Origin of the sequence: Exilibacterium tricleocarpae (assembly GCF_007004655.1) — a bacterium.
Taxonomy (GTDB): domain Bacteria; phylum Pseudomonadota; class Gammaproteobacteria; order Pseudomonadales; family Cellvibrionaceae; genus Exilibacterium; species Exilibacterium tricleocarpae.
The window spans coordinates 1-57671 of record NZ_ML660104.1 but is presented as its reverse complement, the minus strand read 5'-3'; the positions used below and the strand labels follow the sequence as shown (position 1 = coordinate 57671).

General features: G+C 57.2%; 46 protein-coding genes and 1 pseudogene (1 of these 47 running past the window's edge). 22 read left to right on the top strand and 25 right to left on the bottom strand.

What is annotated here, in order from left to right; translation table 11 throughout:
• Positions 1 to 582: the final stretch of a glycoside hydrolase family 3 protein gene (locus FKG94_RS22400; protein ID WP_142929184.1), read on the top strand. 1971 nt of this gene lie to the left of the window's left edge; only the last 582 of its 2553 coding nucleotides appear in the window; its start codon lies off the left edge, out of view; it ends in the stop codon at positions 580 to 582.
• Between the two features lie 6 nt (positions 583 to 588).
• Here the strand turns inward: FKG94_RS22400 and FKG94_RS22395 are convergent, their stop codons facing one another.
• The 6 genes from FKG94_RS22395 to FKG94_RS22370 all read right to left on the bottom strand — a co-directional run bounded on the left by FKG94_RS22395 (position 589) and on the right by FKG94_RS22370 (position 10025).
• Positions 589 to 906 carry a DUF3301 domain-containing protein gene (locus FKG94_RS22395; RefSeq protein WP_142929183.1) on the bottom strand — a complete coding sequence of 106 codons (318 nt, stop codon included), beginning with the start codon at positions 904 to 906 and terminating at the stop codon, positions 589 to 591.
• 366 nt (positions 907 to 1272) lie between these two features.
• A complete protein-coding gene (locus FKG94_RS22390; protein ID WP_142929182.1) occupies positions 1273 to 2040 on the bottom strand; it encodes a SapC family protein in 768 nt (255 codons plus the stop codon).
• A gap of 29 nt (positions 2041 to 2069) precedes the next feature.
• Complete coding sequence (locus tag FKG94_RS22385; RefSeq protein WP_142929181.1) at positions 2070 to 3593, bottom strand: tryptophan halogenase family protein; 1524 nt, start codon at positions 3591 to 3593, stop codon at positions 2070 to 2072.
• Between the two features lie 168 nt (positions 3594 to 3761).
• The gene (locus FKG94_RS22380; RefSeq protein WP_142929180.1) at positions 3762 to 6632 is read right to left on the bottom strand and encodes a TonB-dependent receptor; all 2871 of its coding nucleotides are present in this window, start codon (positions 6630 to 6632) and stop codon (positions 3762 to 3764) included.
• Positions 6633 to 7076: 444 nt separating this feature from the next.
• Complete coding sequence (locus FKG94_RS22375; protein WP_142929179.1) at positions 7077 to 8537, bottom strand: SLC5 family protein; 1461 nt, start codon at positions 8535 to 8537, stop codon at positions 7077 to 7079.
• 744 nt (positions 8538 to 9281) lie between these two features.
• Positions 9282 to 10025, bottom strand: a complete 744-nt coding sequence (locus tag FKG94_RS22370; RefSeq protein ID WP_142929178.1) for a FadR/GntR family transcriptional regulator — start codon at positions 10023 to 10025, stop codon at positions 9282 to 9284.
• Between the two features lie 319 nt (positions 10026 to 10344).
• Here FKG94_RS22370 and FKG94_RS22365 point away from each other — a divergent pair, with 319 nt between their 5' ends.
• The 3 genes from FKG94_RS22365 (at position 10345) to FKG94_RS22355 (ending at position 12997) form a co-directional block, all read left to right on the top strand.
• Positions 10345 to 11109, top strand: a complete 765-nt coding sequence (locus FKG94_RS22365; RefSeq protein WP_142929177.1) for an SDR family NAD(P)-dependent oxidoreductase — start codon at positions 10345 to 10347, stop codon at positions 11107 to 11109.
• Positions 11106 to 12044, top strand: a complete 939-nt coding sequence (locus FKG94_RS22360) for a 2-dehydro-3-deoxygalactonokinase (protein WP_142929176.1) — start codon at positions 11106 to 11108, stop codon at positions 12042 to 12044. The genes FKG94_RS22365 and FKG94_RS22360 overlap by 4 nt, the downstream gene beginning before the upstream one ends.
• A gap of 299 nt (positions 12045 to 12343) precedes the next feature.
• The gene (locus FKG94_RS22355) at positions 12344 to 12997 is read left to right on the top strand and encodes a YceH family protein (RefSeq protein WP_142929175.1); all 654 of its coding nucleotides are present in this window, start codon (positions 12344 to 12346) and stop codon (positions 12995 to 12997) included.
• Between the two features lie 23 nt (positions 12998 to 13020).
• Here the strand turns inward: FKG94_RS22355 and FKG94_RS22350 are convergent, their stop codons facing one another.
• Genes FKG94_RS22350 through FKG94_RS22340 form a run of 3 tightly spaced genes read right to left on the bottom strand, consistent with a single transcriptional unit; the run spans position 13021 to position 17645 of the window.
• Positions 13021 to 14226: a hypothetical protein gene (locus FKG94_RS22350; RefSeq protein ID WP_142929174.1), complete on the bottom strand. Its 1206-nt coding sequence runs from the start codon at positions 14224 to 14226 to the stop codon at positions 13021 to 13023.
• On the bottom strand, positions 14223 to 14738 hold the full coding sequence (locus FKG94_RS22345) for a type 2 periplasmic-binding domain-containing protein (RefSeq protein ID WP_179957761.1): 516 nt from the start codon (positions 14736 to 14738) through the stop codon (positions 14223 to 14225). Before FKG94_RS22345 ends, FKG94_RS22350 begins: the two co-directional genes overlap by 4 nt.
• 9 nt (positions 14739 to 14747) lie before the next feature.
• The gene (locus FKG94_RS22340; RefSeq protein ID WP_142929172.1) at positions 14748 to 17645 is read right to left on the bottom strand and encodes a bifunctional diguanylate cyclase/phosphodiesterase; all 2898 of its coding nucleotides are present in this window, start codon (positions 17643 to 17645) and stop codon (positions 14748 to 14750) included.
• Between the two features lie 878 nt (positions 17646 to 18523).
• On the opposite strand from FKG94_RS22340, the gene FKG94_RS22335 reads away from it, so the two are divergent.
• Positions 18524 to 19279 (top strand): PEP-CTERM/exosortase system-associated acyltransferase, encoded by a 756-nt coding sequence (locus tag FKG94_RS22335; RefSeq protein ID WP_142929171.1) that lies wholly within the window; start codon positions 18524 to 18526, stop codon positions 19277 to 19279.
• Between the two features lie 93 nt (positions 19280 to 19372).
• Here FKG94_RS22335 and FKG94_RS22330 read toward each other — a convergent pair whose 3' ends face one another.
• Both FKG94_RS22330 and asnS read right to left on the bottom strand, forming a co-directional pair.
• On the bottom strand, positions 19373 to 21181 hold the full coding sequence (locus FKG94_RS22330; protein ID WP_142929170.1) for a DUF885 domain-containing protein: 1809 nt from the start codon (positions 21179 to 21181) through the stop codon (positions 19373 to 19375).
• Between the two features lie 63 nt (positions 21182 to 21244).
• The gene (gene asnS / locus FKG94_RS22325) at positions 21245 to 22642 is read right to left on the bottom strand and encodes an asparagine--tRNA ligase (protein ID WP_142929169.1); all 1398 of its coding nucleotides are present in this window, start codon (positions 22640 to 22642) and stop codon (positions 21245 to 21247) included.
• 499 nt (positions 22643 to 23141) lie between these two features.
• Here asnS and FKG94_RS22320 point away from each other — a divergent pair, with 499 nt between their 5' ends.
• Genes FKG94_RS22320 through FKG94_RS22310 form a run of 3 tightly spaced genes read left to right on the top strand, consistent with a single transcriptional unit; the run spans position 23142 to position 25442 of the window.
• Entirely contained in the window at positions 23142 to 23849 is a 708-nt protein-coding gene (locus FKG94_RS22320; protein WP_142929168.1) for a hypothetical protein, read from the top strand.
• Between the two features lie 15 nt (positions 23850 to 23864).
• Positions 23865 to 24407 (top strand): thioredoxin family protein, encoded by a 543-nt coding sequence (locus FKG94_RS22315; protein ID WP_142929167.1) that lies wholly within the window; start codon positions 23865 to 23867, stop codon positions 24405 to 24407.
• Positions 24408 to 24440: 33 nt separating this feature from the next.
• On the top strand, positions 24441 to 25442 hold the full coding sequence (locus tag FKG94_RS22310) for a GlxA family transcriptional regulator (protein ID WP_142929166.1): 1002 nt from the start codon (positions 24441 to 24443) through the stop codon (positions 25440 to 25442).
• A 149-nt stretch (positions 25443 to 25591) separates the two neighbouring features.
• On the opposite strand, the gene FKG94_RS22305 is transcribed toward FKG94_RS22310, so the two are convergent.
• The 8 genes from FKG94_RS22305 to FKG94_RS22270 form a co-directional block, all read right to left on the bottom strand.
• Entirely contained in the window at positions 25592 to 25990 is a 399-nt protein-coding gene (locus tag FKG94_RS22305; RefSeq protein WP_142929165.1) for a roadblock/LC7 domain-containing protein, read from the bottom strand.
• Positions 25991 to 26054: 64 nt separating this feature from the next.
• On the bottom strand, positions 26055 to 26456 hold the full coding sequence (locus FKG94_RS22300; protein WP_142929164.1) for a hypothetical protein: 402 nt from the start codon (positions 26454 to 26456) through the stop codon (positions 26055 to 26057).
• Between the two features lie 42 nt (positions 26457 to 26498).
• Entirely contained in the window at positions 26499 to 27830 is a 1332-nt protein-coding gene (locus FKG94_RS22295) for a phosphatase domain-containing putative toxin (protein WP_142929163.1), read from the bottom strand.
• Positions 27823 to 28383: a GTP-binding protein gene (locus tag FKG94_RS22290; protein ID WP_142929162.1), complete on the bottom strand. Its 561-nt coding sequence runs from the start codon at positions 28381 to 28383 to the stop codon at positions 27823 to 27825. The genes FKG94_RS22295 and FKG94_RS22290 overlap by 8 nt, the downstream gene beginning before the upstream one ends.
• Entirely contained in the window at positions 28380 to 29540 is a 1161-nt protein-coding gene (locus FKG94_RS22285) for a hypothetical protein (protein WP_142929161.1), read from the bottom strand. Before FKG94_RS22285 ends, FKG94_RS22290 begins: the two co-directional genes overlap by 4 nt.
• Positions 29541 to 29961: 421 nt before the next feature.
• Positions 29962 to 30402: an SRPBCC family protein gene (locus FKG94_RS22280; RefSeq protein ID WP_142929160.1), complete on the bottom strand. Its 441-nt coding sequence runs from the start codon at positions 30400 to 30402 to the stop codon at positions 29962 to 29964.
• 40 nt (positions 30403 to 30442) lie between these two features.
• Complete coding sequence (locus tag FKG94_RS22275; RefSeq protein ID WP_142929159.1) at positions 30443 to 31342, bottom strand: DNA-formamidopyrimidine glycosylase family protein; 900 nt, start codon at positions 31340 to 31342, stop codon at positions 30443 to 30445.
• A 103-nt stretch (positions 31343 to 31445) separates the two neighbouring features.
• Positions 31446 to 32930 carry an amidase gene (locus tag FKG94_RS22270; protein WP_142929158.1) on the bottom strand — a complete coding sequence of 495 codons (1485 nt, stop codon included), beginning with the start codon at positions 32928 to 32930 and terminating at the stop codon, positions 31446 to 31448.
• A 213-nt stretch (positions 32931 to 33143) separates the two neighbouring features.
• Here FKG94_RS22270 and FKG94_RS22265 point away from each other — a divergent pair, with 213 nt between their 5' ends.
• From FKG94_RS22265 to FKG94_RS22250, 4 genes are all read left to right on the top strand, one after another.
• Entirely contained in the window at positions 33144 to 33920 is a 777-nt protein-coding gene (locus FKG94_RS22265; RefSeq protein WP_142929157.1) for a TSUP family transporter, read from the top strand.
• A gap of 695 nt (positions 33921 to 34615) precedes the next feature.
• A complete protein-coding gene (locus tag FKG94_RS22260; protein ID WP_142929156.1) occupies positions 34616 to 36697 on the top strand; it encodes a hypothetical protein in 2082 nt (693 codons plus the stop codon).
• A gap of 192 nt (positions 36698 to 36889) precedes the next feature.
• Positions 36890 to 39562, top strand: a complete 2673-nt coding sequence (locus FKG94_RS22255) for a reprolysin-like metallopeptidase (RefSeq protein WP_142929155.1) — start codon at positions 36890 to 36892, stop codon at positions 39560 to 39562.
• Complete coding sequence (locus FKG94_RS22250; protein WP_142929154.1) at positions 39559 to 39942, top strand: hypothetical protein; 384 nt, start codon at positions 39559 to 39561, stop codon at positions 39940 to 39942. Before FKG94_RS22255 ends, FKG94_RS22250 begins: the two co-directional genes overlap by 4 nt.
• Before the next feature lie 57 nt (positions 39943 to 39999).
• Here the strand turns inward: FKG94_RS22250 and FKG94_RS22245 are convergent, their stop codons facing one another.
• Positions 40000 to 40491, bottom strand: coding sequence for a DUF6942 family protein (locus FKG94_RS22245; RefSeq protein WP_142929153.1), 492 nt, complete (start codon positions 40489 to 40491; stop codon positions 40000 to 40002).
• 187 nt (positions 40492 to 40678) lie between these two features.
• Here FKG94_RS22245 and FKG94_RS22240 point away from each other — a divergent pair, with 187 nt between their 5' ends.
• Positions 40679 to 41731, top strand: coding sequence for a cyclic nucleotide-binding domain-containing protein (locus tag FKG94_RS22240; RefSeq protein ID WP_142929152.1), 1053 nt, complete (start codon positions 40679 to 40681; stop codon positions 41729 to 41731).
• Here the strand turns inward: FKG94_RS22240 and FKG94_RS22235 are convergent.
• Both FKG94_RS22235 and FKG94_RS22230 read right to left on the bottom strand, forming a co-directional pair.
• Positions 41721 to 43499 carry an aminopeptidase P family protein gene (locus FKG94_RS22235; RefSeq protein WP_142929151.1) on the bottom strand — a complete coding sequence of 593 codons (1779 nt, stop codon included), beginning with the start codon at positions 43497 to 43499 and terminating at the stop codon, positions 41721 to 41723. The two genes, FKG94_RS22240 and FKG94_RS22235, sit on opposite strands and share 11 nt — an antisense overlap.
• 190 nt (positions 43500 to 43689) lie before the next feature.
• A complete protein-coding gene (locus FKG94_RS22230) occupies positions 43690 to 44382 on the bottom strand; it encodes a GntR family transcriptional regulator (protein WP_142929150.1) in 693 nt (230 codons plus the stop codon).
• A 1315-nt stretch (positions 44383 to 45697) separates the two neighbouring features.
• Between FKG94_RS22230 and FKG94_RS22225 the strand changes: the two genes are divergently transcribed.
• The 3 genes from FKG94_RS22225 to FKG94_RS22215 all read left to right on the top strand — a co-directional run bounded on the left by FKG94_RS22225 (position 45698) and on the right by FKG94_RS22215 (position 47791).
• On the top strand, positions 45698 to 46189 hold the full coding sequence (locus FKG94_RS22225) for an RNA polymerase sigma factor (protein WP_142929149.1): 492 nt from the start codon (positions 45698 to 45700) through the stop codon (positions 46187 to 46189).
• Entirely contained in the window at positions 46186 to 47328 is a 1143-nt protein-coding gene (locus FKG94_RS22220; protein ID WP_142929148.1) for a FecR family protein, read from the top strand. Before FKG94_RS22225 ends, FKG94_RS22220 begins: the two co-directional genes overlap by 4 nt.
• Before the next feature lie 223 nt (positions 47329 to 47551).
• A complete protein-coding gene (locus FKG94_RS22215; RefSeq protein WP_142929147.1) occupies positions 47552 to 47791 on the top strand; it encodes a FecR/PupR family sigma factor regulator in 240 nt (79 codons plus the stop codon).
• Positions 47792 to 48093: 302 nt separating this feature from the next.
• Here the strand turns inward: FKG94_RS22215 and FKG94_RS22210 are convergent, their stop codons facing one another.
• Positions 48094 to 48357 carry a helix-turn-helix domain-containing protein gene (locus FKG94_RS22210; protein WP_179957760.1) on the bottom strand — a complete coding sequence of 88 codons (264 nt, stop codon included), beginning with the start codon at positions 48355 to 48357 and terminating at the stop codon, positions 48094 to 48096.
• Between the two features lie 85 nt (positions 48358 to 48442).
• A complete protein-coding gene (locus FKG94_RS22205; RefSeq protein ID WP_142929145.1) occupies positions 48443 to 48694 on the bottom strand; it encodes a helix-turn-helix domain-containing protein in 252 nt (83 codons plus the stop codon).
• Positions 48695 to 49051: 357 nt separating this feature from the next.
• Here FKG94_RS22205 and FKG94_RS22200 point away from each other — a divergent pair, with 357 nt between their 5' ends.
• From FKG94_RS22200 to FKG94_RS22175, 6 genes are all read left to right on the top strand, one after another.
• Positions 49052 to 49993, top strand: coding sequence for a helix-turn-helix transcriptional regulator (locus tag FKG94_RS22200; RefSeq protein WP_142929144.1), 942 nt, complete (start codon positions 49052 to 49054; stop codon positions 49991 to 49993).
• 205 nt (positions 49994 to 50198) lie between these two features.
• Positions 50199 to 51086: a helix-turn-helix transcriptional regulator gene (locus tag FKG94_RS22195; RefSeq protein WP_142929143.1), complete on the top strand. Its 888-nt coding sequence runs from the start codon at positions 50199 to 50201 to the stop codon at positions 51084 to 51086.
• Between the two features lie 24 nt (positions 51087 to 51110).
• Complete coding sequence (locus FKG94_RS22190; protein WP_142929142.1) at positions 51111 to 52334, top strand: cytochrome P450; 1224 nt, start codon at positions 51111 to 51113, stop codon at positions 52332 to 52334.
• A 31-nt stretch (positions 52335 to 52365) separates the two neighbouring features.
• The gene (locus tag FKG94_RS22185; protein WP_142929141.1) at positions 52366 to 54576 is read left to right on the top strand and encodes a TonB-dependent receptor; all 2211 of its coding nucleotides are present in this window, start codon (positions 52366 to 52368) and stop codon (positions 54574 to 54576) included.
• Positions 54577 to 55005: 429 nt separating this feature from the next.
• Positions 55006 to 55788, top strand: coding sequence for an autoinducer binding domain-containing protein (locus tag FKG94_RS22180; protein WP_142929140.1), 783 nt, complete (start codon positions 55006 to 55008; stop codon positions 55786 to 55788).
• A 212-nt stretch (positions 55789 to 56000) separates the two neighbouring features.
• The gene (locus tag FKG94_RS22175) at positions 56001 to 56933 is read left to right on the top strand and encodes a helix-turn-helix domain-containing protein (RefSeq protein WP_142929139.1); all 933 of its coding nucleotides are present in this window, start codon (positions 56001 to 56003) and stop codon (positions 56931 to 56933) included.
• 577 nt (positions 56934 to 57510) lie between these two features.
• Here the strand turns inward: FKG94_RS22175 and FKG94_RS29265 are convergent.
• A pseudogene (locus FKG94_RS29265) lies at positions 57511 to 57671 on the bottom strand (IS30 family transposase); the annotation flags it as partial.

Genomic DNA, 57671 nt, shown 5'->3' with positions numbered 1-57671 from the left:
ATCACTGATGACTTTCCGATCGCACGGGCCGCCGGGTCGACCCTGCCACTGTTTAGCGGTCGTCCGGCAGCGCCCTGGATGTTTGGCCTGAGTGACGGGCGCGAACAAAAAAACCTGACCGGCGCCAGCGGCGGCATCGATGGCGGCGCCATCGCTGAGGCGGACAAGGATACTCAGGGTGACGCCCGGGATTTTATCTGGCACGGTCGCGGCAGGACGACAATTTCGTTGCATGCGGGCCATGAACGTCCGGACTTATCTAACTTTCTGGCCAGTCAGGCGGCCCTGCAGCTCGATATTCGACTGGATCGGGCGCCCAGTGAGGCGGTGTTCGCGGCAGTGCGCTGCGGCGGCCAGTGCGGCGGCGATCTCGATATCACCGCGCCGCTGGCGGCCCTGCCGGCGGGGCAGTGGCGTCGCCTGTCGATAGATTTGCAGTGTTTTGCGCAGCGGGGCGCGGATTTTTCCAGGGTCAATGCCCCGTTTGCGATCAGCACTGCCGGCGCGCTTAAGCTGCGTGTCGCCAACATCAAACTCACACCCGACGCGGCGTCGGCCGCCGATATTCGCTGTCCGGGTTAGGCTGCGCTACTGTAGGCGGTGCGGCTGCAACTGCACCGTCCGGACTTGATGCCCCACCATGTCGACACTACCGAAATAGCGCTCATCGCCGGTGGAGGTGAACTCAAACAGATAGGCGCGCGCCAGGCACAGACGGCCCCGGGCGTTGCGGGCCAGGCCGACTTTGCGCAGCGCCACACTGCCGTCCAGCCACTGCACCTCCATTTCGTCACAGTGACGCTTGGCGGCGCGCAGGGCGATTTCCCGCACACCCTGGGCGCGCCAAAGGGCAGCGGCCGCAAGAACAACAACGCTGAGAAAAAGCAGGTCAGTGAGATCAAACATTGGGGTCGCTGGGCTGATTTCTATTAAGTCGGTTAAAAAGCGCTATGGTAAACGCTATTACTGCGTCGATCCATTTTATTTGTGGGGAATAGTCGATTGTCAGATCAGGCTAGACGGATGCCGGCCGTGCAACCAGGCGAGATCAAACATCCTTATCGTGAAGTTTCGATAAGCCCTGGCAGTTAACATGTCTCGGAGGAGGCATTCTATAGAGTTTAGCGTTCTAAAGATTTTATGTGCCACTCCACGGCCCGGCGGGGCGACAGGCAAGCTTACGGCCGGGCTCAGAGCGCTACCGGGTCTCTGCCGGGCCGGCGCTGCGGCACAATGTCAGCATCATTATACAGCCAAATTCGAGAGCAAGCTTCACGCACCAGTCGCAGCGTCCTTGGTGAGTTCGAGTTTTATTTTTTTAACTTTCGTAAAACGCTCAACCACATTATGCTTCTTGATCAGCGCATTCAACTGGTAGATAGAAATCAACACAGCATGCATGGGAATCAGATAACCCGTTTTATTCAGCTCCGATAGCTGCTCGTTTTGCAGTGACTGCAGCTTATCCTCGTCCAGGGTATGGAGACCTTTCAACGTCTGCACACTACCATCTTCATAGTGAACCTGAATATCAATTGACTTGAACAAGTTCAGCTCTTCAAGCTTCTGCATAAACTGGTAGGTCTGGATATCATTTTTGATATCCGCTTCCAGCAACACCGTTACTCTGCTGAGATATAGGGAAGCTTTACCTCTATCGTCAAACAGCGCTTCGCCCTGCTGTTCAGAAAATGCCTGGCTTGTCGCATCGATACCGACGGTGTAACCGTTTTTGTCTTTTGGTGAACGCATCAAAAAGAGCGGATAAGTCTGTATCCCTGTCGGCTGGTAAGTCGCCGTCCACTTATCATTTTCCACAAAAAGGTTAACGCCTTGTTCGAAACTCGTGACGGCTGACAACGCCCAGTCCCCGGTGCGCGTGTTTTTCGTAAAAAATACCGGAAAGCTGCTGACCGCCTTACCGATTTCGGCAACCCTCAGATTCATAACATGCTGCCGGGCTGCAAATGCCACCGCACAGTTGTCGACAACCTTCAACTTGCCGTGTTTACCGCTCGTAAGTTCAACCAACTCCGCCATGCTTGCCTTCTGTTTTATTATCGACCGTTTTACTTGTTGGCAGTGGCCAGCCACTGCTCTATATATTCCCTGTGCGGGGGTAGCGTTTGTAACATTTGCTCCGTCAGTTGTCTATTGCGTTGAATAATCTTCTCCGCTTCCTGCTGGCGGCGGTACAAATAGGTCTGGCGAGTGAAGTCAGGTTTGAAACCCATGCCGTAAATAACATACTGGTAACTGGCCGCGGGAAACAGCTCCACAGCGCTGTCGAAGTCTTCCCTGGTGGGCCCGCGGTGGGCCCACAACGCCAAGTCCTCGCGCAGGCTTTCCGGTATCGTCTCCTCGCGGCGGTGAGCCCGCCAGTAGGGCTCAGGTCTCTGGCTCAACATATAGTGCAACTTGAGAAAATCGATGATACGCCGCCACCGATACTCCATCTGGGCGTTGAATCGCTTGGCGGTAATTGGCATTACGCCGTTATCCGGCGGCAGGTTTTCGGCGATATAACGGGCCGATATTTCCACCAGCATAATGGCCGTCGCCTCCAGTGGCTCGACAAACCCTGCTGCCAAGCCGACCGCGACACAATTTTTCTTCCAGTACTGAGCCCGATGCCCGGAGCTGAATCGGATTTTTCTGGCGTTCAGCCCCTCTGCGGCAGCACCCAGGTACCGGCGTAAATCGCTCTCCGCCTCGTCATCACTGATATAGTCACTGGAATAGACATAGCCAACACCGCGGCGATGCGTCAAACCGATATCCCATATCCAACCCGCGCGTTGTCCTGTCGCTATGGTGTTACAGGCCAGCGGACTGTCATCCGTTGCGTAGGGGACCTGCATGGCCAGCGCCGTATCGTTGAATAGTACGTCGTCGGTATTCACAAAGGGTACCGCCAGCTTGTCACCCAACAACAAAGAAGCAAAACCGGTGCAATCGACATACAGATCAGCCGTCAGCGCACCTCGCCCGGCAAGTACTACAGAGCCTATGCCTCCATCTGCCGCCAGCTTCACCTCTTGCACTGTATCGACTATATGCTCGACACCCAAATTGGCCTTGCAATGCCGCTTGAGAAGATCGGCAAAGGCACCGGCATCCAGGTGGTAGGCATAGTTACAAGGACCTTTGAACTCCGACTCGGCCATGGTCCTCGGCGCGAGACCGGCTTCACAGACATGGTGCTGAAAGTTGGCGTCCGGCGCATAGTTGGCAATATCCTCGATATAGGGGGCCAGGTCGAGACGCCCATAACCGAGCGGTACGGTGAAAGGGTGATAGTAAAAATCACCATTGCCATGCACCCAATCGACAAATTTGCCCCCCTGTTTAAACGCGGCATGACAACTGTTGAAGAACTCACTTTCCTTGATGCCGATCTGTTGCATGGTGTTTTTCAGGGTGGGCCAGGTCCCCTCACCGACACCGATCGTGGGAATGTCCGAGGATTCCACCAGGGTGACCTGCAACCCGCCGGGCTGTTTGCTCTGGTGGTGGGCGGCCACAATCGCGGCAGTCAGCCAACCGGCAGTGCCGCCGCCGACGATGACAATTTTTTCTACGGGATCAGGCATGGCTTTAAACCGTCCAGGCTAGGGATCAGGCATGCAATATTCTATATAAAATAAAGGCTCGCGAAAATAACGCGAGCCTTTATTAGCCGCAGAGGTATGTTTCCGGTGCCCCGGAGGCCTGATAGCCGCCCCGCAATTGCCCGCTACTGCGGCAACACCGGATAACGCCTAGAAAAATTTACCCCGGATACCGATCGCATAACGGGAACCGTTGTCTTCAATATTGTAGATCTGGTTCTTGAAGCGACCGGTTTGCACCAGTTCTTCCTCGGTCACATTGATACCCTCGAAGAAGAGGGTGAGGTTATCGGTGATATCGTAACTGCCGCTGATGTCCCACTGGCCGAATTCTTCGGTATTGACCGGCTCGCCGGTGGTACCGCCCGAGTTCCTGTTGGTGTTGTCGACAAAACGCAGGAAGTCGTCGCGGTTGTTGTAAGCGACACGCACCTGCCAGTTGTCAGCTTCGTAGAACAAGATCAGGTTTTGCGAGTCACCCAGCCCCTCCAGCGCAAAAGTCTCGGTGGTATCGGCGCCCAGGCTGACATTACTGTCGACGAAGGTGGCATTGGCCGCGATACCAAAACCGTTATCAAAGACATGGGTGAGTGCTATTTCCCAGCCATCAATATCCGCCGATTCGCTGTTTTGCGGTCGGTTGACTCTGTACACTTCCTCCGCACCATTCAACTCGTCGGTGATAGCCACCAAATCCACACCGGGCCGATCCGGGTCAAGCTCATTCGCAGGATCGCAGAGGTCTTGCAGGGGTGTATCGGGATCATTATCCAAATCGCCAAATGCGAAACCTAAAGCGCACCTGAAGTCCGGACCCATGCGGTCGGTCATTGCGTAGGTTTCCAGCGCCGAAACACTAGTGATAAAATCATCCACTTCTTTCTCGAAATAAGCGACAGAAAACACACTGGCGTCGTTGTAGTACCACTCGAAGGACAAGTCCCAGTTGTCCGATGTAAACGGATTGAGGTTTGAGTTACCCCCCTGGGCGGTCAGGTTCTGGCGCCGCGGTTCATTGAAGGTCGTGGCCGGCGACAACTCCGACATGGTCGGGCGGGTCATCGAGCTGTAAGCGGCAAACCGCACCACCATATCATCACGAACGTCCAGCTTGGCGCTGAGGGTGGGTAGAAAATCGGAATAGTCGCCGCCGTCGGAGATATTGACCGGTTGCCCAAAACGGTTGGCAAACAGGGTCAGGTCCGTGGTGGGCACCACATCGGAAATAAACGCCTGCACCGCCGCCACATCGATATCGGTTTGCGCATAACGACCGCCGACGTTGACGGTCAGCGGCATGCCGCGGACCTCGAAATCCATTACCAGGTCGGCGTACACACTGGTGATATCTTCGTTGATAGTATAGCGGTTGTTCTGCAGCACCGGCTCGATGGGAAAGCCCTCATCCTCCAGAAACTGGACATAGGCATCGCCGTCATAGGTGTAGAAGGTATCGATCAGGCCGCCGAAGAAGTTCTCGGCCCGAAACGGCCGGAAATTCAGGATATCGTTGGGCGCTGGCGTATTGTAACCGCAAAACTGGCATTGACTGGCGAAGATCTGAAAACTGGATTTCTCCCGCTCCTGCCGGTAGATACCGAAACTGGCCTGGCGGAACGTCTCGTGATCGAACTGGTATTCGAAGTCGGCTTTATACTCCGTTATTTCATCCTCATCCGAAAATCGGTTGCCTTTTTCGTTGTAGTGCAGGCGGGACAGGCTGGGATCGGGAAGCTGGCCGTTCTCAAAACCATCGTGCCTTACCGTCGGCGTACCGCCAGTGCCGTCGAAACTGTAGCTGTTAATGATACCCACTACATTAAAGCGATCGCGCCCGGCTCTGTCGTTCTCCGCGGTGGAGGTGGAGGCATCAAAGTTGGCTTTCAATTGATCGTTAATATGCCACTCTACATTGAGACCAAAGCCGTCGTTGCTGACATCGCGGGAAAAACGCGTATGGGAGACAAAGTCAGTTGCCGGATCACCACTGCTGACACTCAAGCCCACTTCCTGGGTAAAACTCAGCAAAGTACCGGTGGCCGGATCGATGGTCGCCTCGCCGACCCGGTCGGGCTCAAACCAGGAGGCCAGGTCCGTTACCTGCGAATCCACTTCAAACTTGGAAATAAAACCATCGAGGGTAATCGTCACATCATCGGAGGGTGCGAATTGAAATACCAGGCTGGCATTATCCCTGGTGCGCTCCTGCTGATCGACAATCTGGTCCCAGTTACGGGGAATGTAGGCATTGGTAAACAAGACCTCTGTCGTATCGGGGTCGTTGTCGCCGGCATTGTTGGAAATGGTTTGCCCCGGGCGCCAGCCGGCGGTTTCGATGCGATTGATCTGAACGTCGCGCTCCTGGCGGCTGTAGGCCAGTAAAACCCCGACGGTATCGTCGGCAAAGGTGTTGCTGACCAGAAACGAACCGGAAGGCGAGGTCTCTTCGGACAGTGTCTCATACATACCTTTGAAAGAGCCGACCAGTTGCAGGCCGGGGTTATCAAAAGGCTTGGCCGTTGAAATATTGATGGTTGCGCCGATAGCGCCTTCCTGTAACTCCGCCCTGGTGCTCTTGTAGACATCGGCGCCGGTAATCAGGTCCGCCGCCAGGACGTCAAAGTTGAACTCGCGGCCGAAGCTGTCGGTGGCGAGTTGACGACCGTTCACCAGCACGGTGTTAAATTGCGGACCCAGGCCGCGCACGGTCACCGCCTGCCCCTCGCCGCCACTGCGGTCGATGGACACCCCCGTCACCCGCTGCAGGGATTCCGCCACGTTGAGATCGGGAAACTTGCCGATGTCTTCCGCCGAGATCGAATCGACGACGCCGTCGGCATCGCGTTTGATATCCATGGCACGGGTCAGGCTGCCGCGAATACCGGTAACCATGACCTCCTCGATGACCCCATCCTGAGCCTGTGCCACGCCCGCCAGGCCGGCTAATGCCACCGCCCCGGCAACTGCCGCCGCCAGCGTGTCTCTTTTCCACAAATGGGTACTCTTCGGGTCCAGTAACATAGCTATTCTCTCTATCTTTATTATGGATATATCTAGTAGCTCTTTTCGCAACCCTGCTTATGTATAAGATATATATTAGTATATATCATACAAATAATATAATTTTGGTCATAGCAACTGTCAACCGTAAAGAGGTTCTGGGCGCAATTTATTTTTGGTTCAGACGCACCGGGCGGCAGTGATTCCACAATCGCAAACACGGTGAAACCTTGAGTCCGACGCTAAGCTTTTTACTGTTTTCGGTGATATCGGACCCGGGCTGTTACCGGGCAATCAGACTACGCAATGCCCCGCCTTATGCTGGGGCTATTATTTTATTTTTTAGTATAGACGCTCTGCCGGGAAGGGCGCGTTAATTCGGAAGGGAGTGCTCTCCGGGAGGCACGAGGTGGCGATAAGCGGGATCTACATCGGGTGGCTGCATCAAGTTATAGTCGAGGCATGTCAGCCCCCTTTTGCATCGAGCTGTACCGCATCAGCGTTATCAGATTTCCAAACCAGCTCTGCGCGCTTGCCGTAAACTGCGCGATTGACGCCGAGTGCCGTCAAAATACAGAAACCCAGGGTAAAGAACATCATGTGGATATAGTGCAGCGGCATCCACACGAAAGAGAAAAACGCGTACAGACCAACACCGGAAATCACGGCAATAATAGCGGCGCGCGCATCGACATTGCGAAACACCAGACCGACCACGAAGGTGGACAGAATCGGCATGCTCAGCAGGCCGTTCAGTTGTTGCACCAGGTTGATGATACTGTCTGCTCCGTCGTAGACCGGCACCAGCAGCAGTGCGACCAGCACAAACAGACCGGTGATATAACCGCTCAGCTTCGGCACATTGGGGTTGGGGCTGATATATTTCTCGTGAATATCGCAAACATAAAGCGCAGCCGACGAATTCAAAAAGCTGTTGAAACTGGTCAGCACGGCCGCCGCCACCGCGGCGGCAAAAGCGCCGGACATCCAGGTCGGCATCAGGTCGCCGACAACACGCCCGTAAGCGGCGTCACCAATATCCCCGTAAAGTTTGTAGGAGACGATACCCGGCAGCACGATAATGGCAGGCACAATCAACAGGCGGATGGCGGCGGCGGCAAATACGCCCTTTTGCGCTTCGCGCAGGGTGGGCGCGGCCATGGCCCTCTGGGTGATATTCTGGTTGGTGCTCCAGTAAAACGCCTGGATGAAAATCATGCCGGTCAATAAGGTATGCCAGGGGATCGGCGACTCATTGTCGCCGATCATGGTCAGGCGCTCGGCGGGAATACCGCTGAAGTCGTAGTCTATCGCCGCCAGCGCCAGCAGCACCACCACAATCCCCATACCCAGTAACAGCACGCCGCTAAACGTATCGGAAATGGCCACGGCGCGCAGTCCGCCCAACACCGCATAGGCGGCGCCGACGATGGCGAAAACGGCGGACAGGATAATGATCGGCGTATCTATGCCAAACATCGACTGCATAAACAGCGAGCCGGTATAGAGCATGATGGGGAGATAGATAAAGACATTGCCGAGCAGGAACAAAACGGAGATGGTCGCGCGGATATGTTTGTCTTTATAGCGTTTTTCCAGCAGCTCGGTGGTGGTGGTGCAGTTGTATTTGTAGTAAACCGGCAGAAACACCTTGGCCAGAATAATCAGCCCCACCACCGCGGCGAACTCCCACCAGGCCAGCAGCGCCATCTGGTTGCCGTTCATGCCGACCAGTTGATCGGTGCTGAGGTTGGTGAGCGTGATGGAGCCGGCGACAAAAATCCAGCTCAGTCCGCCGCCGGCGAGAAAGTATTCCTTATTGGAGTCCGAGGAGTGTCTGGCGCCGCGACACTTCCAATAGGTAACAAAGCCGATAAGCGCTGTGATAAAAGCGAAGACGCCAACCTGAACCGCTTGCAAATCCATTATCTCTCCCCGACTTTCCGCAGGCTCGGCCGCGCGCGACCTGTAGCGGGAAACGCCACTCCAGCCATCTTATTTTCATCGTCGCCTTTAATGTAGCCGGTTTTCAGCCCGGTCGGCGTTTTGGATTGCTGAGCAGTTATTATGTCTGATTTATCATATTATTCAGCCACTTTTTACCACATTTCCAGGCCGGGAGTCAAAGCACAGTGACCGGCCGGGCTTGCCGATAGGCGCAGGGCCGGACCTTTATAGCTTTGATTGGCACGGTGTGGATTCGAGTCCCGCCTCCGATAGCAAGGTATGGGATCGGAGCAGAATAGTACTTGCTTCGGGCGCTTGCTTTTGGTGGGAGTGGTACCCAAGAGGATTTGCGCCAATTTATCGATCCCTGCCCCAGTCGTATCGGTCTTGATTAAGAATACTGTGGGTAGGTCTGCCTCTGGAGAGGGCTTTCAGAAACTCTCGACAGCAGGGATGCTGTCGGGAAGTCCCCAAGGACGGGTTCATCGAGGGGACGCCTAGTCCGTGTTTCTGAAAGCCCTCTCCAGAGGCAGACCTATCAATTGGCACGCTCCGCTTAAGAAGCACCCCCACCAAAAGTAGGCGCCCGAAGCGAAAGCAGGCACCTGAAGCGAGTGCCGCTGGGGACAGCACCTTCACGCGAACCGCCCAGGACCGCACCGTCCCAAACCAGGCTTTCTGTGACTGAGTCTGCCAATATCGCAGCTTTCGGGAACGGACCCGCTAGGGCCCGGTTTTTTCCGATTCGCCTTTCCCGGTTTTACCGCTCTCGGACTGCACCTTCTGAATCAATTCCATCGCTTCACTGATCAACGCGCAGGAAGCTGCCCGGGCCCGTTCGGGGTCTCGCGCCAGAATGCCGTCGAGTACCTTGCGATGGTCTGCCACACTGGCGACAGCCACCCCTTTAAATTGATTGGTCAAACGGATGCTGATCCGCAACGCCGTATCGATAAGGTCCTGCAGGCGAGCGTAAAACCGATTGCCGCTGGCCTCCAGCACTGCAACATGAAAGGCGATATCCGCCAACAGCGGATCGTCGTCGCCCACCTCGGCCGCCTCCATCCGCTCGATGGCGCGCTGAATCTGCGCCACTTGCGCCTCACTGCCGCGCTCGGCCGCAAGGGCCGCAGCCTGGGGTTCAATGGCCAGGCGCACCTCGGTAAATTCCGCCAGCAGGTTCAGGGAAAACTTGCGCTCCAACAGCCAGCGCAACACATCCGGGTCGAGGAGATTCCAGCTCTGCTCGGGCTCCACCCAGGTGCCCTGGCGCGGGCGCGCGTTGAGCAGGCCCTTGGAGGTCAGCATCTTCACCGCTTCGCGCAAAATGCTGCGGCTGACCTGATAATGCTTGCAGAGTTCGGCTTCGATAGGAAAAGGGTTGCCGGCGCTGTAGGTGCCACACACAATGGCCAGCCCCAGGTCTTGAACGATGGTTTGGGTCAAACTGCGGTTACTTTCTACCATGAAATAGTCAACTCGTCGTCGCGGTCAAGTCGAAGCCACTGTCGTCGCCCGTGGAAACTGGCGCAACTTTTTATATTCCCTAGCCCACTAGCCCTGCAAAGGGTAAGGAGTATGACGGATTCCCTATCAGAATCATAGGCATAGAACAAGAAGCTAGATTTTTCTAGAACTCTGCGCCGGCACCAAACACCGCTTGGATACTACTGTACAATAACCGGCTGGCGATGATTATATTAATCAGCTATATATGACAATTCAACGCGGCGGCAGCGGCACGACTAAGAATGCACAGGCGCCCCCGAGGTACGAGAATCACACTATGTGGTATTCAACCTACACCGACCTGCAGGACAACACCGTTTTCATTACCGGTGGCGATGCCGGTATCGGCGCCGCCTGTGTAGATGCCTTCACCCGCCAGGGCGCCAGAGTCGCATTTGTATCCATCGCCGACCAAGCGGCGCAGCAACTTTGCGAGACTGTCGAAACGCGCACCGGCGCCAAACCCCTGTTCATTCACTGCGATATCCGTGACGTCGACTGCCTGCAGGCGGCGGTGGCCCGCGCCGAGGCGGAACTCGGGCCACTCGGTGTGCTGATCAACAACGCCGCTCGGGACGACCGTCACTCGCTGGCGGATTTTAAACCCGAGCAGTGGGACGATTCCCTCAACACCAATCTGCGCCCTCACTTCTTTACCGCCCAGGCGGCACTGCCGGGTATGAAGCGGCGCGGCGGCGGCAGCATTATCAATGTCGGCTCCAATGCCTCGGTACTCGGCCTGGCCGGTTACTCTTCCTATGTCACCGCCAAGGCCGGCATCGTCGGCCTGACCAAAGCCCTGGCGCGGGAGTTGGGACCGGACAATGTCCGGGTCAACGCGCTGGTGCCGGGCTGGGTTATGACCGAGCGCCAGAAACGCCTCTGGGCGACACCCGCGGCGGTGCAGGAGTGCCTGCGGCAACAGAGCCTGAAAACCACTATTTCAGCGGAGGATGTCGCCCAGTCCGCCTTGTTTCTGGCCTCCCGGGCGTCGGCCATGATTACCGGGCACGCGCTGATCATCGACGGTGGCCGCGCATGAAGTCGACCGCCCCCGCGCTGATCGCGGTGGATTGGGGTTCAAGTGCTTTTCGCGCCTATCTGCTCGACCACCATCAGCGGGTACTCGACAGTGTCACCAGCAACGCCGGTGTATCACAACATGCGCGCCGCCACGCCGAGGTGCTGCAACAGCACTGCGGACCCTGGTTGGCCGCCACGCCCCATATCCCCGTTTACATGAGCGGCGTGATCGGCAGTCGCAGCGGCTGGCAGGAGGTCCCTTATATTCCCTGCCCGGCCCGCCTGGCGGACGTCAAGCGCCTGCTGACCCGGGCCACCGGCCAACAGGGCACCCAGGCCGGTGAATCGGATATTCGCATTGTGCCCGGCATCAGCGGCTACAGTCCCTCCGGCGCGCCGGATGTTATGCGCGGCGAAGAGGTGCAGACATTTGGCGCCCTTGACCACTTGGGAACCGGCAGCGGCCTGGTGTGCCTGCCCGGCACCCACAGCAAATGGGTGCAGGTCGACAGCGACCGCCTGACCAGCTTTGCCACCTTTATGACCGGCGAACTCTATGGCCTGCTCAGGAAAGAGGGCGCTATCAACGTCATTATCCAGAACGACACCGATGACCCGGAAGCTTTTCTGGCCGGTGTTAGCGCCGGGGAATCCGCCGGCGGTCTGCTGCACCAGATTTTTTCCATCCGCGCCCGCCACCTGACCGGCCAGTTGCCCGGTGCTGCGGTGTCGCCGTATCTATCGGGCCTGCTGATCGGCAACGAACTGACTGCCGCCCTTACCCTGTACCCCGATCCGGATGCCGTGATCGTTGTGGGCAGCGATATCCTGACCCGACACTACACCACCGCACTTGATCACCTGGGCATTACCACGCAGGTGGTGGCTGCCGATCAGGCGTTCCTGCGCGGCATCGCGCTGGTGACCGCTGCGGACTGCGGGCAAGGGCAATAAATCACCTGTCGCCAACGGCGCCCGCTCCAAGCGCTTACTTCTGCTGAAGTCACCTACTTTCGCCCAGGGCGCGTACTTTCGCTTCGGATACCGACTTTCGCCTCGGGCGCCTACTTTCGCCTAGGGCGCCTACTTTTGGTGGTGGTGGTGGTGATGGTGGTGGCGGTACTCGAGCGCTCCACTCACACGGGAGTCGCGGCCGGTTCTTTTCAAAGCCAAGCAGATTGGTTACCCTGCGGCAACCACCACAGCCACCGGCAAAGCGCCGTGCGGCGGTATCTCTGCGGACAAGAACGCCTATGACAATAGATCTGACTCTCTACGAAACACGGGTAATCGGCGCTCTGCTGGAAAAGGAAAGTACCACCCCCGACCAATACCCACTTTCCCTCAACGGCCTGGTAAGTGCCTGCAATCAAAAAAGCAATCGCGAGCCGGTGCTCGAACTCGATGAATCCACCGTGCAGCAAACCGTAGACGAATTGGTGAAAAAGCACCTGGTCACCGAGGTGTCGGGCTTTGGCAGCCGGGTGACCAAACTACAGCACCGGTTTTGCAACACCGAGTTCAGCGAACTGCAGTTCACCCCGCAGGAGCGGGGAATTGTCTGTGTGCTGTTGCTGCGAGGACCGCAAACGCCGGGAGAGCTGCGCACCCGCACCAACCGCTTGTGTCGCTTCGCCGATGTGCAGGAAGTGGAAGCGACATTACAGGGCTTAATGGACCGCAGTGGCGGTGCGCTGGTGGCAAAACTGCCGCGCGAGCCCGGCAGGCGGGAATCGCGTTACGCTCATCTTTTCAGCGGTGAGATCGAGGCGACCCCTGCCGCTCCACCCGAGCAGTCGCCATCCAGCGAGACGGCGCAGCGGCTGGAACTGCTGGAGCAGCGACTGGCATCCATGCAGACACAGATAGATGGACTGAGGGAAGACCTGGATCAGTTACTGTCCTAGACAGCAGCCCCAAACGCGGCCACTCAGAACCTGACGGCGGCAGAAAAGGCAAACAAGTCCCAATGCCTGCGGGTATCGCGGGGCACCGGGTTTTCCAGCGTGGACAGCCAGGCGGTGCCGTCTACCTGATGCCACTCGGCCCGCAGCATGACATGGCGGGTGATATCCCAGCGCACGCCGATGGTCCAGTCCTTGGCAAACCGCGAATAATGGGGCAACCCCCTGGTCGCCTCGAACCGGCGGCCGTTTTTATCGTCGTTGTCCCAGATCAATTCGTCGTAGCGCAGCAGTAGCTCCCAACCGGGTCGCGGCCGGTAAGTACCCTGGATAAAGTAGTTGGTGCCGGTAAATTCGGCATCAGCAAAATCGCCGAAACCATCCAGTTGTGACGTTCTGCGAGCCACTTCCGTGGTCAGCCCCCATCGTTCGGCGTTGTACTGCACTGAGAGTATCAGGGGTCGAAAGTGGAACTCGCCCGCCGCCAGCGGATCGAACCCACCGGGCTCGTAATCGACATTCACCTCGGAGGCGGTGAGCCCCAGGCGCACGCGCCCGAAATCGTACTCGTAGACAAATCGTCCCATCCAACTGGTGGCCCCCTCCAGATTACCCGGCACCTCCTCGAGGAAAATAGCGGGCTCGAAATCCGGGTCCTGGGTGCGCGGCTCAAACACGCCAAATTGAAACAGGTAGTCGCCGGAGTCGGCGCCGCGCTCGTAATAAAAGTGAACACCGTCGGAGGACAGGGCGAAGTTGCGGTGAATATCGAAGTAGATCGACTGCGGTAAAAAGATGCTCGGGCGCGTCGCCGCAATATCGCGTGTATCGTTGTAAAAACCAAGCGGGTTGACCACACGCCCCAAACGCACGCCGCCGCTGACGGCATCGGTGCTGAACAACGTATAGTCCACAAAACCATAATCAACACGCAGGTCGCCATCATCTGTCGCGCCGGCCTCGCGCATAGTCAATTGCAGTGCCAGTTTCAGCTTGCCGGTGGGTCGCCACAGGGCATTGATGCCCAATTCATAAAAATCCCAGCTACCGTCCTCGCTATCCCCAAAAAAGTTGTTGTGGTCGCTTTGCACAAAACCCTGGGCCGCAAAACCGTGGACGCGCAGGTTGTCGGGGAGATCGATGCCCCCCGCCCGGCACACACCGGCGCCGCACAACATCAAAACTGCAGCGAAACCCGCAGCAAGACTTATAAAAGTTCTGATCGCAGTCATTTCAGTTCCAGTATTTTCACGCTGGCATCGACCCATTCGTCCCGCACATAACCGATCGAGTTTTCGGTGTGTGAGACCACATCGCGCATTTCCTCCTCGGAATTCACCACTACCGGCGATTGTCCGGTTCCCGAGTACACTCTTCTGTCCCATATGCGACGCAGGTTATAGGGAAATGTACGCAGCACCTCTTTAGTGAATTGAACATGGGTCGGGTCGTCGTCAGTCAGCACAAAAACCTGGATAAGTTCTCCTTCAGGCCAGGTACGGGTTCGCATACCGAAAATCGAGCGCAGCCTCATTTTGGTCAGTGAATCCACTTTCACATCCCGGTGGGCGATCACGCGGATATCGGACACCGGCTCCACCGCCTGTATCATCGCGGGCGCCGACAGCAGGCATAACAACAACAGGGAAGAACGCCACAGTGAACGGGAAATCCACAGTGAAAGGAGCGTCCACAGTGGACAACGGGCGGTGGTCGAATGCATAACAGGCCGCGTCGGTTTCATAAATAAGAACTACTGGGTATTTAACTCTGTCATCACTTCGGCAGGCGCGATACCGGCAAGCTTCTGATCGCTCGGCAAGAGCGACGGCTGGGGTTTGCCGATGAAATAACCCTGGGCGTAGTCCACACCAAATTTCGTCAACAGTTCCAAAGCTATTTCATCTTCCACAAATTCGGCAATGGTCTTCTTACCCAATCCCTGCGCCACATCGTTAATCGCCTTGACGAATAAACGATCTTCAAAGTTTTTTGCCAGATGGCGCACAAAAGACCCGTCAATTTTCACATAGTCCACCGGCAGTCGCCGCAGGTAGAACCAGGAGGCGAAGCCGACTCCAAAATCATCGAGGGCAAATTTGTAACCGAGCTTACAACAGCGCCCGATAACCTCCGCCGCCGTCACTATATCCTCCACCGCCGAGGTCTCGGTGAGTTCGAATATAAGGTGCGAACGGTCTATGTTGTACGCTTTCACCAGTCCCTCGATCGTGGCGACAAAATCACTGTTGGCAATCGCCTTGGCCGACAGGTTCACCGACAATGTTATATCCCTGCCCTGGCGGCGGAAGCTGTCCAGGGCAGCCACGGCCATATTGACCACGTAGCGGTCAATCTCATGAATCAGCCCGGTTTTCTCGGCAATCTGGATAAACATACCGGGCGGTACCAATTCACCGCGTTCGTCAACCATGCGCACCAGGGACTCGTAGTGAGAAATACAATTGCCGCTCACATCCAAAATCGGCTGGTAGTGCAACAGCAATCGTCCGTCGTCGAGCGCGTCCTTGATGCGGGCCTTCCAGTCTACCCGTTTCTGCAATTCATACCTTTCCGGCGCATCAGCCGAGTAGAGATGCCAGTTGCTCCGGGCATTGCTCTCAGCCTTGGATTTATACATGGCAAAATCGGCATTGGCCATTAACTCGTCCACAGATTCGCCATGTTCCGGATACAGGGCGATACCCACACTGATGGTTATGCGGTGCAGTGTTTTGTTGCCGATCACCTCGGTGTCGCTGATCAACTCGCACAGTTTATTCGCCAGGGCAATGGCGCCGTCGCGATTGGTCTGCTCCATCAACACCGCGAATTCATCTCCGCCCAAGCGCGCCAGCGTATCGGTATCGCGCACCGCATGGGCCAGCTTCACCGCGATCTCACACAACAGGCGGTCGCCGGCCGGGTGGCCGCTGGCATCGTTGACCGTCTTGAATTGATCGACATCGAAAAACACCAGCGCACCCGGCTGCTTGAAGCGGTCGTATTTCTTCAACGCCTGGGCAAACTCAGTCTGGAACCGCCGGCGGTTGAAAAGCTCGGTGAGCGGGTCGTGATCGGCCAGCCAGGCGAGGTTGCGTTCGGCAATTTTGCGGGCAGTCAGGTCCAGGCCGACAGACAGCACCAGGCTGTCTTCGGCGTTGGTGTTGGGCAGGTGCGAATGGTACCAATCCATATGCAGGCGCTTGCCCGAATCACTGATAAAGTCGCTCTCATGGTGAAATTGCGACGCTGTGCCCGCAAACAGGGCCTCGATACCGCGCTCGATCTCGCCCCTTTGATCATCCTCTATATAGTCTGTAAACCGCACGTGTTGCAGGCCATTTTTTGCCACACCGGTCAATCGCTGGCCTTCCGTGTTCAACAGCCGCAGGCGCCGGTGGCGATCCTGGGTGAGAATGACCACATGCACATTGTTGAGCAGGGTGGTAACAAAATTGCGCTCTTCCAGCAGTTCGCGACTGCGACGCTTCAATCCCTTGGTTCTCGACTTGACCGTTAAATCAAGCCGCTCCAGCTTGCGCGAGAGCAGAATAGCGGCATCAAACAAATCGTGGATCTCATTGCGAATCAGCCTCGGCCCCCGCAGCTGGGTTAGGTTCAGGGTCATGTCCCTGTTGCTCTGCGCCAGCAGCGGCAGCGCCTTGGCAACCACCTGCAAACGCACCATGGGCAGCCACAGCAACCATAACAACACCGCTTCGGCCAGCAGCAAAATAGCAATGGCGGCGAGGAAAAAACCGGCGAGCGTCGACTGCAGGCGCCCAACATCAGCGCTCACGTCTTCCAACACCACCATGCGCGCACCCTTGGCGTCGCTGGTTTGGCCCAATGGAATCAAACTGATCTCGTAATGCCGATTTTCCCAGACCTGGATCGCCCGGGCGCGCGCCAACTCGGCGATGGGCAGACCGGATGACATCTGTTCGAGTACGTTGTAGGTCAAGGGGGCCCCGGTCAGCGCAACCAGGTCGTGTTGCCAGTGCCCGAGCGGCCACATGCTTTCCAGGGGTTCAGCAGCGCCGGCGCGGCGCGGCACCAGGATGCCCACATCGGCCAGCGTCGCATCGTGAAACTGTAATACGGCGCCCGCCAGGGACCGGGTTAGCGATAACACACCCACGGTCGAGGTGTTGAGAAATACCGGCACGCTAACCGTTTGCCAACAAGACCTATCGCACCAGATCTCGGTCACCGGGGCCTCCACGCGATTGGCTTCGGCGACCCATTGAGCCGACAATGCCTGGGCCGGCACGCCGCCGCCCCAGGCATCGATCACACTACCGACCGTATTGTAAAGAACCATCGCATCGACATCCCACTCGAAGTTCAACTGATCCCAGTTGTACTCCAGCGTGCGGCGCAGCGCATCTGCCGAACCGACACCCTCCTCAGTCGCCCCGGCCAGCCCTTGCATATGGCCCGCCAACTGCAACAGTTGCAACTGCATCGCTTGCAGCGCGCCGGCTACCGCCTTTTGCCGGTCCTGAAAAACCCGGTCCCGCTGGTTGACATAGGTCTGCTCGAGGTTGTTCTTGCCAAAATAGGTGATCAGCCCCACCCCCAATACCAGAATAAAGCTGACACTCAGGACGGCTTGCCACTTGAGGCTTAGAAAACTTTTTTTCATGGTCGCCGCGGTTCCGGGCAAGGTGTCGCGGGATAAGGCGCTGGAGATAAGGGAGCTGAAGAGAAAAGTGCTGAGGGGAACAATATCACAGAGGAGAATGCTAACAACGTGCGAACCCCGGCAACATCAAGACCCGCCACTGGCGGCAACGCGGGTAAGCGCGGCCAGCCAACACTGGCTGGCGGGAAAAAGCATATAACCAAGATACGTGCCATTGCAACCAGAGTCAGAAACGTCTAATAGTAAACCAGAAAAAGAACGGCGCGATGAAATAGATACATTTGCATTATTTTTTACTTTTTTGTGAAGGTCGGTAGCAGGTTAGTTAGAGCCGGTAACAGGTGTCGGCCACACAATACCGCCCTTCAACCGCTCCTCAAAAACAGCCGTCCAATCAAAGATTAACCCCCCATTTACCGGCGTGTCCGCAGCCGGAAGCGGCCATTAAACCATAAAGACGCGAACCTGAATAACCATTTGGCGAAATCTTTTCGGCGCGAAAACGCCCTGTGCGCCGTGCGATCCGGCCGCTGCGGACGGCTGCAGATACACTTCCCGGACCCATCTCAAAACAGCGTCCGGGTGCATCGATAAGCCACGACGCCACACTGGCCGAGTGGCTGTCCCGGGAGGCAAGCCGGAGTCTCGGGCCGGTTGCGCCAGCCGCTGTCGAAAACAACGACTGCGTCGGTGTCAACGGATAAATCGTAATTGCGCCCCTGACCCTTTGTGAATTATTCACCTGCCGCTATTTGGTAATCACTGTTAACATAACCGGGTGTGTGTATCAACACGATCAGCGACATCTTACTTTCAATGAATGGCGGTGGAAAAACTCTGCATCACAAGGTCCGCAACGCCAACAGGTAAATGAATCGATGAACCCCGCCCAACATTTCCAACGTTATTTCGATGTCTGTAAGGCCGACAGCCGGGACTCGCAGGAACAGGCGTTCAGGATTCGCTACCAGGTGTACTGCCGGGAATTCGGGTATGAAGCCGAGGAAAACTGCCCCGACGGCAGGGAAAGGGATGAGTATGACAACCATTCCCGCCACAGCCTGCTGATCCACAAAGGCAGCCAGCATCCGGTCGGTTGCGTCAGGTTGGTAGAGGCAAACCCGCTGGCACCGGAACTGCCGCTGCCTTTCGAACGTCACTGTGCCGCGGCCCTGGACCGGCACCGCTTTGACCCCGATGAATTTTTACCCGGACAGGTAGCAGAGTTTTCCCGGCTTGCCGTTGTCGCCGGCCTGCGACGCCGCCACAGCGATCAAGGCCGGGAAATCAACCTGCCGCAGCAGACGCTCGAGCAGCGACAGCGGCGGGGCCGCTTTCCGGTTATCCCGGTCAGCCTGTTGCTCGCTGCCCTGTCGATGCTGATGGCCAGCGACGCAGACTACGGCGTGGCCATGCTGGACCCCCAACTAGCACAGCAACTGCGCCAGTTTGGTATTCACTTCGAACGGGTAGGGAAAACCATCGATTACCAGGGTCCGCGCGCGCCTTACCTTATTCACAGGGATAATGCGCTGCGCTACCTGAGAGACGGCGTCGGGGAGCTGTTTTTCGAGATCAACAGATCGCTGTATCAAAGACCCGAGTTTGCCAACCCCTGTGCCGCCCGGGCCTGAGCGATACCCCGGTCCGCGGCACTATGAGACGGGCGGGGCAACAAGGACAAGCGACCAGGAACACAGGGAACGGGCCGAAGGCGGTAATCGCGCCTAACCGGACGCCACCCAGGCCCTGACACGCGCTTCGAGAATACTCAACGGCACCGGTCCCGACTCCAGCACAAGGTCGTGAAATGCCCGAATGTCAAAGGCCTCACCCAATTCACCCTGGGCGTATTCGCGCAATTCCTTAATCTTCAATTCGCCTATTTTGTAAGCCAATGCCTGGCCCGGCCAGACGATATAGCGATCGATCTCCACGGCGATATCGTGTTCGGTCTTGGCGCTGTTGGCGATAAAAAAGTCGATTGCCCGCTGGCGGCTCCAGCCCAGTTGGTGCATGCCGGTATCCACCACCAGGCGGATGGCACGCCACATCTCGTAGGTGAGCTGGCCGAACTTGCTGTAGGGATCGCGATAAAACCCCATATCCTCGCCGAGGCTCTCGGAGTAGAGCCCCCACCCTTCCACATAAGCAGTGATATGCAGCAACTGCCGCCGCCAGGGGTGCATACCCTGCTGCTCCTGGGCCAGGGCGATCTGCAGGTGATGGCCGGGCACCGCCTCATGCAGGCTCAGCGCCTCCATTTCCCATTTGGGCCGGCTCTTCAGGTTATAGGTATTGGCGAAGAAAACGCCGGCGCGCCCAGCCTCGGGCGAGCCGGGGCGATAGTACGCCGTAGTCTGGGATTTCTCCGCATAGGCAGGAATCGGCTCCACCCCGTAGGGCAGCCGGGGCAGCACGCCAAACAGCTTCACCAGTTCCGGGTCGGCGCGTTTGGAGATATCGCGGTAACTGCGAAGCAACTCTTCCTTGCTATCGTAGTAGAACTGGGGATCGGTGCGCAAAAAACGCGCAAAAGCGGCAAAGTCGCCCCGGAACCCGGTCTGTTTGATAATCTCGTCCATGGCCCGGCGTATGCGCTTAACTTCCTGCAAACCCTTAGCGTGGATCTGCTGCGGTGTCAGCTCGGTGGTGGTGGAGCGCGCAGCCCGATGCGCGTACCACCGGGTGCCGTTCGGCAGGGCCGACAGACCCACCGGCTCCCGCGCGCCCGGAAGGTACTCGTCCTCCAGGAATTGCAGCAGTTTTTCATAGGCCGGGGTCACCTGCTCGGCAAAAGCGCGGCGGGCCTTTTCTGTCAGTTGCCGCTGTTGCCGCGCCGACATACCCTGGGGGTACTGCTTGAAGGCGGCCAGCAGCGGGCTGTTCAGCGGCTCCTTCACCAACAGGTTGCGCACCTGCTGCGGCACATCGCGCAAGGTTATCTTCGGTGGCGTGATACCTTCCTGCAAGCCCCGCCGCAGCAGTGCCAGATGTTGGTCGACCAGTTCGGGCACCCGCTGCAGGCGGCTCAGCATATCCTCGTAATCGCGCTCGCTTTGCGGGGCGGTGTAACCCAACACCTGCGCCACCAGCTGCTGTACGCCGCCCATTTGGTTCAGCGGCAGCAGGTGATCGGGAAAAGCCTGAGCTGCGACATTCATCTCCAGTTCGTTTTGCAATAACTGGTAGTCCAACTGCGCCGCCGGGCTCAGTTGTGCCATCGGAATGCGCTCGAGCAGGGCCAACAGTTCACGCACCTCCCGCTGGCGCCGTTCGATCGCCGCCAGCGAGTAGTCGGTCCAGCGGTGGTTTTGGCCCGGGTAGCCGTGGCGGGTGGCCTGCTCGGGGAACTCGGTCATTTGATAGTCGTAGACCAGGTCCAACAGCGCCGTTAAACGCTCGTCAGGATGTTTAAAAGCGTTGCCGCTTTTGATGGCGGCGACCTCGGTGGCGAGGCGGGAGAGGTCGGCAGACGCAGTGGCAGCAGTGATACACAGTAAAAAACAACACAGTGGTTTTGCCAGCTTACCCATATCTGTATTTCCCCTAAAAATGGTAAGTGTTGCGCAGAGAGTTACACCTGCTGCGATGTCGATTTAAAAAGCCGCGTTGCCCGGCGTGCGCGGATAGGGGATGGCGTCGCGGATATTCTCCATCCCGCTGATATAGTTCAACAACCGCTCGAACCCAAGCCCGAACCCCGCATGGGGCACAGTGCCGTAGCGGCGTAAATCCCGATACCACCACAACTCATCAGCCAGCCCCGGCGCCGTCATGCGCCCATCGAGTACTTCCAGGCGCTCCTCGCGCTGGCTGCCGCCGATGATTTCGCCGATGCCCGGCATCAGCACATCCATCGCCGCCACGGTGTTGCCGTCATCGTTCAGGCGCATGTAAAACGCCTTGATGTCCTTGGGATAATTCTTTACCACCACCGGCCCCTTGACATGCTGCTCGCTCAAATAGCGCTCGTGTTCCGAGGCGAGGTCCGCTCCCCAGGTCACCGGAAACTCAAACTTCTGCCCGCAGTTGTCCAGGATGCGGATCGCCTCGCCGTAATCGAGGTGCACGAACTCCGCATCAATCACCTGTTCCAACCGGGTGATCGCCTGTTTGTCCACCCGCTGGGCGAAAAATGCCATATCGTCCTGGCGCTGCTCCAGCACGGTGCGAAAGCAGTGCTTGAGAAAGTCCTCTGCCAGCGCCGCGTTGTCCTCCAGATCGGCAAAGGCAATTTCCGGCTCAACCATCCAAAACTCTGCTAGGTGGCGGCTGGTATGGGAATTTTCGGCCCGAAAGGTGGGGCCGAAGGTGTAGACCTTCGACATGGCCAGGCAATAGGCCTCCAGGTTGAGCTGACCGGAGACGGTGAGAAAGCTCTCGGCGCCGAAAAAGTCCTGCGAGTAGTCCAGCTGCCCCTTATCGTCCCGGGGCAGATTGTGCATATCCAATGCCGATACCCGAAACAGCTCGCCGGCGCCCTCGCAGTCGCTGGCGGTAATGATGGGCGTATTGACCCAGTAAAAACCCCGATCGTGAAAATAGTTGTGAATGGCATTGGCCAGGGTGTTGCGCAACCGGGTAATGGCGCCGAAGGCATTAGTGCGCGGCCGCAGATGGGCCTGGGTGCGCAGGTACTCGAAGGTGTGGCGTTTCTTGGCGATGGGGTAGGACTCAGGATCGTCGACCCAACCCACCACCTCGATCCGATCGGCCCGCACTTCGACGGTCTGCCCCTGGCCCTCGGACTCCACCAACTCGCCGCTGGCGATAATCGCACAGCCGGCACCGAGGCCGGTGACCTCGGTCGCATAGTTTTCCAGGGTCTCGGGGACCACCAGTTGAATCGGCTCGAAGCACGAGCCGTCGTGCAGCGCCACAAAGGAAATACCGGCTTTGGAGGTGCGCCGTGTGCGTACCCAGCCCTTGACGGTGACCGGGCTGCCGACCCTCACCTCACCGGAAAACAAAGCGGCGACAGTTACAGTATGCATAGGTGACATGACTCCTTGAGTGGGATTGACAGCTTGCCGCCGGGGGCACAAGGGTATCGGCGGCGGGGTGTGCCGCAAACGCCGGTGGCACTGCTGGGCTGCTGTCTTTCGGTGCTACATAGATACTACTGACGTACATTAACCGTCTTCCCTCAGCGGGTCTAATCCGAATCGCATCGACTTTCGCAAAACGGTGCCAGGAAACCGGTCTGCTTCTGATGGCTATCGCGGGCTGAGACAGGATATCCCGGGTAGTTTAACGTTCTAAAGCTTTTACGTGCCACTCCACGGCCCGGCGGGGGGGGGGGGGGGTGCGGTTCCGATCGTACATGCGCCATCAGGGCAATCGATACCTGCACCGGCCATCGGAACCCTCTGCAACCTCGAATCCGGGCACCGGGATCGCAGATTGCGGGGTGGGAGCCTATCCCAAATCGGGTATCATAACAGGCCGCCCATACTGGCTCGCTCAGAAAACACCTCTCAGGCAGAATAAAAAATGATCAGGATGAAAGTGTTGATACCGGTATTGATAGTGCTCAGCATCGCCCTGGGCTATATGGTGAGCGCCACCCTGGCGGTCTCGCGGGACTACGCCGTGCTGGTGGCCCCCATGAGCATACTGCTGGCGGCGCTGCTGGCCGGCTCGGTGACCATAAACTACCTGCACCGCACCGAGGAGAGCCGCAAGCGCGACCGCACGGTAAACTTTATTGCCAGTTATGATCCCTTCTCGCGCCCGGAGTTTATCAACCTGCTGTATGCGGCGGAACGGGAACTGGCCGACGGGCTCCAGGTCTTCAACGCCGCGGGGGTGTCGGGGCCGGAACTGGTGAGCAAAATGGACAACCTGAAAAACGCCGTCAGCGATCTGTCGATGGAACAGGCGCAGGCGATTCACTCCGCCGCCGGCTTTTTCGAAATGCTGATTGTCAATCTGTCCTCGGATTACTTTGACAAGCACTACATCCTGCAAATCTACGGCGACAATTTTGGTATCCAGTTCTGGGCCCGCACCTGGCCGCTGCTCAAATACAGTCAACTGAGCAATATCGAGTACCAGACGCTGCAGGGCATACCCAATAACTCGCTCGGCGGCTCTTACTCCAGCCTCGAGCGCTGGGTGCTCAGCCACGTTCGCGACGGCGATATCTTCCCCATGCCGAACGAGAAAATGGCCACCAAAAAGTCGGACATGCATCGGTAACAGAGGGTAATATCCATGGCACTGACTCCATCGACCACGATGCCGCTGGGCACAGCGGCACCGGACTTTTCACTGCCGGAGCCGAGCAGCGGCACCTGGCGAACACTCACAGAACTGCGCGGCGATCGGGCCACCCTGGTTATGTTTATCTGCAATCACTGCCCGTATGTCAAACACATTGAGCAGGGACTGATCGACTTTGCCCGGGACTATCGGGACAAAGGGCTCGGTATCATCGCCATCTCCGCCAACGACGCCGACAATTACCCCGAAGACGGCCCGGAGCAGATCGCCGCCGCCCGCTACCCGTTTGCCTATCTCTACGACGAATCCCAGCAAGTGGCCAGAGCCTATGATGCCGCCCACACCCCGGACCTGTTTTTGTTCGACGCGCAACTGCAGTGCGTGTACCGCGGCCAGTTCGATGCCTCGCGCCCGGGCAGCGGCGAACCGGTTACCGGCGGCGATCTGCGCTCCGCCGTTGATCAGTTGCTGGAACACGGGCACATCGATATGGAACAAGTGCCCGGCATCGGCTGCAGCATCAAATGGAAGTGAGACACCCGGCAGTGGCCGGCGGAAGCGGGCGCCTTGAACAAAGACGCCCCTAAAACAGACGCCTTGCGAAAAATCGCCGTCTATGTGACCAACGGCTCCTGGAGCAGTTCCGCCACCATGCCCCGGGAGATGTTTTACGTCGCGAAGACTTTCGGCCACTGCGGCGTCACCGTGGATATGGTCGGTCTCGACACCCGTCCGGTCATCACCCTTGGCGACATACCCATCACGCCGGATACCGGCCTCGCCGCAAGCGCGCAATACGACGCGGTGGTCTTACCCACCATGGCGCAGGTAAACGCCCAGGCCCTGGCCGCCAACGCCCCTCTCTACCCCTGGTTACAGGGCCAGCATCGGCAGGGGGCGATTATCTTTGGTGAGCTGACCGGTGTTTTCCTGATGGCCGAGGCCGGACTGCTCGATTACACCACCGCTACCACCCACTGGCATTACGCCGATAACTTTCGCCGCCGCTACCCCCGCGTCGACCTGCAGGCAGCGGAGATGTTGACCGTGCAAAACCGGCTGTACTGCAGCAGTGCGATAAACGCCAGCATGGACATCTACATTCACCTGATCAACCAGTTTTGCGGCACCACCATTGCCCAGCAGTGCGAGCGCTTTTGCGCCATGGGCTCGCGCCGAAACTACCACCGGGTGTCAATCAATGTCGATGATTTCAAACAGCACGAGGACACCGCGATACTGGCGGTACAACAGTGGCTCGAAAAACACTACGCCGAGCCGGTTACCATCCCGGAAGTGGCTGCGCGTTTTGGCATCAGCCAACGCAATCTCACCCGGCGTTTTAAGCGCGCAACCGGAGAGTCGCCCCGCGGTTACCTGCAACACTATCGGCTCGAAATGGCAAAGGAGCTGTTGCTCAACACGCAAAACCCCATTCAGGATATCTGTTTTGACACCGGTTACGAATCGCTGACGGTTTTTGGCCGGCGCTTTCGCCAATACACCGGCATGTCGCCGTCGGCGTATCGGGAGAATGGCGGCAAGCCGCAACGAAAAATTTTCTCCTGAGACGGGGATTCGAAGACGTGACCTCAAGGCTCCAGCAGTCGAGCACCCCGTTTGCGCTCTCGGGGAATCGGGACATCCCCGGAACGAAAACGGCAGGCTTGGGATTCGAGAGAAAAAATATCTGGGCACAGCGGGTTTGCCGCTAAGGTCTACCTCTGCCGCGGCACCATGGACACCAGCATCTTGGCGGTTTTCCGCGCATCCAGGAGAATCATACCGACGTTGATACTCGGTTTGGCCTCCAGTGCCAGTACGTGGTCTTTGCCGACCTGAATCAACAACAGGATGCCCTCACTGCCGTATAACAACACCTGCTGCAGGGCGCCGCGCTCCAGTTCCTTGACCGCGGTGTCGGCCAGGCCGAGCAACGTGGCGCACATGGCGGCCAAGCGATCCGAATTGACCCCTTGGCGCAAATCCGCAGCGATACAGATACCGTCTCGCGAAATCAGCGCGGACGCCTCCATATCATCGCTTTTCGTATTCAAAAGTTTCAGGATCGACACTATTCGCCGGGTGAGGGTTTCCCTGCTCTTTTTTTCAGCCATACGCGCGCTCAACCGGGGAATGCATGACCAGTCATCTCATCAGTATTCCAGTTTCTGCACCGACTCAAAGCGCTTTTTCGATCGCCGGCATCGCACTCCTGGCTTTACTCATCACCATACCCATATTGGCCGTCTTTCTGCAGACAAAGGTGGCGACGTGATCCGGGTTGGATTTCGAGCGCAAAAACACATGGGTGAGATTGGTGCTGGTGATAAACATATCCTGGAAGTAGTGTTCGTCACTTTCCACACCGCGCGATTTTTTAAACATGTTTTCAATCGACAGCACATTGGAACCCTGATATAGATCGGCCGTGGCGGCGGCCACCAATTCGAGCACCTCTGCGGGGTGGGAATCGACGGTTTTAACACCTAACAGCATACCTGTGGAAATATCGGACACGCCACCGGCCAGACAATCGGGAATGGTCGCCATGGCTTTTTGCAACAAAGCTTCAAAAGACATACTACACTTCCTTATTCGTTAAGCATGAGGTTGACTATAAATTTATCTCTGCCTATTAGGTTTAGCATAGTTTTCTAAAGCCTGAGCAAATTTTTCCAAAAAATTCACCTGTTGCTCCGACTGCACCCAACGGGGCTCGATACGGCGCACCGCTTCCAGGGCGTCCAGCGCGGCCGCACCCTCCCAGATCAACTGCGACGCCAGCATGGTACCGGTGCGGCCCATGCCGGCATGACAGTGCAGGGCGACCGGCTTTTTGTCGTTTATATAACCCTCGATTTTGTCGCACAGGTCAATCGCCGCATCGACCTGCGGACAACTCATGTCCGCTATCGGAAACCAGATACTCTCGATGCCATATTCCGCCAGCGCCTCTGTATCGAAGGCCGTTTCGGTGAGCGTCACCAGCACCTCGACACCGACCCGTCGCAAGGCGCTCAAATCATAGTCGAGGTCGACAAAGAGGCCGGGTTTCGGGGTGCCCGCCAGCAGGCCGGCTTTGAGCCAGAGGAAATTACGGGGCCCGAAAGCATCACTGACATAGCGGTGTTTACCCCCGCTCACAGGTGCCTTGCCGGCGGTGACCGGCGGCTTTTCCACCGGTTCGAGCGGTTCGACGGCGCCGGCTCCAACCGAGGGGACGCAACAGGAACCGCTGCGCACAAAATCCCGGGCCGGCTGCGACTGCGGGTCAGCGAAAAAGTCTTCGGTCAAACGGACTTCCTGCATCACCCCGCCGGCGAGCAGTGCGGTGTAGCCACCGAGCTTGCGCGCGTGCTTCTGATTGTGCACCACCACCAACACGGCCCGCCGCTGTCCCTCACTAATCAGGTAGTCCAGCAGGCGCCGACAGGACTCCTCGTCGAGGTCCGCCGTGGGCTCATCAACCATCACCAGCTTCGGGTTGGCGGCAACGGCACGCAGAATCGCCAGATGACGCTGCACGCCCAGGGGTAGATCGACTACGCTGGCGTCCAGTTTATCCACCAAATCCGCCAGCCCCGCCATTTGCAGCAACCGCACCGCCACGTCTTCCTGCTGGGACCGGTTCAGGTTGTCGCGCTCGGGCAGTCCGTAGACAATATTCTCCTTCACCGAGGCCATTATCAGCTTGGCCTTCTGCGCCACCAGGACCGGCCGTTGCGCGCCGTTCAGCGGCGCCTCCAGATAGCTGGCCTCGCCCCAGGTTCGCAGCGACGGGCTGGCATCGTTGAAACCCGACAGTGTTCGCAGCAGCGTGGATTTACCGGTACCGACCGGCCCGATCAACACCACCACGCCGCGCACCGGCACCTCGAGAGTGACCGCATGGAGAATCTCCCGCTCTCCGAAAGCCACACCATAGTCCTTCAGCGCCAGTACGTGTTCATTCATGCTTATTCAACTCGGTATCTGCCAGTCCCGGGTCCAGGGTGTACAACAGCGCCTGCACCAGAATCACTACATCGTTTTTATTGCGCGTATCCACTTCGAACACCGCCAGGTTCAACCCAAACTCCTTTAATACCTGATGGTAATCGTCCAGCTTTGGGCCACTGGCATATGTCATATGGGTCACCCCGACCACCGCTGCGTGGTCGGCGATAAACTTCTCGAAAGACCGCAGGAACAAACGCAGGTCCTGCAGCGGGTCGGGGTTGCTGTGGTCCATCAGCAACACCAGCCCGATACAACCTTCGATCAGTACATCCCAGACAAAATTGAACCGCTGTTGCCCGGGTGTGCCGTAGAGGTGCAGGACTTCGCCGTTATCCAGTCGGATGCTGCCGTAATCCATGGCTACGGTCGTATACTTTTTCTTACTGCGCGTTTCGTCGGTAGCGATCTGCTCGGTGGTGATCGGGGCAATGTTGCTTAAGTGGGTAATCGCCGTTGTTTTTCCCGCGCCGACTACACCGGTAAAAACAATTTTGTTCTGGGTACTCATAGGCGCTCTTTCGACCTGCTTCGATGGGCGGCGAGATTATTCAGGATAGCGGTAAAGAGCGTGCGCTTTTTGGTCGTCATAGTTGTATTGGTCGTGTGCTCGGTGCCCTGCTCCGAGTTGTCGATAAGATTGATCGCCAGCGCGCCGGTGTAAAACAGATTGATATATTTCTCATCCACACCCAGGCCGGCGGCAATTTCCCCGAGCGTGGCCGCTTTGTTTATCCAGGCCGAGGCTATTCTCATACAATTGGGAAACTGATCCATACGGGTAAAGTTGGGCCAGCGCAGCAAGCGGTATCTTTTCGTCAGGGAAGTTCCCTGGGGCAGGCGCCCGCGGGAAGTTCTCAACGCCAGATTCCACAACAGCACTTCGATCGGCAGCACCCAGACTTCGTTGACATCGCACTCGGACAGTTTATGGAGGGCATTGTCATCGAAGCTGGTTATTTCGATGGTGGTCGAATTCACCATCTGCACCAGACCCAGATTTTTAAGCTGTGCCGGCTTTAGGTCCGACAGCACATATCCCGACTTCGGATAGACGATAATACGTCGATTGTCCCAGCATTTGAGTTGCAGGGAACTGGACCGCCGGCGCGCCTCCTCAATCGTTTTTTGCAGCCGCCCCAACAGGAAATCGTCCGGTTGAAAAAAAGTCTTCGCATTTCCCTGAAAACCGCCAAGCTCCGCATCCCGGATAAGGGTCGACGCCTGCCTGCTCCTGGCGGATTCCGCAGCTTTAGGGCTCGTCGATGTTTTCAGATTAATGGATTTCAAATCTCTGAGCAGACCGTTCCTGTGTGCCACTCCCAGGTCCTTTATCCGGCTGCCGGTCTGCTCGGCGATACAATCCCACAACAGATTCAGTTTCGGCGGGTGCGCGACACATATGGCATCGGGGTCGGCATCCAGCTTTTTGCCCAAAATGATATAAGGTATTTTCAGACCGCCTGCGATAAACTCCTGCAACTTCGTCAACTCATCCGATGATTTGGCATGAGTATCAACAAGCAAGACATGGGCATTGTCAATAGCAGATAGTGCGCATCTGCCTTTGTAATGGGTCTTGAAGATCAACGACATCCTGGACTTGCCGTTTTCATCCATACCGATGGTGGCAACACGAATTACTTCTGTACCCTGTCCGTCCGACAACGCTGGTTCCTTTCTATGCAACATGCCCACTCGTAAGACATGCCGGTTTAAATGGTCAGTTCCCGGTGATAGCTTTCCCAACCTAGGCTACAGTAACTAGTTATAGACGGTATTTGTGATCTGGCAAGGTGACTGCGGCAGGGGCACTATCCCGGCGGTACAGGCAGTTTATTTATTGTATTTCGAGATAAGAAAGTTTAAAGCTATTACTTTGCGCTGAGTGAAGACGCAGAGTCTCGCCGGTGGTTTGTTTTTGCGATAGAAAACAAGCGTGCAGAATACGGGACCAGGTAATTTCGACACAAGGGAGTGGTCCCATTCTAAGGGGACGGAGCTGAAGGTCCGTCCCCGCACCGTGCCACCGCAGGTTTGGCACTGCACAGATACTGTGCGACGTTCGGGGTTAAGGCGGGTTGAAGGTTTAACCGGCCGCTCTCTCACAATACGCTTTCACTAAATCCATATCTTTGGCCACGGCTTTTTTAACCATACCGCCAATCAGCCAATTCATGACTTTCGGCAGTAATCTATACGCCCGCCCCTCCATCACCGCGATCAACTCGGTCTGCCCCTGCTGAGCGGTCACGGTAAATACCGTATCCCAAACAGTGCCGTGGCTGTCGGCCACCAGGCGCACCCGCTCGTTGGGTGAAAACTCGGTGACTTCCAATTCCGTCGCGGCCTCGCGCCCGGCCAGCATCCGGGTTTCGCGAAAACGGGTGCCGACCCCGGTTTTGGTTTCCGATAAAAATTCCACCCTGATGATCTGTCGGACTGCCTTTGCATACTGGCTGATATCAGCAACGGTATTGAACACCACATCGGGCGGGGCGGCTATGTTTCGAATAAGGGTCACGTTCATCGCCCATCTTCTCCGGTTTGAATCTCTAAAGCCTTACCCTCTACCGGGGTTTCAACTTCTCCAGTTCGTCCACCGAGCGCGGCCAGTCCTTCTTCAACAATCTCGACAGCCCCCGATCGGCCAACACCCTGCCGCCAGTCTGGCAGGTCGGACAATAGTTGATCTCATTGGTGGCATAGCGAATTCTTTGAATAGGTGTCCCGCACACCGGACAGGGCTGGCCGTAACGCCCATGCGCCGCCATATCGTCCCGAAACGCGGTGACCTTTTCGGGGAAATCATCGCCGTAATGCGCGCGCAGCCTGTCCGTCCACAGCTCCAACATGGCAGTTACCGCCGCGTGCAGGCGCCCGATTTCCTCATCGCTCAGCTTTTGCGTCATGGCGATGGGAGACAGGCCCGCCCGGTGCAGGATTTCATCGGAATAGGCATTGCCGATACCGCTGAAAATCCGCGGGTCGGTGAGGGCGCGCTTTAGGGTGTGATTGGCGGCACACAGGCGTTCGGAAAACTCTGACACCGTCGTCGCCAGCACATTGATACCCCCGGGGTCCAGGGCACGGAGATTCTCCTCACCGCTAACCAGATGCAGCGAGGCGCGCTTTTTGGTGCCGGCTTCGGTCAGGTATAACAGGCCATTGTCAAAGACCAGGCTGATCAACGCACTTTTGCCGGGAGGCTTGGCACCTGCAACCTTCCAGTGCAGGCGCCCGGCTATCATCAGATGGAAGACCATCCACAGTTCACCGCGAAAACCAATGGCAATACGTTTGCCGATCCGCTCCAGCGCTGTCACTTCCCTGTCAAAAAATTCTGCCAAAGGCGGCACGGCAGTCCGCAACAAGAAGGGGCTATTAACTGTAGCCGTATTCAGCGACCGCCCGAGAATCCGCCGCTCCAAGGCTTCCAGGTAGACAGTGATATCGGGATATTCCGGCATTCAAAGCACCTCTATTTATAGCGGCAAACCAGCCAAAACTTTCAAACCCGGCGGGCCCTTAGCCAAAATCAGCAGCCGACCGACGCTAAACAGCAAATCGGCGCTAGGCGACCGGCGGCCATCTGTGTGCCCAGGCGCGCGCCTGCTCCAACTGCCCGGCCAGGCTCAACAACCGCCGTTCAGCCCCCATAGGTGCGATAAACTGCACCCCAATCGGCAAACTGTCTCCATTCCAATACAGCGGCACCGACATCGCCGGTTGCCCGGTTAGGTTGGCCAGTTGCGTAAACGGCAGCTTCTCGAGACCCTGCATCGCCATCTTGTCGACAACACCGCTTTTCAGCAACCATTTTCCCAGGTTGAGCCGATTGGCCAGTTGCAAAAACAGTTTTTCCCCGCTGCCCGGCTCAAAATACCCGACCGGTAACGGCGCCGCCGCGGTGACCGGGGTTAGATAAATATCGTATTGTTGATGGAAACGCGCCATTTCGCGGGCGAAGCCGTTCCACGCCAATTTGCAGGTAACAAACGTCTCGGCGGACAGGGCGCGCCCCAACATGCCCAGCGCGCGGGTCGTCTCCTCCACTCGCAGGCGCCTGACAGAGACGCCGGTGGCACGGGCCATGGTGGCCAGTTCGGCGGCCACATGCCCCATATACATAGTCAGGTAACAGTGCGCAACACGGCGGCCGTCGATAGCCGGGCACGCCTGTTCGACACTGTGGCCAAGTGACTGCAGCAGCGCGGCGGCATCCTCCACCGCCGCCACACAATCGGCGTCTACCGGCCCGCCCAGGGGCGAACGGGTATCGAAGGCGATTTTCAGCGGCGACGGCGACTGCAGTGCCGCACTCAGGTAGGCACCCTGACCGCCGGCAAACGGATAAGGGGAGCCGGGCTCCTCGCCATCTGTAACATCGAGAACCGCAGCGCTGTCGCGCACACTGCGGCTGATCACATGTTGCACGGCGGCGCCGTCCCAGACCTCGCCAAAATCGGGCCCGGCGGGACCGCGACCGCGGGAGGGCTTGAAACCGAACAGACCGCAACAGGCACTGGGAATCCGGATCGAACCGCCGCCGTCGCCGGCGGCGGCCATGGGCACGATACCGGCGGCCACCGCGGCGGCGCTGCCGCCGCTGGACCCGCCGGGCGTGCGCTCGGTATTCCAGGGGTTGCGCGCCGGGCCGAAGGCGCGGGGCTCGGTCACTCCCATTAACCCTAATTCCGGCGTATTGGTTTTACCGAAAATATTCAAACCCGCCGCTTTAAAGCGCGTTACCAGGGTGCTGTCGTGGTCCGGTATATAGTGACGAAAAGCTTCGCTGCCGTTGCTGAGCGGCACCCCCTTATAGGCCGCCAGCAGGTCTTTCAACAGGAAGGGCACCCCCATAAAAGGACCGGTGAACGCCTGTTCGAGGCGCTGGCGGGCCTCATCGTACATCGGGGTAATAATGGCGTTGAGCTGGGGATTGAGCCGCTCGGCCCGATCGATGGCAGCTTCCAGCAGTTCCGCGGGGCTTACCTGGCGGCCCGCCACCAAACCGGCCAGGCCGGTAGCATCGTACTCGGTATATTCTTTGAACATGATTTTTGCTTTTTTTGGGTGACTATTTTTAAGGTGGCAATGGTTACCGTAACAGTTGTGCGGGTGACTGCAGCCGCCGGGCCCAAGGGGAATAATGCCCGCTCCGCCACAGTGTGAACAGTGCTTTTTTGCTGCGCCGGCGCGAGACGCCGCCGGCAGCTTCTCTTATAATGCCGCCCCACCGGCTGGCAGCCATTTGGGCCCTCACGCACTATGTCTGAACTACTCTGGTTTCAATACCTGTTGATCGCCGCCATTTTCATATGGAGCGGCTTTGTGCGATCGGGCCTGGGCTTTGGCGGCAATGTGCTCTCCCTGCCTTTTTTGCTGTTGGTGGACGATCGACCACTGGTTTACCTGCCCCTGATCGCGGTTCATCTGCTGGTGTTTTCCTCCTTGACGGTGTACCTGAATCACCGCAAGGCACAGGCCATGCCACCGACAGAAAGGGTCACCACGGTAGACTGGCACTACCTCAAGTTCGCGCTGGCGGTAATGCTGGTGCCGAAACTGATGGGTGTGGTCGGCCTGATCAAACTGCCGGCGGATATTATGACCGCCATCATTTTCTGTATTATCGCGGTGTACTCGGTATCCTATATTCTCAATAAACCTTTCCGCAGCAACAGTCGCGTTGTCGATATCCTGTTTCTGATGGTGGGCGCCTATATCAGTGGCACCTCGCTGATCGGCGCACCGCTGGTGGTAGCGGTATTCGCCAACCACGTCGCCAGGCACCAGTTGCGCGACACGCTGTTTGTGTTGTGGTTCATTCTGGTCACGATCAAAATGGCGGCCTTTATCTACGTCGGGGTGGACCTGCAATGGGTGCATCACCTGTGGCTGTTACCCTGTGCCGCCGTCGGTCACGTACTCGGGCTGCGTCTGCACGACTATATGCTGAGGGCGGAAACCTCTCGGTTTTTTCGGATTCTGGGCAGCGCCCTGTTGTTGGTCAGCCTGGTTGGCCTGGTTCGGGTCATAACCTAACCGGTTGAACGCTTCGTATAAAAGTTCGCACTTCGGGGCCACTATCCAGTTTTCCCAGAAGCCACTTACCGATTGCCAATTGACACGCACACCACACTGTGCTGGCGAAACTATCTCCCGCAATAGACTCGAAGCGTATCAGTTGTACCAAGCCGTTCAGGTTCCATTCAGTGTTGTGCCGTCAGAATGCGCAGCGATCGCCACGAACTTTTTTTGGTTTTATCCCAAACCGACCAGCGCGTAACAATCGATATACACATCACACTATTCTGACGGAGGGGTATCCCACTATAGAATCCAGAGATGCCAGCCAACTTTGGCTTTTATGGTTCTATTTCGTGTTGTGCAATCAGAAAAGATAACGATCAGCAAAGAAAATTTTCGTAACGTACATTACATAAATTCAATATAAAACCTGGTGCAAAATAGTGACTTCAATCAAGAAGGGGCCCGATGGGTATGCTAGGATGCTTTTTCTTTTTCCCTTTTTTATTGTGCTGAAACACTGCATTGAAAAATAGCGCACCAGAAATTACTTGATGGAAAACTCTAACACGCCGCCCTGAACGTGCGTCAAAGCCGGCCTCTGAACATCGCCGCTCGAAAATGAGGCGAACCGGGGACCGGCAACTCAATATTGGCAAGCGATACTCGGCGCGAACGGGAAGCAACTTAGTCAAAACAGGAGCTCGCACATGCAAGCTAAAAGGATACTGCCGTTTTTTGTCTCGTTACTCTTTTTCACAATCACGGGGTGTGGCGGTGGCGGCGGATCAAGTTCCAACCCCGGCAACCCCGATCCCAATCCCGTAGACCCCGGCCCGCAAAATCGTGAATTGCAGGTAACCGTGTCCGGCCTGGTTGCCGAATTAACGGTGACCTGGCAAGGACAAACCATCGTTCTCAATCCGGATAGACTCAGCACCAACGTCGAGGCCCCGGGACCTGCGGGCGGCGCACCTGAATATAGCGGTCCGCAGTATCAAAACTGTTCTGACTATGAACTGGTCGAAACGGACAACGGCTACAACTTGACCATCACCTGTGCCGAGCCGGACCCGTTGCAGTTGCGGGTGACCATTGCCGGCCTGCAGGGTGAGCTGGGAGTGCAATGGTTCGATCAGAATCGCAGTTACGACGGCGATATCACCGGGGCGCTGATCGAGTCCAGACCGGGTGTCCTGGTGGAGCCGTCGATAACCGCTATGCCGGCATTGCAAAATTGCGCCGGCGAGTTTGTCGCCACCGACCAACCCCTTGCTTTCACTTATAACATTGAATGCACCGAACGCGTTGTTACCCATCATATTGTCATCGACGCAGCTTTGCCCTATCCGGTTACGCTGGCGCTCGCCGATCAGGAGCCGATAGTGATACAACAGGAAAGCGTGCGTTTCCCCACTGGCAGCAGTCCCCTGGACACGGTATCGATAACGGCTGTCGGCGGCACCCAGCGGTGCGAACTCGACCGACAGGTGCCGGGTGAAAATCGCGATGAACAGCACTGGTCACTGTCCTGTCGCGAGTACCTGGTATACGGCGACCCCCGCGCGGAAAATCCCGGTATCTACCTGACCTACGGCAATGGCGAAAAGTTTCTGCTGGAATCCGGTGACCCCGGCTCCTATGCTGTTGATACCTACACATCGCTGGACAAGCAGGCGGTGCTGCATCCGGATTTCGGCGCGCGAATACTGGAATTCTCCGACTCCGGAGTGAGCTGGCGCCCGATGGACCAGATTCCCGCCGGCACGATTTTTCAAACCCTGTTCACCGACAATGTGGCCTATATGGCAATTGTTTCCCAGAGAGCGGACGGCCCCTTCTACCACGTCTGGAGTATCGGCAGCAATCTGGAGACTCGGGAGGTAACAACTAACTCCGATGAGAACGGACACGTTCGCTTAATACCGGTTTCACCCCGCGCCGACATAGTGGGGATAGACTATTTATTCTTATCCAATCGTTTTGTTCGAATCTCCGCATCGGGGCAAGAGACGGATACGGCAACGACTGTCGAACCGGGCGGAGAGGTCCACGCCATAAAAACGCCCCCCTTCCAGGGACAGAGACTCAGCTGGATTTTCCGGGCCAATGAGACAACCGGACGTCTCGATGCCAACTTCTTCGGCAGCCCGCAGACCGTGCCCGACTTCCATCCCGATGCACAGGCGAATGTCGCTGTCTGGTATGACGATGCCGGTAATGAGCGGGTACTGCTACTCGGTGCGGGTGTCGGCGGACCGGATCAACCGCGGCAACTGGTGGAGTTGGATTTATTGCTGGAGCTTGCCTGGACAGTGCCGCTCGACCTGCCGGTACCTCAGTCCGTCGGCTATATGGGAACGGACGAGCGGGGACAAACCCTGGTGATCACCCGCGGTGATGACGACTTGGAAGACGGCCTGGCCCTGCTCGCCACCACTACCGGTCCGGTCGATCTTGACGCTCTGAGTCGCGCAGTCGGTATTACCGGCCAGTTGCGAGTCCGTCCCGAGGAGCGAGAGAATGCCGGCGGTATCTATCGCACAGCCCAGGCCTACAAGGGCTGGCTATTGCTGTTTGAAGGCGGTGCGACGGGCAACGTCTGGCTGACCGACGGCAGCGCCGCGCACACCTGGAAGATTGACGAGGGGGTAGCCTGGACGGCATTCCGGGGCGGTGCCTACAACCTGGTTGCCGCCGGCGCCACTATGGCGGCGGTCAGTTATGAGAGGGCAGGTACGCAGATGCTGGCTCTGCCGGGGGTGTCCGGCGGGGGTATTGCGACTGATTGAGAGAACCCTGTTGATATCAGGCCGTCGCCGTAAATAAGAACGGCGTCTCAAGCCACCCGGGAAATTTGTGAGGCAGTCATTCTCCCGGCTGGACGAGAATGTCTAAACTGGTAGGGAGGTAACCGGCACACCTGCAACAAACAGCAGACCGGAATACCCGTGAAACTGTCCGTTTATGACCAGAGGTGTGATATGGGAGCAATTCAACGGCTGCTGTTGGTCGCCGGCGTCTATATGCCGTTGCACGTTGCCGCAGACAGTCTCTGGCAGGACCTGCCGGACTACCTGCAAAACAAAGCCGCCGCCCCGGCAGCGGCGGCGCTCAACGCCAAGGCCGTCGAAGCGCGCCGCCTGCTCGGCGATATCGACGCGCTGCAGGCACAATTGCGGACCGACAAGTCCGACCTGACCCTGGCCGTGCCGCTGCCCGACGGCACTATGGCCAGCTTCCGGCTGCGACCGGCCAGCGTAATGCACGCGGCATTGGCCGCGAAGTATCCCTCGATAGTCACCCTACAGGGCCACGAGGTTGGCAATCCGCAAAACCACGGCCGCTTCGATGTGACCGGCCGGGGTTTTCACGGTATGTTTCAGTACAACGGCGAAACCGTTTTTATCGACCCCGAACAACGGGGCAACAACCGGCAATACCTGAGTTACTACAAAAGACATGCGCAGCCACTGGCCAACCTGCCCGCCGATGAAGTGCTGGAGGGTGCCCCCGTCGCGGCAAAAGTGCTGACCGGCACCGCCGCCAGAGAGTTCGGCGATCCGGTCAGTCTGAGAACTTACCGCCTGGCGGTCAGCACCACCGGGGAGTACACCGCCTTTCACGGCGGCCCGACCCGGGCCCTGGAGGCGGTGGCGACACTGGTAAATCGCCTCAACTACGTATTCGAGCGCGAGATCGCCGTTAACCTGGAATTGGTCGCCAACAACGATAACATCATTTTTACCGACCCCGATTCCGACCCGTTTGCAAACAATAATAACAGCAGCGACCTGACCACCAACTCCACCGTGCTATCGGAAAACATCGGCAACAGTAACTTCGATATCGGCCATGTGCTCACCACCGACGGCGGCGGCGTGGCATTTTTGGGCGCGGTTTGCAACAACACCCTGAAGGCCCGCGGCGTCAGCGGCTCAACGCTGCCCACCGGCAACAGTTTCTATATTGATCTTGTCGCCCACGAAGTGGGACACCAGTTCGGCGCCGCCCATACCTTTAACGGCACCACCAGTAATTGCGGCGGCGGCAACCGCCGCGCGGACAACGCCTACGAACCGGGCAGCGGCTCCACCATCATGGCCTATGCCGGCATTTGCGGTGAGGAGAATATCCAGTCTGTCAGCAACGACTATTTTCACGCGCGCTCCATCGAACAGATGACCAATCACATCACCTTCGGCTCCGGCGCCAACTGCGGTACCGTCACGCCGATCGCCGACAACAGGCAGCCCCGCGCCACGGCGCCGGCGGATGTCACCATCCCGGCCAATACCGCCTTTATACTCGAAGGCAACGGCGAAGACACCAGCGCCGCCCGCCTTGCCCCCGAACTCACTTATACCTGGGAACAGTACGATCTGGGCCCCGCCTCCAGCGACGCCGCCACCATGGTGGACGATGGCCGGCGACCCATTTTTCGCTCCCGCTATCCGTCGCCGTCGCCCCGGCGCTACTTTCCCCAATTGGAGGATGTGGTACGGCAAACCACCAGCCTGGGCGAAGCCTACCCCACCACCAACCGCACGCTACGGTTTCGCCTCACTGTGCGCAACAGTATCGGCGGCAGCGCCTTCGACGATATGCAGATCACAACGGTCACCAGCGCCGGCCCGTTTCGGGTGACCACACCGGCGGCGGCCGCGCGCTGGGACGGCTCGGGGCCGGCCGAGATCACCTGGGACGTCGCCGACACAGATCGGCCACCGGTCAATTGCGACAATGTCGATATCTACCTGTCCACCGACGACGGTGAGAGCTTCAACTTTCCGCTGGTAAGTGCCACCCCCAATGACGGCACCCATACGCTGCCGGCGCCCAATGCCGATACCGATCGGGCCAGAATCCTGGTGCGCTGCAGCGACAATATTTTCTTCGCCGTCAACAGCGGCGCTTTCACTATCGACAACAGCACTGCGCCGTTCGTACCGCTGATTGTCGGGCAAACGGCCATCACTATCAGCGAAGATTCCAACCGCACTGTTCAACTCAGCGATCTCGCGGTGACAGACCTCGACAACGATTATCCGGATGACTTCACGCTGACGATACAAGCCGGCAACAACTACCAGGTCTCGGGCCAGACGGTCATACCCGCCGCGAACTTTAACGGCAACCTGACGGTGCCGGTGACGGTCAATGACGGCGCTGCCGACAGCGACACTTTCGAACTGACAATCACTGTCAGCCCGGTCAACGATCCACCTGTCGCGGCTGCCGACACCGTCTCGATAACCCCGGACAGTGGTGCAACTCTGGTCGACGTGCTGGCCAACGACACCGATGTGGAAGGTGACAGCCTGACGCTCACGGCTTTCGACTACAGCGGCGCCGGCACCGTCAGCATCGTCGGCAATCAGCTCTCCTATACACCGGCAGCAGGTTTCACCGGCTCCGAAGTGATTCAGTACACCGTAACCGATCAAAACGGCGCCACGGCAATAGGCACCGCCACCATGAATGTCGGCGCCGCAAATCCCGGCAGCGGAGGTGGTAGCAGCGGCGGCGACCGCAACGGGGGTGGCAGCGGCGGCGGGGGTGGTGGCGCTCCGGGCTGGCTCGAGCTGCTGGCGCTGTTGGGCCTGGCCCGACTGCGCCGGCGCCGGCAGCAAGCGCAGACACGGACACCGATATGAATGTATTCCATCAACTGGCGGGCTTCGCTGCTTTGGCCACGCTACTGGGTTGCGCCACTGCCGTGACCGAGTCCGCCGGCAGTCCGCAGCCACTGGCCTGGGTAACCGCAGCGGTGGTGGAAGAGGATATCGCCCGGGCCATTGGCCGCGGAGATTTTCGCCTGCTGACCTTTCCCGGTCGCGGCGTTGCCATACCGGGTATCCCGGCCGCCGAACAGGCCGCCGCGCAGCAGTTGTGCGGTGTCAGATATCTCGAGGGCACCGGCGACGTGATTCACAGCGAGGCGGAACTGCCTTTACGCCAGCAGGTGCGCCGCTACACGGAACACTACAATCCCGCCGTTTACGCTGCCTGCAAGTCGCGCCGGTTGCCTCGATAAGCCCAGCTCAATCGGTGTGGCGGCAAGCCGGATTGCGGGCCCGTCTCGGCTTGCCTGTCAGGCGCCGCAGTCGCGCACCAACTCCACTAATATCGCCAGCCGCGCATTGCTGAGCTGGCGGTAGTCGAAGTATGGCGCGACGATAAGACGTGCTTCAGGAGAAACAAAAAAGCCGTCTCGCAGGCATGCCTGCGGCGGTAAAACACCGAGGTCTTCGGCGTAGGTCTTGCCGCTGACAATCTTCACCCCGGGCGCCGCCGGTCGTGGCGGACTGAACAGCAACGCCTGCTGTGATTGCGCCGAGAGCAGAAAATCATCCCGGTAGTCCTGCCAGCAGGCTAAGCCCTGATCGTGTAACGCAAACCCGAGCTTGGCGTATAGCGAAAAAATCTTGCGCCAGTGGTTGCCGGCCTGCATCACTATCCCGTCGATATCTCCCCGTCCCAGAGGCCGCACTTCAGTCACCGCTGCAAACGGCATCACCGGCGGACGATTGGCGATACACACCGCCAACCGGTAATCCGGCGCCCCCAGCCCCACATCCATCATAACCTCCCGTTAGCCGTCGCCTGATTCATCAGTACCGATGATTATAAGCACATTCTCTTTTTATTCTCATTATATCTAGACGTTATCAGCACTCCGAGCAACCTGTGAACTGGTTCTAAGACGCCGGTGATACCTCCCAGTAGGATAATCCCCGACTTCATAGATCAATTCAGTACACGGTATCACTATGTCCAGGCGCCTCCCCCGATCGCTGCTGCAAAAATTCTCACCCTTCGAGCGCCTGTCGATCAATCAGTTGAATACCGTCCAACAATACTGCAAGACGGTGACAGTCGCCGCCGGCCATATCGTACTGCGCCCCCGGGACACCACCCAACACCAGTGTTTTCTGGTCAGCGGCGCCATCGAGGTACGGTTGTCTTTCGAGCAGAGAACGAGCTTTCACCAGGGCTCACCCGAATGCCGCCGCCCGCTGAATCACCTGTTGGCCGACCACGGTTTTATTCGCGCCCAATCCAACTGCAAAATTCTGATGGTGGAAAGTGGTGTGATCGACAACCTGGTAGTGCCCGGCCATCCGGAGGCATACGGTATTGCCGATCTGAGCGACCAACGTCGCGCAGAGCCGGCGGACTGGACAGAGGCGTTTTTACGCTCGTCACTGAGCCGGGCGCTGGCGCCGCGAGCTGCGGTCGAACTGCTGCGCGAGTTGGAGGAAGTCGAAGTCTGCCGCACCCAGCGCGTGGTGACGCCGCAAACCGGCGGCGACTATTTTTATATCCTCAAGCAGGGTAGAGCGCGCGTCATTTTCGACATCTTTGGACCGCAACGAGGCGAGTTTATCGATTTGCGGCCCGGCGACTATTTCGGCGATGAGAGCCTGGTCTCGCAGGCCCAGCAAAATGCCACGGTGGTTATGAAAACCCACGGGATGCTGATGCGCCTGGGGCGGGAGCAGTTCGATCGCCTGATCAGGCCCGCGCTGGTCAACAGTATCGATACGCAAAAAGTGTCGACGCTGATGGACAGCGGGGCTAAACAAATCCAGAAAATGGATGTGCGCTTCTCGGTGGAAACACGCAGCAACCGCCAACGCGACCGTATCGATGTGCCTATTACCCATCTGCGCAAAAGACTGAAAGAGCTGCAACCCAGGTTGACCTATATCGTGGGCCCGGAGAACGATTGCCGCAGCGCCCTCGGCGCTTATATGCTGCGCCGGGCCGGCTTCGATGCCTATCACTTGGTGTCGGAAAACAAGCTGACGGCTAACAGCTGATAAACGGCTCTATCGCATCGGCGAGCCACTGTTTCTCCACATCGTCGAGTTCCGGGGGGAAGCGCGTCTTGATTTCGCAGTGGTAGCGCTTTAACCAACCCTTCTCCTGTTCAGTCAGCAGACTGAAGTCCAGCAGTCTATGATCCATGGGCACATGGGAAATCGTGTCAAATTCGAGAAAGCCGTCGAGCGCCGATTTTTTAACGACCACCAGGTTTTCGATACGGATACCGTAGCTGCCCTCTTCGTAATAACCCGGTTCATTGGAGAGAATCATGCCCTCACACAGAGGCGTGGCACTGGGGGCGGGGCGGATGGCGGCCGGCCCCTCATGCACGCTCAGGTAACTGCCGACCCCGTGGCCGGTACCGTGGCCGTAGTCCATCCCCTGCTGCCACAGGTGCTGGCGCGCCAGCACGTCCAGTTGTGAACCCGAGGTGCCCGCCGGAAAGCGACACATCGCCAAAGCGATATGGCCTTTCAACACCAGTGTGTAGGCGCGCTTTTGCTGGCGGCTCGGCGTATACAGCGCCACTGTGCGGGTGATGTCAGTGGTGCCGCCGTAGTACTGGCCGCCGGAATCGATCAGATAAATGGCCTCGTCATTGAGCACCCGGTTAGTGCGCTCGCTAACCCGGTAATGGGCCAGCGCCGAGTTGGGTCCGCTGGCGGAGATGGGCTCGAAGCTGACCCCCAAAAAGGCAGCACATTCACGCCTTATACGGGTAATTTTATCGGCCGCATCCAGCTCGGTCAGGCTGCGCTCGGCGACTGTGGTTTCCAGCCAGCTGAGAAATTTGATCACCGCCAGGCAATCGTGTTTCTGGGCGGCAAGCGCCCCGTAAATCTCCCGCGGGTTCTTTTTGGCTTTTTCCATTTCAACCAGGTCGGTGTCGATCAAACCGCCCAGTTTGTCGATCCGTTGTGCCAGGTAATAGGGGGTGCGTTTGAGGTTCAGGCCGATCACCGACCCGGCGCCCAGCCCATCTAACACACTGGCGACCGCCGCCGGGGGCTGCACTGCGACACCATCGCCAAAATGGTCGCCGGATTCCACCAGCGGCGGTACGCGTTCGGCCTCGATAAACCACTGCACCTCGCCGCTGCGCGCCAGGAGCGCATAACTGAGAGGCACCGGCACCGTGGCCAGATCCCAAGCCCGTATATTCAACAGCCAGGCCACCTCCTCCGGCGCCGTCGCCAAATAGTAATCGAGGCCGAGTTCGGCCATGCGATTACCGAGGCCGCTCCGTTTCTCGGCACTGCTGGTGCCGGCATATTCGAGCGGATACAAGGCCACCGGGGTCGCCACGGCGTCGGGTCGCTGGCACCAGAGTTCGTCAATGGGATTGGCGGGCAGCGCCGACAGACGCGATTTCACGCCACACAGTTGCTTGCGCAGGGTTTTCACCTCGGCCAGGGTCTGCAACTGCGGATCGAATCCGACCACACTGTCCGGCTCAAGGTGGGTGTCCAGCCACTGCTCCAGCACCTCCGGCTGGTGGCCCAGCACCTCGATTCTGCCGACCGGGACCTGTTGCCGGGCCTGCGCCGTATAACGACCATCGACGAACAGAGCGGCACTGTCCTGCAGGACCAGGGCACGGCCGGCCGAACCGCTAAAACCCGTAGCCCAATGCAGGCGCCTGGCACAGGCGGGCACATATTCGTTCTGGTATTCGTCGCTGCTGGGAATAAGCAGCCCTTGCAGGGCATTATCCCGCAACCAGCGCTGCAGGCAGTCGACAGGGAGTTCGGCGGTGGGCATAGACTCAATATCCGTGATCAGGCGTCAGTAGGTAACACCTATCTTTACGTGAGCTACACCAGGTACCTCATACCCAGCGGGACAAATAAGCTGTTCGGCGGGCGCCGGCACGGGGTAAATACAGAGAGATTTGCCGCCGGGGTGTTCACTCTACTGGCGACCGTCACCCCGGCGGCACAAACACGGAAACCTATACCCCGAATTCTTCACCCACAACTTGGGGGGAATATCTGCGCGCTTTCAACACACTGCGCAACAGGCTCAGACGGTCTTCGTGATAGCTGCGCAGACCGTGTCGCAGGTCTTCGTAGCACACACCGTCATACATTTGATAGAGCGGCGCGATCACCTCGGCGGGGTTATCCATCATTTCGCATTCGCACAAACGCACATAATGCAATCGGTCATTGATATTGCGCACCCGCAGGTCAACTTCGCTGTTGCCGGAATGGCTGGCCAGATGCGAGAAGAGTTCGCCGGTGTAGCGAACCACGCAATGGGCCGACAAACGCTGGGGTTCGACCAATTTCTCCATGATCAGCGACATCTCCGGAAAACCGACGTCACCGCCCTTCAAATGTCCCTTCCTCACCGCGCATACCGACCAGTCCAGCAATATCTGGTTGACTTCATACAGGTCGCGGATTTCCGATTCCACCAGGCTCTTCATAAAAAAGCCCATACGCGGCACCATCAATATCAACTCTTCGGCAACCAGGCGGTTAAGACTCTCACGTACCGGTGTGGGACTTACCCGTAAAAGCTCTGCGAGTTGTTCGATATTGAGCCGGTCGCCCGGCGGGAAGCTGCAGGTAATTACCCGCTCTTTGATACTCGTATAAACACGTTTAATTATGTTCTCGTTGTCCAGTTTTTTCATCATCGGCTGAGTCTCCGAATGTAAAGTCCGTCTTTCTTAGAAGTCGGCGCGCACTGTGGGCAAGCACGGCACAGCCTACTTCCCAACCCTGCACTACAGTCACCAAACTATCACTCAAACCTGTCAGCCAATATTTGTTACCCTAAGACCCTTACACCCTAAGGACCCTTGGCTTTTATTGGTCTCTTTCGCCTTGTAAACCCTCCGCCAACCGGCTCGCATGCTTCGCAGCGGTGGTCCGGACAATTATCCGCCGCGCACATAGCCGTCGAATTCCTCGAAGCAGGGGCTATGCATCTTTCTGGTTACGTCCGTGAACCGATAGCGGTCGAACAGTTGCAGCGGTAAACACCGCGCTACCTGAATAAGGTGGTGGTGGGTCTGGGATCAGTTTGCTGATGGACAACGTGCCAGGAGAGCAATCACCAACAACCGAAACTCGACAGTGCGACCAATGATACTAAAAACTTTTGACACATGGCAGTATACTGCCATCAATTTTTGAACCCGTACTTTAGTACAAACTAATCCCGCCCCTTATAATATAGGGGCCCCAGCAATACCAATGGCAAAAAACTGCTAATAATATATTCCGCAAATATCTTGAAAAGCAGTCGAAATGGCACACCTTACCTTGTAATGACGCTAAATTTGACTCTATATGGCGGAATTATGCTATTGACGTTGCGTTGGCGGGAAAAGGTGGGACGCAGGATTTTTAGATTAAACGGTTAAGCAACGCCAGATAAGCACAACAAAATATTCTAAAGATATAGGACTTTTCCAAAGGGTTTGACGGGAATCACATATCCAGCATCATCGGTGTTCCACTTTTCGCATAAAGATCACACGTTGTCACTAGACCGACTGACCCACATCAAAGATCCGGGCCCAACGGCGGCGGATGCAGTAAAGTAAAAGTAGTGATCGTTCAAATACTGCCATACTTGTTACAACGGAAGCGCTTCACCGCCGTGTCGAATCGGATTACCCGTACAGTGAATAATCGAGATTGATTCTCATTGGGGGCACTGTCCCGCCCTCGATAAGCAAACCCTGAACCGGCTTGAATAACGCTTGCTTTTGGGCCGAAAAAGGGGGGCCTCAGCCACCGCACCGCAGATTTGCCCGACTTTCCGGTTAAAACTGGCCGTTGGCGCCAAATACTAAACACTTTGCAGCAGGCACAACACAGATTTGTGCCATTGTTGATTATGACACCCCTGTCATACTTGGTTTATTCAGATGTTCGGCGACATCCATCTCATCACACCGGCCAGCGACAACGATCACCTGCTGAAAGACAGGGCTAGCGTCTATGGAGAGCGTATTCAATCAGTACCACAGCATGCTGCTGAGCTTCTTCAGCAAGCGCTCACAGAATACCTGGGACGCCGAGGAGCTGACCCAGGAGGTGTTCTACAAGATGTTGAAGCGCGACGAGATAGACGCCAACCAACCCTACCCTGAATCCTATCTGTACACCATTGCCTGGAGTGTGTTGCGCGATCGCTCGCGGCGCGACCGGGTACGTCAGCGAGGCCAACACGTGGTTTACGATGAATCCCTAGCAAAAGAAGACCCCCATACCCCGGAGCGCGATGCCAACAGTAGAGAGATCTACCAGCGCTACGTGCAGATACTGAACGACCTCAGCCCCAAAGCCCGGGCGGTGTTCGTGCTGCACCGCTACGAGGGACTGACCTACACACAGATTGCCAAACACTGCGACATGAGCGTAAGCGCGGTGGAAAAGCACATGATGAAAGCCTTGGCGCAGATGAAAGAATTACTCAGAGATCACGTATGAATTCAAGGACTGAGGACGGCAGCGACAAGGCACACATTGAGGAGCGGGCGCTGTATTGGTTTACCCTGATGCGCTCGGATACCCGCACCAACAGCGACTGCGAAGCCTATAAAACCTGGCTCAATGCCAATCTGGCACACCGCCGGGCTTATCGCCAACTGGAAGAGGTGTGGGGCGTGACCGGCGACTTTGCCGGCACTCCGGCGGTGGAAGAGGCTCGCCTGCAGGCCCGGCGTTTCAATACCCGGTCGGTACACCAGTTCCCACCCCGCGCGGATACCCCCGTGGCGACCGCTGCGCCGGAGCCGGAAAGTGCGGGTGATGGCAGCGGAGGCGGTCGCAGACGCTGGCTGTCTGCAGCGCTGGCCGCCTCTTTGATGTTCGTTTTCCTGGGTGCCAATATTACCGGCGACGCTCCCTGGGAGCCCGGCGTCTACCAGACCGGCTTAGGCGAACAGAAAACTGTCGTGCTGGAAGACGGCTCCAAACTCCTGCTGGATACCCAAACCCGGGTGAGCCTCGATTTCTCCCCGCAACAGCGACGCCTGGTATTGGAACAGGGCCAGGCGCGTTTCGATGTCGCCCACGACAAACAGCGGCCGTTCGTCGTGACTGCCGGCAGCGGCAAGATTACGGCACTCGGCACCGTCTTCGTGGTGAGGCGGGTGGCCCGTGAGAGCGCCGCCGACGAGGTGTTGGTGACGCTGCTGGAAGGTAAGGTGGCCGTGGCCCGAGAGCAGAACGTCGCGGCAGCGCCAACGCCGGCGCAGCCGGACCGGGCGCCGCCGCCAGCGCAGCCACCGGCAACGGTTACCCTCAATGCGGGACAACAGGTTGCCTATTCCACCAGCAGCCGGGGTATTTCGGCGGCGGCGACTGTCGACCTCGAACAGGCCACCGCCTGGCAGGCCGGGCGGCTGGTGTTCGAGGATCATTCGCTGGCCGAGGTGCTGGAAGACCTTAATCGCTATTCGCAGACACGGATATTACTTGGCGACGACAGCCTCGAAGCCATTAAAATCACCGGCGTTTTCAAGACCGGTGACAACCAAAAAGTGGTGCAGACATTGACCACCTACTTTGATATCCGAGTGACCAGCGACAACCGGGGCAACCTGATTCTGACCCCGGCGGGATAGTCGCCCACCGCGGCGTCGCGCCTGCCATTTTCCTTCTCCCTTCACACCACCCGCTGATGACCCGCGGGTGGCGTTAACACCTTTCTGCAAGGCAAAAGACGACAGAAAAATATATTTTCTCAAAACAGATGAGTGATCTGCACAGCGCCACGTTATTAGTAGTAGACGGCGGCAATAAGCCCCGCACCGGTGCCCCACAGCCACGCTAAAACGGGAAAACACCATGTCGACTCAGCAGCGACCGCCTATCGAGCAAGAGGCCATCAAGTGGTTTACACTCGTCAGGTCTGATCAGAATCTGGCGCAGCATGTGGCCGAATTCGAGGTATGGTTTCACGCCAATATTGCACACAGCCGCGCCTACCGCGAGATAGAGAAAAGGTGGGAATTCTTCGGCCAGTTTGCCGACCATCCCGCAACGGTGGCTGCGCTTCGCGAGGCCCGGAACACTATAAAGAGTTAGCTCGCACTCACACCAGCAAAACCGGCGGCGTGAATTTCCATCAGCCTCGTATGCAAGTACGAGAATCGATGGCACCGCCAGCGCCGGTCGGCGGGCACTGTTAACCCGCACCTGCCAGTGGTGTAGCATTTTCTAATTATGAGAACCCGCCGCAGCGGGCGCATCGGACCAGCCTGACCGCTCGCGAGTGAGCGATGCACATCGCACCCCTGTAATTCGCCGGGAACGGCTAACCCGCACCTGCCACTGGTATAGCATGCTCTGATCGTGAAAATCCGCCGCAGCGGACACGTCGGACCGGCCTAATCGCCTGCGGACGAGGGGCGCGGATCGCACCCCTGCACTTTCCAGGCCTGCCAGACCGGAGCAATTAACTTGTCGGCTTCCATACCCAGCCCCCGGGCGACTTTGAACACCATATCCAAAGAGGGCATGATCTTGCCCCCTTCGATATCCTGGTAGTGCCGATTGGACATACCACCCCCGGCAGACACCTGTTCCTGCGTCTGACCGTTCGCTTCGCGGATTTGCCTGATCGCCTCTCCCAGCGACTTACTAATAGCCATAAAGACCCCTATTATCGAGCACATTGGATACCAGGGTCATTTATACGTCCAAGAGGGCGGGCATAGCCACGCCCTATAGTACGCTTTAGCTATTTGGCTGGATTTCAGGCTCTTTTTGCCACTCTTTCCAGATGGGAGCAACCAGCTTATCGGGGGCTACACCGAAAGCCGTGGCGATTTTGAACAGGGTTAACAGCGATGGCATTCTGTGCCCTGCTTCGATTTTTTGTAAGAAACGATTGTTGATACCGGCCTCTGACGACAGCTTTTCCTGCGTCCACTCCTTGGCCACGCGTTTTTGCCGCACCAGATCCCCGGTCACTTTTTTTATATCCATACACCCTCGACGTATTTGCTATAGGAATTTGAAGGCTCCCTTTTACGCCCTAGCGGACGGGCGTTGAACGTCCAGTAGGGCGTATATATGATTCTCGCGCCTTGACCCCTATTTGCGCCAGAGTCGTTTCAGCGCCGCAAAGGGCGGGTATTGCAATCGCCCATATCACGCCCTATAGTACGCATTCGCGAGAACTAAACAGGCGCCAACAGCGACGGCTCCGGCGGGCTGCCGCGAGAATTCAACAGTGACGGCAACATCGGCACCGATAGCCGGGATTATCGAATAAGTCAGTCAATCATTAATTGCATCAATAACAACAAGCGTGTCCAACACGACCACCAGAGAGGAGCATATATGCGGAGCAAAACCACGCCTGCGAGCAGGCTCTGCTACCGGGACAGGGAAGCGGACAATCCGGAGACAGACCCCCAATACGCCATCCGGGCCGACAAGCCGCCCTATATTGTTTCACCCCACAAACTCAACCTGCTGTTCGACAGCGACGAAAACGACGAAGCACTGTTTGCGCGCTTGAAGCGGGAGCGACAGCTCTACCGGCAGTTCAGCAGCGCCGACACCCCGGCCGAGCTGCGCCGGCGACTGCAGGAGGAAGTCGCGCAGCTGGGGTTTTCGGAATACGCTTTCCTGCGCCTCGACCGGGTTGCCACGCCCGCCGCCAGCGAGGCGCTGATGCCGACCGAACTGTTGTCGAGCTGCAGCGAACGGGTGGCCCAACGGTGCGGCCTGATGCTGCAGGCGGGCATTGCCGACGCCCGCAATCGCCACCTGTCGGCGCTGTTTCACTGGGTGGCCGCTGCGGAGACAGACGCGCGGGCGATTAAGAACCATCAATCTGTGCTGATCGTCGGCGCGCAGGGGGCCGGTTATTACCTGGTCATTACCGGTCGGCCCGGCGCCAATGGCTACCTGTGGATGTCCGGACCGGGCCAGGCCCGGGACACCGATGCTTTTCACCAGCGGGTGGAAAACAACCAATACGCCCTCAACCTGCTGGCCACGACCATCGAGGCCGTGGGCACCAGCAAATTCCCGACCCTGTTCCGGCACCAGAACCGCGGCCAGGCCAACACCATCACGCCGCGGCCACTGCGCTTGTTAAACACCCTGGCCAAACGCGACGCCACCCTGCGCGAGGCCGCCGATCGGCTCTGCCTCAGTACTGACACCATCAACAAGCACGTGGCCGCCGCCAAGGCCACCCTGGGTACCAACACCCTGGCGGGCACTCTGTGGCAAGCACTGCAGGCGGGGCTTATCGACACCGAGGACCCTTAGCCTCGGCGCACGGCAAGCTGCCACCACTACTAAACGGTCTGATCTGGCCCGGGAACCTGCGTTACTTCTCACCACAAAAAATATTCTGAATATATCAGTGGTTTTTTGACTTCAGGGGTGAGGAGAATCGGTTTTCTTGCGTGATATACATGAGCGTAACTCTAAATAAGACGTCTATAACCAGTGGTTGCCGTAGCCTTATCCTATGCCTGATCGCCGCCAAACATTAGATTTCACGCTGACAGGCGATAACCAGGACGCCATGTGCGACAAGCTGTTACTCCAGCTCGGGCGCACTGCCGGCGATAACAGAACCGATACCAATCTCTCTCCCGAGATGCAATTGGGGCTCTGTACCCAGCTGGCAAGAGCCAAGGATCCGCGCGATTTACACAACCAGGTACTGGAAGTCATTGGAAAAATAGGGTTTTCAGACTACGGTTTTGTGCGAATGGCCCCGTCGGACCTGGAATCCCCCCTGCTGACCAACCCCCATGACCAAGTAAAGTCTTACTTCGAGGAGGGCTATTACGAGCACGATTTCATGGTCCGGTACGTCTCGCAGAATATCCGCCCCATTTTCATATCGAAGGTCTACGGCGTCGCCTATGACGCCCCCTACGATATCGATCTGTTCCGCGCCAACCAGAAAATCTTTGAACTCAACCAAAGCTACGGCTATCTGGACTATTACTGCATCCCCATGATGAGTTGTCGCGGCAAAGCCAAGGTCATGCTGACGGTGTCGCAACGGGGCATCAGTTCGCTGGATTTTCAAGTCAACATTACCCGCCACAAACCTACCCTGCATGTATTGTGTGAAGCCATTGATCACGTCACATCTACCAAATTTCCGAACGAGTTCTCCGTGGGGGAAGAGTGCGAACCGGTAAAAATCAATCCCAAACCGCTGCTGGTGCTGAATACTCTGGCCAATAACGATATGACCATGTCAGCAGTCGCCGAAAAGCTCTGTATCAGTACCATCACCGCAAACCAGCATATTGCCGCCGTGAGAAGAGCACTAGACACCAAGACGACAGTTGGTGCCATAAAAAAAGCGATAAAATTAGGGTTGATCAGTTATACCTAAACGATTACAGCAGAGGTCCCGCCTATGTCCACCGTTGCCGTAAAATATGCGCCGGAAAATAAAGTTGATTTACTGAGCAAGCAAAACCTGATTAATCCGTTTCCCGACTATAAACTGTTGCGCGAACACTACCCGGTATGCCGGGTAGAGCCAAACCGTTTCTGGGCTGTCAGCCGCTTTGAAGATGTGAGGTTTATGCTCAAGCGGCACGATCTGTTCTCCTGCTCGGCCTACAGCGACATGTTTCAGGCCGACTGGCTGAGCGAAGACTGCAAAAGCGATCGCTTTATCGCCACCCTGGACCCGCCCGAGCACACCCAGCGCCACGCGCTGGTGAACAAGGCGTTTGTCGGCCGGGTTATCAACGCGCAGATACCGCACATGAAAAAGGCCGCCGAGGACCTGATTCCCGCTCTGCGGGCAAAGGGCGAGGTGGACTTTCTGGAGTATTTTTCCTATCCCTACGTCGGCGGTTTCCTGGGCCGCATCATCGGCACCGGCGATGTACAGGGCTTAAAAGACATGCGCCGCTGGATGCAAATGGAAGAGCTGCTGACCCTGCGCAGACCGAGCGATGAGTTTATCGCCGAGTATGAATACCTGTTGCGCAAGCATCGGGCGCAGTTTACCAAGATTATTGAGCACAAGCGCGAAAATCCCGAGAACGATCTGGTTACCGCACTGATTCAGGCCGAAATCGACGGGGAGAAGCTCACCGGGCGCATGCTGCGCGACGCGCTGGAAATCTTCGTTGCCGCCGGATTCCAGACGCCGGTGCAAATGCTGTGCGCCTGTATTATCCAGCTTTCCCGCAGGCCCGAACTGCTGGCTGAGCTGCGCCAATCGCCCGAGCTGATTCCCGCTTTTATCGAGGAGGCCATGCGGTTTGCACCATCGCTGCACGGGGCCTTGCGCCGAACCCGCAGCGACGTCGAGATCGCCGGCGTCACCATCCCCGAAGGGGAATATGTGATAGCGCTATTGGCGGCCGCCAACCGCGATCCGGCGCAGTTTCCCGATCCCGACAGCTTCCAGTTGTCGCGCCCCAATGTAAAAACCCATCTCGCCTTTGGTTACGGGGCCCATATCTGCATTGGGGAAGCGTTAGCCAGGCTGCAGATAAAAATTGCACTGGAAACGCTGCTGGAAAACTTCTCTCATATTTCCTGCCCGCCGGAAGACCAGATAAACTGGGCGCCAGCAATTTTCGTGCGCGGCCTGCTCACCTTGCCAACCCGTTTTAAATAACAAATAACCTAATCATTAGGGAGAAACCACTATGCCTTATCGCATAAGCGACTTGCCGCGCCCCCTTATCGGTGTGCTCACCTCGAGTGGGTTGGCCGCTCTGTGTGGCACCGCGATAGCTCAGGCGACCGACGAGTCCGCACTGGAAGAGGTCATTGTCACCGCACAGAAGCGCGAACAATCGTTGCAGGATACACCTATCTCCATCGCCGTAATGGGGCAACAGCAGTTGGAGATCATGGGCATCAACAGCCTCGGCGACCTCGGCGAGGGCGCCATCCCCTCGTTTCGGGTGCAACCGCTGGGCATTGCCTCATCCAACCTGGTGATCAGTATTCGCGGCAACAGCCCTTCCGATGCCAGTGAAGTTACCCGCGATCCCTCTGTCGCCATTTATCTGGACGGGGTTTATATCGGGCGCTCCCATGCGCTCGGCATGGAACTGGCCGATCTGCAGCGGATCGAGGTGCTGCGTGGACCCCAGGGCACACTGTTTGGCCGCAATGCGGTGGGCGGCGCGGTGAGCCTGGTGTCCAATAAACCCAGTGGCGAACTCGGTATCAAACAGACCTTCGGCGCCGGCAGGTTCGACGAATTCCGCAGTGTTACCCGTATCGACCTGCCCGAATTTGCCGGTATTCGCAGCAAAATTGACTTTATTCACTCCGAGCGCGACGGCTGGGTGAACAACACCCAGCCCGGTGAGGCCGACTATACCGCTTATGACAAGAGCGGCGGTCGCCTGAGTTTGCACTGGCCGGTGAGCGAGTCGGTTACACTCGACTACAGTTACGATCTGTCGGATGTGGAAACTGTGCAGAATTATTTTCAGTTTTACGAGGACAACGGCGGCGCGTTTAGTCGTGAACGCGAGCGTATGACCCGCACCCGCGCACCGGTGACCTCCCTCGACCCCACTAGCGCTGAACAGCAGGGACATGCCGCGACAGTCAGCTGGACACTGTCGGAACAACTGGAATTCAAATCGATCAGTGCCTACCGGACGCTGGAGGAGGAAAACAACAATAACTTTGCCGGCGCCTTGTACTTCAATGGCCTAAAACTTTTCTCCGAAACGGACCAGGAGCAGTTTTCCCAGGAATTTCAGTTGATTGGCACCAACGATAATATCGAATGGGTAGCCGGGGTCTTTTACTTCGACGAGGAAGTAGAAAAAGATACACAGAATTTTTTCACACTCGATATGTTTGGCACCCAAGGCCTTGCCCCCATGACGCCCATCACACCGCCGACGACCTTCGACTCTTTGCAAAGAGGCGACGACGTACCCCCACGCTTTGTCGACGCCGACGCCGAGTCGACAGCGGTTTACGGACAGGTCGCCTGGTCGGCTACCGACGAGTTTCAGATTACCGCCGGCCTGCGCTACACCGAGGACGAGCGCTCTGGCACACGCATCGAAGAAGGGCGTGATGACTTCGATCTCGAGACCGACAATACCGACTACTCATTAACCTTCGACTATCAGTGGACGGAGGATGTCTCCACCTATGCCAAATGGTCCACAGCCTACAAAACCGGCGGCGTCAATACCGGCTCCGTGAGCTTACGGCCCTATGATTCCGAGGAAGCGGAAACCTTTGAGATCGGGCTGAAGTCGGAATTCTTCGACCGTCGCCTGCGCATCAATGCCGCCGCTTTCACCACGGAATACGACGGTATGCACCTGGATTTCAGCGATCCGGATATACCCACCATAGTGGATACCATTAATGCCGAAAAAACCGTCGACGTCGACGGTTTCGAACTGGAGGTCACCGCGGTGCCTTTTGAAGGCCTGACGGTGGGGTTGAGCTATACCTACCTGGACGGCGATATGCCGCGCCAACCCAACCCTCTGGACGACGGCGCTGAGCGGCGCTTCTCGCTGTCGCAGACACCACCCCATGCCGGCGCCCTGAGTCTGGACTACAGCTTCGCACCGGCCAGCTACGGGCTGCTGACGGCACATCTGGATGTCACCTCCACCGATCAATACGCCTACGTGCAACACGGCGGCTTTCGCCTTGACGGCTATACCCTGTTCAATGCGCGCCTGAGCCTGGCGGATATTCGTTTCGGCGAACACGCAGGCGCTTTAAAAGTCTCCCTTTGGGGTAGAAACCTGACTGACGAAGAGTATGTGGTTTACGCGTTCCCGGTTGGCGGCCTACCGATTGCGGTACCTCAGGCCTTTGGCGATCCGCGCACAGCGGGCATTGACTTTACCTACGAGTTTTAGCGCCAGTTTCAGTACTTACCGGAAAACAGGCGCAGGGAAGTGCCTGACAAACCGTTACGCTTTCTACGCACACAAAAAGAGCAGCCTCTCTTTGTTATATATAACGTTAGTAGTAGCGGTCGATAACACAATCGCATGTAAACTCAGCTCCATTAAAAGCATCTCTTGTCATACAAGTGACACTCCAGAAGCAACGGCAAAAAGCAAACGAATATTTTCCACCTTGCTGCAAATTTCATGTAAAAAATGGTACGCACTTCAAATTTTTTTCCGAATAAGATGAGGAAAATTGGTAAACTTGCGAGAATATAGATAGTAGCGTTAAAGTCTGGCATTCCACTCCCAACCGGCAGCCGCCCCTCCAGTAGGGTACCGGTCGAGACGGCAGCAAGGCAGCTTAATGGTTCCACCCTGGACTGGTGACAGCAGATGGTGATCGCACATTTCCCCGGACCCAAAACAATGGCTTACCGGCCGAATATCGAGTCTGATTTCTACGCCGACTTTGCAAGGGCCCGCAACCCTATTGAGTTTCGGCAAAAGATCGGCGCCACCGTCAACAATTTGGCGTTCTCAGACTTTGCTTTCGTGCGCATGAATACCAGCGAGGCGGAGGGCCCAAACTTCGCCACCAACCCGGATAAGCAGTTGGAAATTTACCAGGAAGAAGGGTTCTACGAGCACGACCTGATGGTGCGCTATGCCAAGGAAAACACAAAGCCGCTGTTTATGTCGCAACTGTATGTCACCCAAACTCCCATCGACAAGCGAGTCTACGAGCTGAACCAGGCCTTTAGCTACTACGACTACTATTGCATACCGTTCGCAGCCTGCAACGGCCACGGCAATGTGATGCTGGCGCTGTCGCAGCGGGGAGTGAGGCCGGTCACGTTTCAACGGCGGGTAGCGGCCTGCAAAGACGTGCTCCACGCCCTGTGTGTGGCGATAGATTATGTCGGCACCTGCAAGTTCCCCGACTTATTCGTCGGCCCCGGCGAAAGCAGGGCGGCCAAAACCATTCCCGAACCGATCCGGGTGCTCGCCACCCTCGCCAATGGCGATATGCCCCTGCCCGCAGTGGCGGACAAGCTGGGCATGACGCTTGAAGCAACTGAAATGAATTTGAGGACAATCAAACTGGCCCTGTCTGCCAAAACCAACAATGCCGCCATAAAACACGCCATCACCACCGGGCTGATCACTTACACCTGAGATACTTGACATGAAATAAAGTTTGATTAGGCTGCAAAAAGTTTTAATTAACGCTAAGATCTATATTCTGGTCATCAACCCATCCTCAGCCCGCTATTTTTCAACCTGTCAATCACAGATTTTTATGATTGGACCGGGTTGGATTAACTGAATTTTCGCTATTGTCCGTTCACGGTTTCGTGACTAATCTTGCTTCATAGTAAGGAGCATTCATGTCACAGAAATCACCCGCATTCGGCCCCAAGGCTGTCACCGGCGGCAGGTCATTAAAGGCCGTGAGCAGCCCCCAGCAGTCAACCTGGCGCTACCCGTCTTCTGTTATACCCGCGGAGCGGTTGGGTGCATTTTTTGACAATGACGAGGAAGACGAAGCGTTATTTGCGCAGTTGCAGATGGAGCGCAAGCTCTATCGGTTGTTGAACAGCTGTGACACGCGCGAGGCGATGGCGAGGCAAGTGACCGGTATATTGACGCACCTGGGCTTCGCCGAATATAGCTTCGTGCGCCTGGATGTACTGCAAAGGGATGAGGGCAACCAGGCGCTGATGCCGAAGATGATACTGTCCAGCCACGGCGGCGAGAAGTTTGAGTCCGGCGGCATGATCCTGCAGGCCACGGCAGACGATCCCAGGGCGCGCCATCTCTCGATGCTCTACCACTTTATCGCCAGCCTGCCTGCAAACGGTCTGGAAAACCGCGGCGGGCGCTATATGCTGATTATCAGCGCCGGCGATGCAGGCTGTTATATTACCCACAGCGGCACGCCCAAGAAGGGGCGGTACCTCTCCATATGCTCCCCGGAAGATCGCGCAGAAGACATATTCCGGCAGCATGTGGCCAATAACCAGCAGACCCTGGACCTCTTGGTTAACAGCATTGAAGGCGTGGGTATAAAGAAGTTTCCGCAAGTTTTTGAGGCGAACAAAAAGAGCACGGCGGCAAAGATCAACCCTCGCCCGCTAAGGCTACTGAACACCCTTGCCAAGAAGGATGTGACGCTGCGCCAGGCTGCAGACTTACTCCATCTGAGCACCGATACTATCAACAAGCATGTGGCGGCGGCCAAGACAGCATTGGGCACCACCACCATTGCCGGGACTGTGTGGAAAGCGATTAAAGAAGGGTTGATTGACGAGCGGAACTGAAGATTATCGGCTCTGTAACTTCTCCGTCACTCTCTCCAACCCGCGCTCTCCCCACCGACCCGGGGTCTACTACGCACTGCCCTCAGCAATCCCACCCCGCTTATCTATCAGTGATCAGCTAACTAGTTCGAAATGACCGCACAACCACTTTAGAAAAAAACACTTCACACAGGCCACATAATTATAATTAACCTGTAAGTTATCTACTTAAACAATAAAGCCAACTAAATGATCTCAAGCTTTCAAAATTTAATGAAAATAAATTCCTAAAAAATCTCGTCTTTTCGGCGTATTATCTGCTACCAATTTAGCCCTCATTGCAATTTGAACACTCTAGTTCGCGCACCATCTGTGCCCAACATCTAAAATCAAGTGTGCATTTTTGGCGCAGTAATAAATTACTGTTAGTTGCCGCAACAAAACCTACATCAAGCTGTTGGAAGCCACTGAAATAAAATGCAGACCATTGTTTCTTATAGATTTTTTAATTTTTTTCATGAGGTGATCGGAGAAGCCCTGCGTGAGAGTAGGTAGCGGCGGAAAATATTCGATCAATAACTGCGATGGATTCAACCGGTCAACGCAACATCTCGTTAAGCATAGCTGCTGGCGATCGATATCCCAAGGTTTTTCTTGGTCTATTGTTTAACTTAGAGGCAATTTTATTTAGGTACGATTGCGGGTAATCTGAAAGGTAGGTTCCTTTCGGAAAATACTGGCGTAATAGCCCATTAGTAT

Bases quoted from the DNA above. Each gene is read 5' to 3' on its own strand.
- FKG94_RS22235 (WP_142929151.1), bottom strand. From the start codon at position 43,499: ATGCCCACCGCCGAACTCCCTGTCGACTGCCTGCAGCGCTGGTTGCGG.
- FKG94_RS22320 (WP_142929168.1), top strand. From the start codon at position 23,142: ATGATCAGGATGAAAGTGTTGATACCGGTATTGATAGTGCTCAGCATC.
- FKG94_RS22240 (WP_142929152.1), top strand. From the start codon at position 40,679: ATGTCCAGGCGCCTCCCCCGATCGCTGCTGCAAAAATTCTCACCCTTC.
- FKG94_RS22205 (WP_142929145.1), bottom strand. From the start codon at position 48,694: ATGGATATAAAAAAAGTGACCGGGGATCTGGTGCGGCAAAAACGCGTG.
- FKG94_RS22395 (WP_142929183.1), bottom strand. From the start codon at position 906: ATGTTTGATCTCACTGACCTGCTTTTTCTCAGCGTTGTTGTTCTTGCG.
- FKG94_RS22245 (WP_142929153.1), bottom strand. From the start codon at position 40,491: ATGATGGATGTGGGGCTGGGGGCGCCGGATTACCGGTTGGCGGTGTGT.
- FKG94_RS22305 (WP_142929165.1), bottom strand. From the start codon at position 25,990: ATGGCTGAAAAAAAGAGCAGGGAAACCCTCACCCGGCGAATAGTGTCG.
- FKG94_RS22265 (WP_142929157.1), top strand. From the start codon at position 33,144: ATGTCTGAACTACTCTGGTTTCAATACCTGTTGATCGCCGCCATTTTC.
- FKG94_RS22345 (WP_179957761.1), bottom strand. From the start codon at position 14,738: ATGAAACCGACGCGGCCTGTTATGCATTCGACCACCGCCCGTTGTCCA.
- FKG94_RS22225 (WP_142929149.1), top strand. From the start codon at position 45,698: ATGGAGAGCGTATTCAATCAGTACCACAGCATGCTGCTGAGCTTCTTC.
- FKG94_RS22250 (WP_142929154.1), top strand. From the start codon at position 39,559: ATGAATGTATTCCATCAACTGGCGGGCTTCGCTGCTTTGGCCACGCTA.
- FKG94_RS22300 (WP_142929164.1), bottom strand. From the start codon at position 26,456: ATGTCTTTTGAAGCTTTGTTGCAAAAAGCCATGGCGACCATTCCCGAT.
- FKG94_RS22190 (WP_142929142.1), top strand. From the start codon at position 51,111: ATGTCCACCGTTGCCGTAAAATATGCGCCGGAAAATAAAGTTGATTTA.
- FKG94_RS22375 (WP_142929179.1), bottom strand. From the start codon at position 8,537: ATGGATTTGCAAGCGGTTCAGGTTGGCGTCTTCGCTTTTATCACAGCG.
- FKG94_RS22295 (WP_142929163.1), bottom strand. From the start codon at position 27,830: ATGAATGAACACGTACTGGCGCTGAAGGACTATGGTGTGGCTTTCGGA.
- FKG94_RS22185 (WP_142929141.1), top strand. From the start codon at position 52,366: ATGCCTTATCGCATAAGCGACTTGCCGCGCCCCCTTATCGGTGTGCTC.
- FKG94_RS22270 (WP_142929158.1), bottom strand. From the start codon at position 32,930: ATGTTCAAAGAATATACCGAGTACGATGCTACCGGCCTGGCCGGTTTG.
- FKG94_RS22180 (WP_142929140.1), top strand. From the start codon at position 55,006: ATGGTGATCGCACATTTCCCCGGACCCAAAACAATGGCTTACCGGCCG.
- FKG94_RS22200 (WP_142929144.1), top strand. From the start codon at position 49,052: ATGCGGAGCAAAACCACGCCTGCGAGCAGGCTCTGCTACCGGGACAGG.
- asnS (WP_142929169.1), bottom strand. From the start codon at position 22,642: ATGCATACTGTAACTGTCGCCGCTTTGTTTTCCGGTGAGGTGAGGGTC.
- FKG94_RS22175 (WP_142929139.1), top strand. From the start codon at position 56,001: ATGTCACAGAAATCACCCGCATTCGGCCCCAAGGCTGTCACCGGCGGC.
- FKG94_RS22335 (WP_142929171.1), top strand. From the start codon at position 18,524: ATGAACCCCGCCCAACATTTCCAACGTTATTTCGATGTCTGTAAGGCC.
- FKG94_RS22385 (WP_142929181.1), bottom strand. From the start codon at position 3,593: ATGCCTGATCCCGTAGAAAAAATTGTCATCGTCGGCGGCGGCACTGCC.
- FKG94_RS22380 (WP_142929180.1), bottom strand. From the start codon at position 6,632: ATGTTACTGGACCCGAAGAGTACCCATTTGTGGAAAAGAGACACGCTG.
- FKG94_RS22360 (WP_142929176.1), top strand. From the start codon at position 11,106: ATGAAGTCGACCGCCCCCGCGCTGATCGCGGTGGATTGGGGTTCAAGT.
- FKG94_RS22280 (WP_142929160.1), bottom strand. From the start codon at position 30,402: ATGAACGTGACCCTTATTCGAAACATAGCCGCCCCGCCCGATGTGGTG.
- FKG94_RS22275 (WP_142929159.1), bottom strand. From the start codon at position 31,342: ATGCCGGAATATCCCGATATCACTGTCTACCTGGAAGCCTTGGAGCGG.
- FKG94_RS22195 (WP_142929143.1), top strand. From the start codon at position 50,199: ATGCCTGATCGCCGCCAAACATTAGATTTCACGCTGACAGGCGATAAC.
- FKG94_RS22210 (WP_179957760.1), bottom strand. From the start codon at position 48,357: ATGGCTATTAGTAAGTCGCTGGGAGAGGCGATCAGGCAAATCCGCGAA.
- FKG94_RS22290 (WP_142929162.1), bottom strand. From the start codon at position 28,383: ATGAGTACCCAGAACAAAATTGTTTTTACCGGTGTAGTCGGCGCGGGA.
- FKG94_RS22370 (WP_142929178.1), bottom strand. From the start codon at position 10,025: ATGGTAGAAAGTAACCGCAGTTTGACCCAAACCATCGTTCAAGACCTG.
- FKG94_RS22390 (WP_142929182.1), bottom strand. From the start codon at position 2,040: ATGGCGGAGTTGGTTGAACTTACGAGCGGTAAACACGGCAAGTTGAAG.
- FKG94_RS22340 (WP_142929172.1), bottom strand. From the start codon at position 17,645: ATGAAAAAAAGTTTTCTAAGCCTCAAGTGGCAAGCCGTCCTGAGTGTC.
- FKG94_RS22355 (WP_142929175.1), top strand. From the start codon at position 12,344: ATGACAATAGATCTGACTCTCTACGAAACACGGGTAATCGGCGCTCTG.
- FKG94_RS22260 (WP_142929156.1), top strand. From the start codon at position 34,616: ATGCAAGCTAAAAGGATACTGCCGTTTTTTGTCTCGTTACTCTTTTTC.
- FKG94_RS22315 (WP_142929167.1), top strand. From the start codon at position 23,865: ATGGCACTGACTCCATCGACCACGATGCCGCTGGGCACAGCGGCACCG.
- FKG94_RS22350 (WP_142929174.1), bottom strand. From the start codon at position 14,226: ATGACTGCGATCAGAACTTTTATAAGTCTTGCTGCGGGTTTCGCTGCA.
- FKG94_RS22330 (WP_142929170.1), bottom strand. From the start codon at position 21,181: ATGGGTAAGCTGGCAAAACCACTGTGTTGTTTTTTACTGTGTATCACT.
- FKG94_RS22220 (WP_142929148.1), top strand. From the start codon at position 46,186: ATGAATTCAAGGACTGAGGACGGCAGCGACAAGGCACACATTGAGGAG.
- FKG94_RS22230 (WP_142929150.1), bottom strand. From the start codon at position 44,382: ATGATGAAAAAACTGGACAACGAGAACATAATTAAACGTGTTTATACG.
- FKG94_RS22255 (WP_142929155.1), top strand. From the start codon at position 36,890: ATGGGAGCAATTCAACGGCTGCTGTTGGTCGCCGGCGTCTATATGCCG.
- FKG94_RS22365 (WP_142929177.1), top strand. From the start codon at position 10,345: ATGTGGTATTCAACCTACACCGACCTGCAGGACAACACCGTTTTCATT.
- FKG94_RS22215 (WP_142929147.1), top strand. From the start codon at position 47,552: ATGTCGACTCAGCAGCGACCGCCTATCGAGCAAGAGGCCATCAAGTGG.